This is a genomic window from Dyella sp. 05T440, from assembly GCF_056395965.1.
Map to the genome: position 1 here is coordinate 170202 of NZ_JBFTKN010000006.1, position 57198 is coordinate 227399.

Below are 57198 nucleotides of genomic sequence, written 5' to 3' on the forward strand. Positions count from 1 at the left end.
GATTTCGTGTTGTATGACCCACCGGTGAAAACCAGCACGCTGCTGCTGTGGTTTGGACCGTTGGTGATCTTGCTGGCCGGTGCGGCCGTGGTGGTGGTGACAGTGCGCCGGCGCGGTCGCGCTGCGCTCGCCGTCGCCAACGACAAGCCGACCGATGAAGGGGACGACTGGTGAGGCTGGCTTTTTATCTGATCGCCGCGGCGATGATCGTTGCGGCGCTGTTGCTGGTGTTGCTGCCACTGGTCCGTCACGGACGACGACTCGGCCGCCCACGTGGCCTCTTCGCGCTCTCCATGATCGTGGCCTTCTGTCTGCCCGTGGCTGCCATCGGCCTCTACCTCGCCGTAGGCACGCCCGTCGTGCTCGATGGTGTGCCCAAGTCCGACGCTGGCATGAGCATCGACCAGGCGGTCGACGAATTGAACGCACACCTCGTGCAGAAACCCGACGACCTGCAGGGCTGGATGCTGTTGGGCCAGACCTATAGCGTGATGCACCGCGCCTCCGATGCGCGCCATGCGTACGACGAAGCCCTGCGCATCGATCCCGACAACAGCGTCGCGATGGTCGGCTGGGCCGAAGCCGATTCGCTGCTGCGCGAGGATCACCGCATCGACGGCCGCGCGCAGGAGCTGCTCGAACGCGCCGTGAAGATCGACCCGCAAAGCCAGCGTGGCCTGTGGCTGCTCGGCATCAGCCAGTTCCAGCACGATCAATACGCGCAAGCCGCCGCCACCTGGCGCCAGCTGCAGCCGCAACTGGATCCGGACTCCAACGTGGCCAAGGCCGTGGCCGAGCAGATCGCGGTCGCCGATGCGCGCGTCAACAGCCCCGGCAAGACCGCGGCGGAAACGCCAGCCGCAGCCGCTGCGCAGCCCTCGCTGCAAGTGCAAGTGGCGTTGTCGCCAGCACTCAAGAGCAAGCTTGCAGCGGGCGATACGCTGTTCGTCTACGCGCGCGCCGAGCACGGTCCGCCAATGCCGCTGGCGGTGGCCAGGCTGGACGCCAACGCCCTGCCCGCCACCGTCACTTTGAACGATGCGATGGGCATGACGCCGCAACTCAAACTATCCTCGGTGCCGCGCGTGTTCGTGGGCGCCCGCATCAGCAAGAGCGGCCAGGCCATCGCCCAGCCGGGCGACCTGGAAGGCGATGCCGGCGTGGTCGCAGTAAGCACGCAGTCGCCGATCAAGATCAGCATCGACAAGGTTCACGAATGACACATGACGCCCGCCGCTACTGCGCCCTGCCCTCGCCCTTTGCGATGAAACGAGGCGGAGTATTGCGCGAGGCCCGCGTGGCGTACGAAACCTGGGGCGAGTTGAACAGCGCGCGCGACAACGCCGTGCTCATCCTCACCGGCCTCTCGCCCAGCGCGCACGCCGCATCCAACGCGGAAGATCCGTCCGACGGCTGGTGGGAAGCGATGATCGGCCCGGGCAAGGCGATCGATAGCTCACGCTGGTTCGTCATCTGCGTGAACTCGCTGGGCAGCGACAAGGGTTCCACCTGCGCCCGATCGATCAATCCCGCCACGGGCGAAGCCTATCGCCTGGACTTTCCCGAGCTGTCGCTGGAGGACGTGGCCAACGCCGCGCACGTCGCCGTGCAAAGCCTCGGCATCGAACAGCTCGCCTGCCTGATCGGCTGCTCGATGGGCGGCATGAGCGCGCTGGCGTACATGGTGCTGCACCCGGGCAGCGTGCGCGCGCATATCAGCGTGGACACTGCCCCGCAGGCGCAGCCGTTTGCCATCGCCATCCGCTCGCTGCAGCGCGAAGCCATCCGGCTCGATCCACACTGGAACAACGGTCGCTATGCCGATGACGACTATCCCGTCGACGGCATGAGCATCGCGCGCAAACTCGGCGTGATCACCTACCGCTCCGCGATGGAATGGAACGGCCGCTTTGCACGCATCCGGCTCGATCCCGAGCAGCGCGACGACAATCCGTTCGGTCTCGAATTCGAGGTGGAGTCCTACCTCGAAGGCCACGCCCAACGCTTCGTGCACACCTTCGATCCGAACAGCTATCTCTACCTCTCGCGCGCCAGCGACTGGTTCGACATGGCCGAGTACGGCAACGGCAACGTGATGGAAGGCCTCAAGCGCATCAGCGTGGAAAAGGCCATGGTGATCGGCGTGAGCACCGACATCCTGTTCCCGCTGGAACAGCAGGAACAAATCGCCGACGGCCTGCGCGCGGCCGGCGCCGCGGTGGAATTCGTGGCGCTCAATTCGCCGCAGGGACATGATGCATTCCTGGTTGACATCCCCAACTACAGCCGTGCCATAGGCGGCTTCCTCGGCGGACTCTGAACGAGCCGCCTGCGGCGCCCCGCCGGCGCTGCTAAGATGGCCGGGTAGCACGAACCTCGAGAACACCATGCTTACCCTGGACTTCCCCGGCTCCCGCAAGCTCATCGACGCCATCGACGCGGCCGTGTCTCAGGACACCACGCGCGCCGTCACCGACAGCCTGCGCAACAGCCTGTGCAGCCTCATCCGCAGCCAGCAGGTGACGCTGCCCGAGTGCGTCTTCGAGACCGCCGAAGGCCGCTACGCCCGCCGCGAGCTCTACCGCAGCGAGGACCACGGCTACTGCGTGGTCGCCATGACCTGGGGGCCCGGCCAGGGCACCCCGATCCACGACCACTGCGGCATGTGGTGCGTGGAAGGCGTCTGGAGCGGCGCCCTGGAAGTGGTCCAGTACGAGCGCCTCGCCGACGAAGACGGCAACTACTGCTTCCAGCCCGTGGGCTCCATCCAGGCCGGCCCCGGCTCCGCCGGCAGCCTGATCCCGCCCCACGAGTACCACACCATCCGCAACCCGAGCGACGACGCCGTCGCCGTGAGCCTGCACATCTATTCGGGCGCCATGACCCACTGCGCCGTGTTCCAGCCCCTGGGCCACAACCAGTACCAGCGCTCCGACCGCCAACTGGGGCTCGACCCGGTCCACTGAACCCGGCATAATGCGTCGCTGCAATGCCGGTGTGGCGGAATGGTAGACGCGGTGGACTCAAAATCCACTGGCAGCGATGTCGTGTAGGTTCGAGTCCTATCACCGGTACCAGATTTGAAAGAAAAGGCCCGACTTTTGTCGGGCCTTTTTTCGTGCTTGCCGAGGCATTTTGTCCCAGGCCTTTTCGACCACAACTTAAGCCCACTTTGACCTCGGTTTTATTGACCTCGGTTCTCGTCTTCAACCATGGGTTGACCTTCCGCAAGCCGGATTGATGGCATACGACGCCATCTGTCGTAAGAGATATCACTGCTCAAATCGTGAACCAGTTCGCGCATCGGTGGGTGGCGCAGTTGCCATTCCTTGCTATATCTGCCTGTGACTAGCGCCAAGGCGCGGCTTGCTCAGATGTCAATCAGGGGAAATGAAATGGAACTTCGCACGCCATCCCTTGTGCGCTGGATTCGCTCGCGCACAGCCTCTTCCTATACAGGTTCAATGCGGCGTCGCGCGGACGTTGTCAGAAAAGGAGTCCTTCGACTGCTGTGTCTGTCTGCTTTGCTTTCGCTATGGCCCTCGGGTGCGCGGGCGGACAACTGGATCAATGTGCAAACGCACGCAGACGCCGTAAATGGCTGCGTTTCTATGTACGGACTGCCCGCAGACGGGTCTCGAAAAGTGGTCAATTGGTCACACAGTCAAGCATGCGTCGATGCGACCTATAACGGCTATCCCTCCGTTATGGTTGGAACTTGGCTAATTGCTAACAATGATGGTTCTCCGCGGACGCCGTTATATCTGGGCCCGAGCGATGATTATTTCATCTGGATATATGGCGTCGACAATCGCAAGAATGTCGGCGATGGCGGTGGCTGTAATGGTGGCGAAGGTCACATCGGGGCCACAAGCGGACCTACCTGCCAACAAGCGTATGGCTCCCCTTCGGATGGCAATCCAAGCGTTGGCGATCCTATCAATACGGCTACAGGGAACAGCTATCGGCAAGAAGATGACTATGCCGGATCCCAATGGCTTACGCTTCGTCGCTTTTACAACAGTGATGCCTCAACGTCGCAGTCGGCGATAGGCTCACATTGGCGCCACAGTTTCGACCGATCGCTTCGAGTCATCGTTTACCCGGGGACCGTGGCATTGCTTCGCCCGGATGGAAAGCAAGAATTCTTCACCAAGAGCAATGGGATTTGGACCGCGTCCCGAGACGTTACGGACACGCTAGTCGAAATGGACGACGGTCAGGGCAATCCTGTTGGCTACTCCGCGTTCATTGCAGCACTCCATCACACCGAAACGTACGATGCCAATGGCCTGCTGCAACAAGTCATGGATGAAACAGGAAACGGCATCTCGCTGACGTACAGTACCGCCCAAACGTCACAACAGATCGCTCCATTGGCGGGACTATTGTTGACTGTCACCGACATGAAAGGTCGGCAACTTAGTTTCGCGTACGACGCCAATGCCCGTGTTCATCAGGTCACTCTGCCCGATGGCGGCACGTTGATATATACCTACGATACGGCAGGCAATCTGGCGTCTGTGCAATACCCCGACACGCGTGTCCTGCAGTACGCGTACAACGAATCGTCGCTGACGAGTGGCGCCAATCTTCCGAATGCCTTGACCGGCGTCATCGATGAATCCGGCAGCAGGTATGAATCCACCACGTACGACAGCACGGGGCGCGGAACCTCATCCAGCTTTGCTGGAGGCAGCATTGGGATAACCAGCGTCGTATACAGCAGCAATGGCACGTCGACGGTGACGTACCCGCTAGGCAACACCATGACCATGGGGTATGCCACCGCCAATGGCCTGGTTCGCGCCAGTTCGATCAGCCAGCCGTGCGGCCCCATTTGCGGCCAGCCCTGGAAGACGCGCACGTACGACGCCAACAGCAATCCGACCAGCTACGTCGATTTCAACGGCAACACGACGGCGACCACCTATAACAGCGCCGCCCTGTTGACCCAGCAGATCGATGCCAAAGGTCAGGCCACTCAACGCACCACGAATTTCACCTGGGACATCACGCAGCGCGTCCCGCTTACCCGTACCGTCCTCGACAGCAGCGGCAACACCGTCGCCTACGACTCATGGGTCTACAACAACTCCGGTCAGGCCACGGCACGTTGCGAGGCGGACCCCAATGTCCCCGGAAGCCTGAGTTACGGCTGCGGCAGCAGCGGCAATGCGCCTGCCGGCGTGCGTCAGCAGCGCTACACCTACTGCACCGCCATCGACACCACGCAATGCCCGCTCGTCGGCCTGCTGCTCTTCGTCGATGGTCCGCGCACCGATGTCTCCGACATCACCAACTACAGCTACTACCTGGCCACGGACGAGTCCGGCTGCGGCACCTCTGGCGGCACCTGCCATCGCGCAGGCGACCTGTATCAGGTGACCAACGCGCTGGGCCAAGTCACCACGCTCGTGGCCTACGACAAGAACGGCCGCGTGGTTCGTCAATCCGATACCAACGGCGTCATCACGGACCTCACCTATAGCCCGCGCGGCTGGCTGCTGACGCGCACGACGCGCGCCAATACCAACGGCACGCCCTCCTCCGGCGACGCTGTCACCACCATCGGCTACACGCCATACGGTTCGGTGGCATCAATCACGGATGCCGACGGTGTCACGGTGAGTTACACCTATGACGCCGCCCATCGCCTCACCGACATCACCGATGCCTTGGGCGATCGCATTCACTACACGCTGGATGCAGCGGGCAACAAGACGCAGGAGCAGACGTTCGATCCCAGCGGCACGGTACGTCGCGCGCTCTCGCGCACCTACAACACGCTGGGCCAGCTCACCAAGGTGACGGACGGGCTGAGCCACGCCGTGTTCAACGCCACCTACAGCGACAGCTACGACGCCAACGGCAACCTGGTGCACACCGCCGATGCGCTCGGCGTCCAGCGCAAGCAGGGTTATGACGGGCTGAACCGCCTGGTCAGCACCATCGACAACTACAACGGCACCGATACCGCCACGCAGAACACGCAAAGCGTGTTCGCCTACGACGCCAATGATCGCCTGGAAGGCGTGGGCGATCCGGACGGGCTCAACACCACCTACAGCTACGATGGCCTGGGCAACGCAACCGGCGTACAGAGTCCGGACACGGGTGCCACGGGCTACATCTACGACGCCGCTGGCAACGCCACACAGCGCACGGACGCCAAAGGCACGGTGAGCAACAGCACCTACGATGCGCTCAACCGTCGCACCGCCACCACCTATGCCGACAGCTCGCTCAATGTGGCCTACGGCTACGACGAGCCCAACAGCGTCACCGGCTGCCCGGCCTCGTACCCGACCGGTCGCCTCACCCGCATCATCGAGACCGCTGTCACCACGATCTACTGTTACGACGCGCATGGCAACGTCACGCGCAAGAGCCAGACGCAGGGCACGGTCACTGACGTCACCGCCTACGGCTACACCTTGGCCGACCGCCTCGCCAGCACGCTGACGCCGTCGGGGACATCCATCCAGTACAGCCGCGATGCTGCCGGCCGTATCAGCGGCGTCACTGCCCTGCCGCCAGGCACAAGCGGTGCGGGGGCTGGAAATGTGGTCACTACCATCAGTTACCTGCCCTTTGGACCTATTGCCAGCTATACGTTGGGTAATGGTCAGACCATCACGCGTACCTATGACGCCAACTACGCGCTCACAGACGTGGTGAGTCCGGCGCTGAACTTGCACTTTGCACGCGATGCGATGGGCAATATCACTGCCTTGGGCAATGCGCCGGGCGCCAATCCTGCCGTGGAGAGCTACAGCTATGACCCGCTGTATCGCCTAACGGGATTGACCGATGGCAATGGCAATGTGGAAGAGGCCTACACGTATAGCAAGACTGGTGACCGCTTGAGCAAGACCGCTAGTGGGCTCGCTACGGGTGTCTACAACTACCAGGCCGGAACGCATCACCTTGCCAGTATCGGTAATACCTCTCGGGCGTACGACGCCAATGGCAATACGACGGGAAGCGTGGTTGGCGGTAGCACGTTTGGTTACGGCTACAACGGGCGCAATCGGATGACGGTTGTGCAACGGGACGGGAGTACTGTTGGGACGTATTCGTACAATGCCTTCGGGCAGCGTACGGCTAAAGCCGTAACCTTCCCAGCCGCCAGTAGCCTGCGTTTTGCGTACGATGAAGCGAGCCAGCTACTCGGTGAATACGGTAGCCTTTCGCGCGACTACATCTGGCTAGGGAACCTGCCGGTCGCCGTGGTGGATACCTCGAGTGGCGCCAGCTCGGTGAGCTACGTGCATGCGGATGGGCTGGGTACGCCCAGGGCTGTAACGGATCCTGCAGGGGCTGCTATCTGGCAGTTTGCGTATCAGGCGAATGCATTTGGTGAGCAGCAGCCGTCAAGTGCAAGTGACTACACTTACAATTTACGCTTCCCCGGTCAGTACTACGACACGGAGAGCGGCCTGAGCTACAACGTCAATCGCGACTATGAAGCTGGGACGGGAAGGTATGTGCAGAGCGATCCCATTGGCCTCAATGGTGGCCTAAACGCCTACATGTACGTGAGCGCCAATACTCTTGGTGCAACGGATCCACGCGGCACTTCTTGCACCCAAAGCTACGGGTCGCTGACGTGTTCGTATCCGGGCGGGCCGTCGTTCACGATCCCTTCTCAGCCAGGATTTCCCTCGCTTTTGGGTCCCGATGACGGCCACGACGCGTTCTATCATGCATACGATGTCACGCGCGACATAGGATGTGCTGATGCTGATTCGGTTATGCAAGGGCTCATTGACAATCCCACCCCTTCGTTCGGCAATCCTTCGCCCGCAACGATAGATGGGACAGCAAATAACGCAGCCGTACCGGGAATTGCACCGAACAATCCAGTGACCTCGTACCTCACCACCGACAACAATACTGGCGCACCAGTGGTGGTTAACGTCACTGGTTCAAACAGCGCCTTCGCGCCTGGCTACGTTGCGCGAACAGTTACAGGCGGTGTAGCTCACACGTACGGTGAGGGTGAGGCATTTAGCCAAAGTACTCTCTCCTTCATGGGTCCGCTCAACGATTTCGGAAATCAGGCAGTTTGGGGAACTCAGATGAATGACATAATCGCGAACGCAAAGCAAAAGTGCGGGTGTAAACGATGACGATGAATCGGCAGTCAATTGCAACATTGTCCGGCTTTCTAGTCGCCCCCCTCATCCCAGTCGTCGTCATGGCTGTACTAAGTCTGCCGAACAAGGGGCCTTGGGTAGTGTTCTTCGAAGTCATGGCAATTATTTACACGGGCGTTGCCTTGTTGATGACTATCATTGGACTACCACTCTTCCTACTGTTCAGGAGCCGAGACTTCACGCGATGGTGGACGTTCTTGCTCGTAGGACTGATTGCGGGTGCACTGGTCGGCTACGCGTATCGGTTGCCGTTCTACCCGGATCGGTATCAATCGGGATTGGTACAAGGGTTGGCCTGCGGTCTGGCTGGGATCGTTTTTTGGCTGATCTGGCGATCAGGGCAAGGAAGCCGGTCCTAACTCTCGGTTTCAATGCGACGGCAGCAAAACTGTAAAACTGGCAAAACTGGGGTCAGAGTACACAATTAGGAGCATGACTCTTTGCGCGGCCGGCCCATCTTGGCCGGTCCCACGCGGCGCGCTAGTTGCGCTTCGATTGCGTCGCGGAATCGATGGCTGCCGAGCGCATGCTGTCGCTGAACATGACCGCGGATAGCCTCAAGGTCATCCTCAGAGAGAGCCTCCGCTACGAGTGCGCGATAAGCGACGCACCGTTCTTCCTGGGACCCGCCAAGTGCCAAATAGTTGGCGTGAGGGCGCAGCAGGATGCTTTGCATCCCCTCGGCATTGCTCCGATAGCTGGACCATCGATACTCGGCGGGCGTGGCGACCATGCATGCCCGCACTGGATTGAGTTCGATATAGCGATAGCAACGCAGGAGGTAATTATCGCTGTCGACGAGGCACGACTTGTACCGGCCCTCCCACAAAGTACCGCTGCGGCGATACTGGTCGTTGATATATCGTACATAGCGGCGCCCCAGTGACTGCATGATTCGTGCGATCTGGCCCGGCAAAGACGGCGTGGCTAGTAGATGCACGTGATTGGTCATAAGCACGTAGGCGTGGATTTGGCATCCTTCACGAGAACAGATCTCCCGAAGATCCATTAGATATCGTTGGTAGTCTTGCTCAGTGAAAAAGCATGGTTGCCGATCGTTACCGCGCTGAACGATGTGTTGCGGGATACCGGGCAGATCGATGCGAGGTTGTCGGGCCATGGCAAACACGATAAGTCGGAGCTTTCATGGTCAGCCAATCAAGGCACCATGCATGCCGGCTCAGATCGTCCGATCACGAAGGAAAAGTGCACTCTGGATCACCCCCGATTTCTCGGACGGTTTAAATCGTCACCGTGAGCGTACGCTCAAAGCTGTCCGGAGATTGATACCCGAGACTGCTATGCAAGCGTTTGCGGTTATAGAAGATCTCGATGTACTGGAAGATCTGGGTCCGTGCAGAGTCGCGATCCGGGAAGGTCTGATGATGTGTCAACTCGTGTTTCAACGAGGCAAAGAAGCTCTCCATGACCGCGTTGTCATAGGGCATGCCCTTTCGGCTCATGCTGGCCGTAAGGCCTGCATCTTGTAATTGCTGCTGATAGAGCTTGCTGGTGTATTGAGAGCCTTGATCGCTGTGATGGATCGCGCCGTTGGCGGGGCAGCGGCGCCCCAGCGCCATCGCCAGCGCATCACTGGCGAGTGCCTGGTCGGCACGATCACTCATGGCCCAGCCCACGATGCGGCGGCTACAAAGGTCCAAAACGGCAGCCAGATAGACCCAGCCCTGGCGCGTGGGTATGAAGGTGATATCAGCGACCCAGACATGATCGGGCTCCGGGCTTGCGAACGGCCAACCGAGACGATTGGGTGCCGTCGGTACGCGTTGATAGGGGCTCTTGGTGCGTAGATACCGCAGGCGACGACGGCTACGAATACCCTGCTCGCAGCGCAGGCGACGAACCCGATGCCGGCCGCAGTGCTCTCCTTCCTGCTTGAGTGCTCGCCACAGGCGCTCCGAGCCGTAAGCTTCGTGATTTTCGCGATGGAGGGCTTCCATGCGAGCGATCAGTTGTTCGTTGGCGAGTCGGCGAGCGCTGGGTTTCCGCGTCCTCCAGGCGTAGTAGCCACTGGGCGATACGCGCAATGCTCGACACATCGTGCGCACACTATGGCCAGACATGCCCTCTATCCAGGCGTACTTCACGACAACTCCCGCGCGAAGTACGCTGCCGCTTTTTTTAAAATCTCATTCTCTTCTTTGAGGCGAGCCAACTCGCGCTTGAGTACTGCCACCTCATCGTTGCTCGCCTTGGGCCGGCCGCTTCCCCCGAACGCCGCGGCTCCCTTCTTGCCCACTTCATCGGCCCATTTGTACAGCCGGTTACGCGGCACTCCCAATTCACGGGCAACCACCGCGGCGGGCTTACCACTGCTTTGCATCAGCCGCAGGGCTTCACGCTTGAACTCGGCTGAGAATCGCTGGCGCTTTTCCATCGAACACCTCCGTGCGAGGATTGTCCTCGCTTTTGGGTGTCCGAGAAATCAGGGGTGATCCACTAATGACCCGTCATCCACGGCGGTGGCATGGCCCGACACCCTGCGTCACAGCACTCGCGGTGACATCGCCCTGGCGGTGCTCGCCCTCACGCGGCTGCGTCTCGACAGCGAGCAATGCCGCCACGCTCAGGCGAGGGGATTCCCTGGCAGAGCGCTGCCATGGCCGCTTCCCGTGGCCGTCGCGGCCAGCCTGGGCACGGCCATTTATTGCCTCCAGCAATACGCCCACCTGCTCGGTGACGAGCCTCGAGTGAACACCACACGCCTCCGATGATCGCCGTTACGGCGCATCGGCTGGCATGGCGATGCGCCGCTCTCGGGCGATCACCGACGAAGCTGCCAAGCATTCACTGACACAGAGCGCTGTAAGCGCCTGAGCCGCTGCGCGGCCGTGTCCGACAGGGAGGAAAGACCATGGAACTGATCCAGCTCACCCCGCATTCGGAAGTAGACCCCTCGCAACCGCTGCGAGCCCCCGGCGACATCCTGCTGCACGTCTACCTGATCCCGAGCGGACTCAACCCCGCCCAACTCGCCCGTCGCACCGGCATACCCGCCAACCACATCAAAGCCTTCATCGCCGACACCCACCCCATCACTCCCAAGATCGCCATCCGCCTTTCCCTCGCCTTCGACACCACTGCTTTTTACTGGCTGGCACTTCAGGCGCGGTACGATCTGGAAAGGGCGAAGCCTGTGGTCCGCGCTTACCGGCCCCTCGTTGATTGAGCGAAAACAAAACCCGGGTCAGAGTGGATCACCCCTGATTTCTCGGGCGATTTAACTGGGCACTGAAGCAAGACTCTCGAACAGCCCCGCTGGGCATTACCCCAAGCTGCTGTGCATTCGCTGGGGGCTGTAGCGGCGCCTCGTCTCTGCCATGCGGAAACCAAGACAAAGTAAACCTGCGATAGCCCAACCATCGCATATGCGCTGCAATGCGCAGTCCACCAGAAGAAAAAGTGCATCCAGCCCCTGATTCCCTCGTGCACTATATTCCGACGGTTGCAACCGGCAAAATGACGGATCCCAGCGGAATCTGCACATGACACGAAGCCTTGCCGACGTTATCGACGGACGATCCAACAATTTCGATCTGATCCGGCTCGGCGCTGCGCTAGCGGTGATGTTTGGGCACTCGTTCTGGATACAGCCATCGATGGGCCGTATCGAGCCGATCCTTGCCCATACGGGCCTTGAGTACACGGGCAGCCTGGCCGTGTACACGTTCTTCCTGATCAGCGGTATGCTCGTCACGGCAAGCTATGTAAGGCAGAAGTCCGCGCTCAAATTCGCCACCTTGCGCGCAGCGCGCATCTATCCCGCGCTTTTTGTCTGTGTCTTGCTGAGTGCCTATGTGCTCTACCCTGCCCTCTCGACGAAGGGCGTCATGGGATCTCTGGCAAGCACCGATGCGTGGGATTATTTTGCAAGGAATGCGGCACTTTTCCGTGGCACAGTTTGGGTGCTGCCAGGCCTATTTGAGGATGTCGCGCTCAAGGGTGTCGTCAACGGTTCGCTTTGGACTCTTCCGCTGGAAGTGAAGTGCTACGTCCTTGTGTTTGGCCTGGGTATCCTCGGGCTCCTTCGTTGGCGCTGGGCGATCATCGTCGGCGCCATGCTGGCGCTTGCCGGGATCTACTACGTCGTCTCGCATGGGGCGCCCTATGAATTCATCAGTCAGATCGCCAATAAGCCAACCGGATATTCCTTTTACCCAGCGTGCTTCTTTGTGTTCGGCATGATGCTCTACGCCATGCGTCGATCCATCCCTATCTATCCGTTGGCGTGGCTGGTGATGGCGATCAGCTACATCGCCGTTCGTCATCTCGCCGTGGCGCAGCCCGTGTTCTATCTCACGGTCATCTACGGCATCCTCTGGCTGGCGCACACCCCCTTGCTGCATCGATTTTCCCCCAAGGCCGATTTGTCTTACGGCATCTACCTCTGGGCATTTCCCATGCAACAGATCGTGGCGTCCATCTGGCCGCATGGCGACAATCTGATTTGTCTGTTCCTTTCGGTTCCGATGACCCTGGCGCTTGCCTTCCTGTCCTGGCACGCCGTGGAAAAGCCGGCGATGAAGCTTGCCCGATCCTGGGCATCGGCCAAGCCAGCTCTTGCTCATGAATCACTGGCTACGTGAGCGAGTCCGTGGCCACTGACCAGAGTGCAAAGAAAAGCCCGGCCATGTCGGGCTTTTTCTTTGCATGGATCGCAGCCGCCGGCTCGACTCACTTCTTCCGCAATCCCGGCAATCCCCCGCGATAACGCGGCAACTGCGCCGCACACGTCGAGTGCAGCTGCCCGATCTGCCGAAATGTGCGATTGGCGTAGAGCTGCGCCTGCAGGCGGGCTGCGTCGAGTTGCTGAATGCTGTCGCGCAACTCACTTTCGCGTTCCAACGCGCGCTGCTTTTGCGCGGCGTTGCGTTGAATATTGGCGCGAAGTCGCTCCGCCCGCGCTTCGGACTCGGCGATGACCCGTTGCAGTTGCATGTTGGCGGCATCGAGCTGGACGCGTCGCACTTCGCTGCGGGCGCGATGGTTGACCTGCGCGACGAAATCGTCAAACGCCTTCTCGGCGGCGTCGAAGTCGGACGATTTCATCGCTCGCCACAGCAGGTCGTCCATGTAGATCGCGGCGTAGAACTTCAGTGCGGCGTTATGGAACAGGAGGCGCACGGCGTGGTTGAAGCTGTGCATCTCACGTACTTGCGTCACCGTATCCAGATGCATGAGTGCTTCGACTTCTTCCACGTCGGCCACTTCGACGACATCGCCTTCGGTGTAGTGTCGTGGCCACACGCCATGGGTCAGTTCCGGCACCACAAGATCGCCATGATCATGGACGGCATGCGCATCGGTGGTGGCGATGTCGTCCTCCTCGTCGCTGCGAAACACCACGGAAAACTCCCTCATCGATGACGTTTCACTCATGACTGCCCCTGTGCACGACGGCGTAGCGCTGGACCACCGAGACCCTCCAGGGTTTGCTTCAGGAAGATCGGGTGAGCCATGAGGCCTGCCACCCACGAGCGGCACCATGCTCGCTCACGGCATTGCCGGTGGACGGGGGTTTCTATGCTAACCACGTCGACTGTCGCCAATACATCAGACGCCTCTTGAATCACCACGCCGGGCAGGGGCGACCGACAGTGGCGCAACCGATACCCCCGGGATCTCCTCGTCGGCCTTCCCAAGGCCCAGCCGACCGGCCGCCCTGCCGAATCATTCACACGCCGCGCAGCCAAGGAGAGTAGTGTCAGCTCGAAGGGCCGCGGAGGATGCGATCATGACTGAGGTCGCCGGCATGACCAGCAATGGTTTCAATTACACGGCGGAGTATCTCGGCGCCGTGCACGACAGCGTGTACTGGTCGGCTACGTTTCGCCTCAACGGCATTTATCGCGGCATGCGCCACGGCAGGATTTTCGAGGTTTCCGAACTGTCGAGCACGGAACTGCAGGTGGCCATCCAGGACGATATCGAAGACACCTGGGTCAACGAGCACTGACTCCGCGGTCACACGCCATACTCACGCAATCCAGGTATCTCTCCTCGCCATGTGGACGTGCATACGTTGCCAAACTGAGCTGACGGCCAAGGACACCTTGCCGTCGATCGACAGTTTTGGGGTGTATTTCATGTGCCCGGTATGCGGCAGGCGCAACAGTCTTCGCAGCATCGGCCGGCGCGGGCAGGACGCACCGCTGGTGCTTGCGCCGGTCGACGAATCGGACTGACTCGCGTCCACGGATTGGTCATACGTACTCTTTGAAGTGCGTGCCCGGATCAATGCAGAAAGGGAAACTCCCCCGCCCCATGCCAGCGCCGATGGTCGTTGACGAGCAGCGACAGCGATTCGCACCAGCCGTACACCGGGCCGTGATCGGCAAGCCGCGCTTCCAGTTCGTTGATGAGTGCGGCCTTCTCGTGCTGCACATGACGCGCGACCGAAAGATGGGGAACAAAGTCAGGAAAGGCGCCGCCGCCCTTGGGATGATCGGGAAAGGCGCGCTCCAGCGCGGTGGCGATCCGGGCAATGGGTTTGGCCGGCTCGGGCGCCAGCCATACGACCGAAGGGAACGTATCCACATGCGCCAGGCGAAACATCGGCGCGGGGATCTCCGCCGCCACGTCGCGCAAGCGCGCCAGCAGAGCAGGCGTGAGCAGCTCGCTGTCGATGAAGGGATAGATCAGGGTGATATGCGCGCCCAGGCCGCGACGCGCCGAAGGGTCGTACTGATCGCGGAAACTGCCGACCAGCGGCTCGGCCTCGGGCACCATCAGCGCTAGCAGGGTACGCGCCATGCTCGGCCCGTCGCCTTCCTCTCTTCCGGCAGATCGCCGTGTCTGCGCATTATGGCGTGCGCAGCGAGGGGAACGACACTCGGCCGTTGGGCCATGCAACGCCCGCGGTCTCGCGCTATGCCATGGGCAACGCCGTCAGTGCCAGTCGCCACCGCTGGCGCGCTTGAGCGGCATGCTGGAAGCGACTGGCACGGGTGCCCAGGCCATGGGCTCCAGCCCGTCATCACCCTGCAGTTCGCGGGCGAACGTCACGCCCTCTTCCTCGCCCGCCTGGATGGCGAGCTCAGGGCTGTCGAAGCAGGCCGCGGTTTCGCCGCTGGTCAGCGCTTCCCAATCCTGGCGATTCATCCATGGGGAACGGAACAGCGTCCACGTGCCGATCCATATCGTTCGACCGTCGCGCACGATGTCGAACAAGTCGCTCTGCACCAGATAAATGCCGACGAGTACCGCCATAAGAACTCCCTTTCGCGCTCTGCGCCATGTGGGGGAACCGGCGGTGGGGGCGCCAGCAACATGGAACGCTGAAAACTCGATGCGAAGCGAAAGCTTACGCATGACTTACATTGCGCGAGCGTGGCAAAGGTCATGCTTTGCAACCGCATGTTTTTACGTGCTTTTTGCAATGCATCATGAGCATGACGTTACGCCCGTCCCGGCTTGCATGCGTCGGTCAGGGCGATTGAACGAGCCGGCGAGGGACTACACGCCGCTTGGAACTTCAGGAATGCTGCGAGACAACATCCCCGGCGGCATTCGAGATGGATCGTCGACCGTCGCGCCGCAGTCCAGAAATCCACCTCAGGGACCGAGGTCATAGCGCAGCAAGGTCGATGCGCGCTGGCCTGCCCTCGCCAATCGGTGTCAGCTTGATGTTCTGTCCCCACCGATATTCGATGCCGAGCATCGCGCACCGACTGACCCGCCACGCCAAATTTGGCGAACCATGCAGCGCCGACCGGACGAGCTCGAAGCGAAGAAGTCTGCTCCATCGGTGAAGGCTGAAATGTTGTCGCCAGCGTGTAGCACTCGCTGTCCAGCTCGCGGTGGAAGAGCTGAGGCCGTACGACGTATCGCCGCTACGGCTGCCGAAGACGTTGCTTTTGTAGAACCCTTTGGAGATGTCGCAATCCGTTCAGCAGCGAAAATCCACGGAAAAAGTGCTTTGCCGCGCGCTCGGGCCAGTGCGCCTGCTGGTGTCGAGCCCATGACTTTGTCGTCGATCGTCGAGGCAGGCATCACCAGGATCGGCGATCACTCGCCGTACTCGCGTCTCGCCGATTTCACGCAGGGCTTGCGCAGGAAACTCCTGACTGGCACCTCCATAGCGCGATCACATCGCCGCAAATGTACCGACGCCCCCGCAAATTGGTTTGCGCTGAGAAAGGCAGGAAACCCCGTGAACTATCGCGCACCCTGCGTGGATGACGCAGCTGGCGAGCTCAGTAGATTTTCGCTATGACGCAACGGCCGCGATCGGACTTAGAATGGGAGTGCATCCTTCCATTGCGCGGGATGCGTCCCACCGGCCGATGCATCGCTGAACTCCACGTGTTCGCACCAGCATCGAACAGCTACTCACGATAGAAGACGTGACAAGCTTCATGAGCGCCATCTGAAGACTACACGCGCCGAGTAGGCTGAGACCTACAATGCGTTAGGCGTCGAGCAGCTACCCTAGTCCAGCTCTACAGACTCAGACACTCGGGACGGGCACACCGTGACCCTTCGCATCATCCTCGCTGACGACCATCCTATTTTTCGCAGCGGCGTACGCGCCCTGCTGGAAAACCATACGAATGCCAAAGTGGTCGCTGAAGTCGGCTCGCCGGTCGAGTTGCTCGATGCCGTCGACAAACATCCCTGCGAGCTCTTGATCACGGACTTCAGCATGCCCGGCGGTCAGATGGCCGATGGTTTGCAGATGCTGGGCATGATTCGTCGCCGCCGGCCCGAACTGCCGGTAGTCGTGCTCACCATGGTCAACAACGGCGGCGTGCTCAAGGCGATCCTGGAAACCGGTACTCGCGGCCTGATGAGCAAGACGGACGCTCTCTCGGAGCTGGCGCTTGCCGTGCAGGCCGTGACGCATGGACGCCTGTTTCTCAGCACCAGCATCAGCCAGGTGCTGGACGATGGCGGCGCCGGCAGTCCTGCCGATGGCCACCCCGCCCTTTCCAAGCGCGAAACCGAAGTGCTGCGCCTGTTCGCGTCAGGCTTCACCGTGACCGAAATCGCCGGCCAGCTCAATCGCAGCGTCAAGACCATCAGCCGCCAGAAGATGGATGCCATGAACAAGCTGGGACTGAAGAACGACCTGGACGTGTACGCCTACGCACGCGAGCACGGCATCCTCGCCTGAGCCGATCGTCCCGGCCGGGCAGCCACGATGGCCGGCAGGACACCCAGCTGACACCACGCCGCTGATGCCCAGGCATCGACATGGCACGTTCCTTGATTGCGCTTGGCTCAAGCAAAGGCGCCTCGTAGAACCAAAACACTCGATGAGGCCCTCGCGATGGTTCGACCATCGCCAACCGATTGGCCGTTTCGCGGGCGTCAGGGGCGCCCACGCATGAACATGAATTTCTGCGTCGTGGATGAGACAGAGCACGAACTTCAGGTGCTTTGTGAAGTGGATCAGCTGCCCGGCCGGGTGGCCTGGCGCGCCCACATCTACGGCACGGTGTCGGCCCAGCAAGAGCTCAGCGGCGAAGCGATGGACCACGATGCCGTGGCTGGCCACGTCCAGGCCGAAGTGCTCGACCGGGGCATTTTCGCCAAAAACTGACCTACAGCGTCATGGCCCTGACCCGCAGCGACATCCGCCGGGAGCACCTGCCACGACAATAGGTGCACGCTGCACTGCCGCATGCCCACAACGACTTCGCCGACCGCGGCCAGCTCGGCAGAACTGCCACCAGGGTCGTCCAGGCGCACTCCGAGAACCGAAAAAACAAAGGCCGGCGTCTTCGCCGGCCTTTGTGCATCTGCGTCTTGGTGCCCCCGATACGATTCGAACGTACGACCTTCCCCTTAGGAGGGGGACGCTCTATCCAGCTGAGCTACGGGGGCAACGGGCGGAATTTTGGCATGGAACGGGGTGCGGCGCGAACCCGTTAACAGCCCCCTGCTAGAATGGCGGTTTTATTCCCGGCGCCCTCCCCGCGCCCCGGTCTGGAGTGAAGCATGTCGCACGAAATTCTCACCGCCCTTGGTCTTGGCCAGTCGCATTCGGGCACCTACCTGGGTCAGGGCGAGTGGTCCAAGACGACCGATGCCGGCACCTTGCATCCGGTCAATCCCGCCACGGGCGAAGTGATTGGCACGGTGCACGCCACCAGCGCAGCCGACTACGAAGTGATCGTCAAGCGCGCGCAGGAAGCATTCAAGGTGTGGCGTACCACGCCGGCGCCGCGCCGCGGTGAAGCGGTTCGCCTGTGCGGCGAAGCGCTGCGCAAGCACAAGGACGCACTCGGTTCGCTGGTTGCACTGGAGATGGGCAAGATCAAGCCCGAAGGCGACGGCGAAGTGCAGGAGATGATCGACATCGCCGATTTCGCCGTGGGCCAGAGCCGCATGCTCTACGGCTACACCATGCACTCGGAGCGTCCGGGCCACCGCATGTACGAGCAGTACCAGCCGCTGGGCCTGGTCGGCATCATCAGCGCGTTCAACTTCCCGGTGGCGGTGTGGGCGTGGAATGCGTTCCTCGCGGCCATCTGCGGCGATATCTGCATCTGGAAGCCGTCGCCGAGGACGCCGCTGTCGGCCATCGCCAGCATGAAGATCTGCAACGACGCGCTGAACGAAGCCGGCTTCCCCGACATCTTCTTCCTGTTCAACGATGCCGGCACCGATCTCTCGCAGGCCTTCGTCGACGATCACCGCATCCCGCTGATCAGCTTCACCGGTTCCACCAAGGTGGGTCGCCAGGTGGGCGAGCGCGTGGCCAAGCGCATGGGTCGTTCGCTGCTGGAACTGGGCGGCAACAACGCCATCATCCTGGACGAGGGCGCCGACCTGAAGCTGGCGATTCCGGCCATCGTGTTCGGCGCCGTCGGCACCGCCGGCCAGCGCTGCACCAGCACGCGCCGCCTGTTCGTGCATGAGTCCATCATTGGCGACGTCACCGAGAAGCTGGTTGCCGCGTACAAGCAGGTGGAAGGCAAGATCGGCGATCCGACGCTCGCCACCACGCTGATGGGTCCGCTCAACAGCCCGGATGCCGTGAAGGCTTATCTCGCCGCCGTCGAAAAGGCCAAGGCCACCGGCGGCAAGGTGCTCACGGGTGGCGCGGCGCTCAGCGACCGCAAGGGCAACTTCGTGTTGCCGACCATCGTCAGCGGCGTGAAGAACAGCGACGACGTGGTGCAGACGGAAACCTTCGCGCCGATCCTCTACGTGATGCCGTTCAAGACGCTGGATGAAGCCATCGAGCTGCAGAACAGCGTGCCGCAGGGTCTGTCCTCGGCGATCTTCACGCAGAACCTGAAATCGGCCGAGCAGTATCTGTCGGCGGCAGGTTCGGACTGCGGCATCGCCAACGTCAACATCGGCACGTCCGGTGCGGAAATCGGCGGCGCGTTCGGCGGCGAGAAGGAAACGGGCGGCGGTCGCGAGTCCGGTTCGGACGCATGGAAGGTCTATATGCGCCGCCAGACCAATACCATCAACTACTCCAACTCGTTGCCGCTGGCGCAGGGCATCAAGTTCGATCTGTAAGTAAGCAGCATTGGTGCATCCCGGTGAAAGCCGGGATGCACGCACGACCAGGAAGCAAGTGCAGGCGTAACGGCATCGACGACAGGAGTTGTGACGATGGAAAACGCACAGGTAGTTCAAGCGGCACCGACGTATAGCTCGCTGGCGATTTTCAGCCTGGTCTTTGCCGTGCTTGCCTGGACTGTGTTGCCGGTGATGGGCCTGGCCACGGTCGGCTTCAGCCTGTTCAATATGATCGCGATGCCGCTAAGCGGTTCGGTCATCGCGTCGCTATGTGCCTGGATCGCGCAGCGGCAGATTCGCCGCTCCGGCGGTGCGATTCGCGGCGAGGGACTCGCCAAGGCGGCGAGAATCATGGCGTACGCGCAGTACACGCTGTTTGGGTTGCTGGTTGCGTTCTTGTTCCTGCAGATGCGCCATTGACGGAGCGGCGCGTCAACTATCATCAGCCACGCGAAAGCCGATGAGCCACCGTGTTTCGTCCATGACCTCACAGGGAGTGCGTCCATGAGTTACCAGCCCGCTGCTTATCGATCGACCAACACGCTCGCCATTGTCAGCCTCATTGCCGGTATTGCCTCCTGGACCGTGCTCCCCTTTGTGGCAGCCGTCATCGCTATTGTTTGCGGGCACCTTGCGCGCAAGGAAATTCGCCTTGCTCCGAAGGGCACCGTGGAAGGCGATTCACTGGCCGTCATCGGCATGGTGATGGGGTACCTGCAGCTGGCGCTGATCGTCCTGGCCATGCTGCTGTTCTTCATTTTTGCAGCCCTGGGCATCGGACTGCTTGCGCATTTCTTTCCCTGGCACGGTTGATCTCCCGTGCGGTAACGGTGCAATCATGACCGACCTCAAGCCCACCGAACGTTTCAGCGACCGCGTCGCCGACTATGTGCGGTTTCGGCCCGACTATCCGATGGCCATGCTGCAATGGCTGCAGAGCGAGTTCGGCGTCACTCCGCAGTGGCTGGTGGCGGACATCGGCGCGGGCACCGGCATTTCCAGCAAGCTGTTCCTGGATGGCGGTTATCACGTGATCGCGGTGGAACCCAATGCGCCGATGCGCGCTGCGGCCGAGAGCTGGCTGGGCGACGATGCGCGTTTCAGCACCGTGGATGGCCACGCGACTGCGACCGGGCTGGACGACGCCAGTGTCGATCTCATCGTCGTGGCACAGGCGTTTCACTGGTTCGACCAGGCGGCCGCGCGTGCCGAGTTTCAGCGGATCCTGCGCCCTGGTGGACTGGCGGCGATCATCTGGAATTCGCGCCGACTGGTTGGCACGCCGTTCCTTGAAGGCTACGAAGCACTGCTGAAAAAGTACGGCACCGATTACACCAGCGTCGCCGAACGCTATGGCGACGAGCCTACCCTGCGGGCGTGGTTCGGCGAGGGCTATCTCGGCATGGGCCGTTTCGATCACGGCCAGCGTCTGGACTATGAAAGCCTCAGCGGCCGGCTGCTTTCCTCCTCGTATGCGCCGCGCGAAGGCCACCCCAATCATGAGGCCATGATGCGCGCCTTGCGCGAGCTGTTCGATCGCTGTGCGGTCAACGGACGCATCGGCTTCGACTACGACACCGTCATCTACGTGGGCCAACTTTCCTGACTATGTACGACCTTATTCGCCCACTGCTGTTCGCGCTGGATGCTGAAACCGCGCATCGTGCGACGCTCTACGGCCTCGACGTGGCCCATCGCAGCAACTTCATCCATCTTGTGGCCAAGCCGCCGCAAGAGCTGCCGACCACCGCGTTCGGCATCCGTTTTCCCAATCCCGTCGGCCTCGCGGCGGGGCTCGATAAAAACGCGGATCACCTCGATGCGTTGGGCGCACTGGGTTTTGGTTTCGTGGAAGTGGGCACCACCACGCCGCGTCCGCAGCCCGGCAACGACAAGCCGCGCATGTTCCGCTTGCCCAAGCACGAGGCGGTGATCAATCGCCTGGGCTTCAACAATGCCGGCGTCGACGCGCTGGTGCGCAATGTGCAGAAGTCGAGCTATCGCGGCGTGCTCGGCATCAATATCGGCAAGAACAAGGACACGCCCAACGATAAGGCGGTGGATGATTATTTGTTCTGTCTGGAGCGCGTGCATGCGCTCGCCAGTTACATCACGGTGAATATTTCCTCGCCGAACACGCAAGGCCTGCGCGATCTGCAGGAAGAGGCCACGCTGCGCCGATTCATCGAGACCCTGCGTGAAGCACAGGAACGCCTGGGCTCGCAGAGCGGCGCGCGCAAGCCGATGCTGCTGAAGATCGCCCCGGACCTCAGCGAGACCGAGCTCGACGCGATCGCCGACGTGCTGCTGGCCGCCAGGGTGGACGGCGTGATCTGCACCAACACCACCATCGACCACACCGCTGTCGCCGACGATCCGCAGGGCAATGAAACCGGCGGTCTCTCCGGCAAGCCGCTGTTCGCCCGCTCCACCGCCGTGCTGCGCGGCATGCGCCAGCGCGTGGGCGACCGGCTCGCCATCATCGGCGTCGGTGGCATTCTCGATGGCAGCGATGCAGCGGAGAAGATCACCGCTGGCGCCTCGCTGGTGCAGCTGTATTCGGGCATGGTTTATCGCGGCCCTGCCCTGATCGCCGAATGCGTGAATGAGATCCGCCGCCAGCAGGAAAGCACCGATGCCGGTTGAACGTATCGACATGGGCGGTTACACGCTGATCGAAAATGCTCCGCTGGCCACGCGCAACACACTGCGCGTCAATGCGCGGGCGCGCCTGCTGGCCGAGATCAACGACGCCTCCAAGCTCACCGAACTGCTGGAATTCCCGGCCGTGCGCAGCGGCAAACTGCTGGTGCTGGGCGAAGGCAGCAATATGCTGTTTACCGGCGACTATGACGGCACCGTGCTGGCGATGGCCACGCGCGGCGTGCAGGTGGAACAGGATGGCGACGTCGCCCGCATCGCGGTGGCCGCCGGCGAGCGCTGGGACGATTTCGTGCGCTGGACGCTGGGCCAGGGTTTCGCCGGACTGGAAAATCTCATCCTGATTCCCGGCACCGTTGGCGCCGCGCCGATCCAGAACATCGGCGCCTATGGCACCGAGGTGGCGGAGTTCATTGACAGCGTGGAAGCATGGGATATGCAGGAGCGCCGCGTCGCTGTGCTCGATCGCGCCGCCTGCGCCTTTACCTATCGCGATTCGGTCTTCAAGCACGAACCGGGTCGCTATATCGTCACCGCCGTGCGCTTTGCGCTGCCCCGCTCGCGCGAGTTGCGCACGGACTATGCGGGCATTGGCGAGGAGCTTGTGCGCATGGGCGTGGATAAGCCGGCGCCGTTCCATGTGGCGGAAGCCGTGGTGCATTTGCGCACGAAGAAGCTTCCCGATCCCGCCGTGATCGGCAACGCCGGCAGTTTCTTCAAGAATCCCATGGTCGATGCAGCCCAGGGCGAGGCGCTCAAGCGCGAACATCCAGAGCTGGTGTCGTGGGTTGTCAGCGATGGGCGATGGAAACTCTCCGCCGCCTGGCTGATCGAGACGGCGGGCTTCAAGGGCATGCGCGAGGGCGATGCGGGTATTTCCAATCGCCATGCGCTGGTGCTGGTGAACCATGGTCGCGCCACGGGTGGCGAGCTATGGGCGTTTGCGCAGAAGGTGATCGAAGGCGTGCGCGCGAAATTCGGCGTGCAGCTGGAGCCGGAGCCGGTCGTCGTTTGATCTCCCTCTGGCCCCTCCCCTGTGGGAGGGCACCCTGTGCCCGACAAACCTGCAGAGCACAACCTTCAGCGCCGCGTCCTTGTAGGAGCGCACTTGTGCGCGACCACGGAACGCCAGCGTTTGCGCACCGCCGACCCGTCGCGCACAGGGTGCGCTCCCACAGGTGAGGCGTCGCGCACCATTACGCCGTCTTGCGCTCCAAGATTAAGCAGGAACACCGCAATGGTGTGCAGCTGGAGCCGGTCGTCGTTTGACGGCAGACCCGGCCCCTCCCCTGTGGGAGGGCACTCTGTGCCCGACAAACCTACAGAGCGAAACCTTCAGCGCACCGCGTCCTTGTAGGAGCGCACTTGTGCGCGACCACGGAACGCAAGCGTTTGCGCACCGCCGACCCGTCGCGCACAGGGTGCGCTCCCACAGGTGAGGCGTCGCGCACGATTACGCCGTCTTGCGCTCCAAAATTAAGCAGGAACACCGCAATGGTGTGCAGCTGGAGCCGGTCGTCGTTTGACGGCAGACCCGGCCCCTCCCCTGTGGGAGGGCACCCTGTGCCCGACAAACCTACAGAGCGCTACCTTCAATGCACCGCCTCTTGCAGGAGCGCACTTGTGCGCGACCACGGAACGCCAGCGTTTGTGCACCGCCGACCCGTCGCGCACAGGGTGCGCTCCCACAGGTGTGGGCGTCGCGCTCGATTACGCCGTCTTGCGCTCCAAATTAAGCAGGAACACCGCAATGGTGTGCAGCTGGAGCCGGTCGTCGTTTGACGGCAGACCCGGCCCCTCCCCTGTGGGAGGGCACCCTGTGCCCGACAAACCTACAGAGCGCTACCTTCAGCGCACCGCGTCCTTGTAGGAGCGCACTTGTGCGCGACCACGGAACGCCAGCGTTTGTGCACCGCCGACCCGTCGCGCACAGGGTGCGCTCCCACAGGTGAGGCGTCGCGCATGATTACGCCGTCTTGCGCTCCAAATTAAGCAGGAACACCGCAATGGTGTGCAGCTGGAGCCGGTCGTCGTTTGACGGCAAACCCGGCCCCTCCCCTGTGGGAGGGCACCCTGTGCCCGACAAACCTACAGAGCGCAACCTTCAGCGCACCGCGTCCTTGTAGGAGCGCACTTGTGCGCGACCACGGAACGCCAGCGTTTGCGCACCGCCGACCCGTCGCGCACAGGGTGCGCTCCCACAGGTGTGGCGTCGCGCGTGCTTACGCTGTCTTGCATTCCAGATTCGGCAAGAACGCCGTGATGATGCCGATCAGCGGCAGATACGCGCACAAGCCGTAGACATACTCGATGCCACGCGCATCGGCGATATGTCCCAACACCGCGGCGCCGATGCCGCCCATGCCGAAGGCGAAACCGAAGAACAGCCCGGACACCATCCCCACGCGGCCAGGAATCAGTTCCTGCGCGTAGACCAGGATGGCGGAGAAGGCCGAGGCGAGGATCAGGCCGATGATCACCGTGAGCACGCCCGTCCAGAACAGGCTGGCATGTGGCAGCAGCAGGGTGAAGGGTGCGACGCCGAGGATCGATGCCCAGATCACCCATTTGCGGCCGATGCGATCGCCCACCGGGCCACCGATCAAGGAACCGGCCGCCACGGCGAACAGGAACACGAACAGGTGTGTCTGCGCACTCTGCACGGACACGCCGAAGCGGTGCATCAGGTAGAACGTGTAGTAACTGCTCAGGCTCGCCAGATAGAAGTACTTGGAGAAGATCAGCAGTCCGAGGATCAGCAGCGACCACGCCACCTGCGACTTGGTCAGCACGAGATGCGACTCGCGCCTGGCTTTGGCCTTGCCGCGCACGGCGTGGTGATCGCGATACCACCGGCTCACCTGCAGCAGCACCACGATGGCGAGCAGCGCGGCCAGCGAGAACCACGCCACGCTGCCACGACCATGCGGCACGATGATCCACGCCGCCAGCAACGGCCCCAGTGATGCACCGGCGTTGCCGCCGACCTGGAACAGCGACTGTGCCAGGCCGTGGCGACCGCCCGAGGCCATGCGCGCCACGCGCGAGGATTCGGGGTGGAACACTGAAGAGCCGGTACCCACCAGTGCCGCGGCGATCAGCAACACGGTGAAGTTGGGCGCGGTGGCGAGCAGCAACAAGCCGCACAAAGTGAAACCCATGCCCACCGGCAAGGAATACGGCATCGGCTTCTTGTCAGTGACCAGACCCACCGCCGGCTGCAGCAGCGAGGCCGTGATCTGATAGGTCAGCGTGATCAGGCCGATCTGCGCAAAGCTGAGATTGAAGCCGCTCTTGAGGATCGGATAGATCGCCAGGATCAGCGACTGGATCATGTCGTTGAGCAGGTGCGAGAAGCTGATCGCGCCGAGGATCCTGAACTCGGTAGCCTGTTCGGTGGATTGGCTGGCGGGCGGCACGGCGGCCAACGGCATGTCTTCGACGCGGGTTTGCATGGGGGCTCGTGAGGGAACGTGTGCGGCAAGGCGACGCGGTTGCGCCGCCGGGAACGTCACCTTAAAGTGAGCGAGTCCGGCCCGCACACGCAACCGGGTCAATTTCTGTCGAAAATGGGCCAAGCTCATGCGCAACGCCCGTGCCGAAGCCTATGACCAGACGCCCCGCGACGTCATTGCGACCGGTAATGACTATCCCCCGCACTATGTACTGCCACCGCATTCGCACCGTCGCGGCCAGCTGCTGTACGCCTCCACCGGGGTGATCACCACCATCACCAGTGAAGGCAGCTGGGTGGTGCCACCGCGGCGCGCGCTGTGGATACCGCCCGGCGTCTCGCACGAGGTGTTGATGGCCGGACCGGTGTCCACGCGCAGCGCCTACGTCACGCCCGAAGCTGTCGAGCATGCCGGCCTCTCACCACGTTGCCAGGTCATCAGCGTCTCTCCCCTGCTCCACGAATTGCTGATGGAAGCGGTGGATTTGCCGGCCGAATACGATCTGGAGGGCCGCGACGGACGCGTGATGGCGTTGCTGCTCGATGAGATCCGCCGCATGCCGGTGCTGCCGCTCAGTACGCCGCTGCCGCGCGAAAAGCGTCTCGCCGCGCTCTGCCGCCATCTGCTGGAACAGCCGTCGCAGGAAGTGAAGATCGACGACATGGCGCATCGTGCCGGCATGAGTCGGCGTCATTTCACGCGCACTTTCCGCGAAGAAACCGGCATGAGCTTCACCGCCTGGCGTCAGCAGGCATGCCTGTTGTCGGCCTTGACGCGACTGAGCAATGGCGAGGCGATCACGCAGGTGGCGGTCGATCTGGGCTATGGCAATCCCAGTGCGTTTACGGCGGCGTTCCGGCGTGTGTTGGGGATGGCGCCGAGCCGGTATCTGGCGACGCCCTTGGGATAAACCGTTGCGCTGGCGATATCTGTGTGGGAGCGCACCCTGTGCGCGACAGGCGTGCTGCGACGACGCTACGGAGAGGCACGCCTGTCGCGCACAGGGTGCGCTCCCACAAATGATCATCGGCGGCAATCACGGCTCCATAACATCCGACTATGCACTGTCACAGGTTCGTCAGATGCGATGGGCAATATGTCGGTCTTATGACAGCGCACACGTCTGCGCTTTCCTGCCATGGCCCGGTCGCAATTGACGGCTTACCATGCTTTCCATTCGCGGATAGCGCAGCCAGTCTCGCGCCCGCCCATCGAACGGTGAACCGATGAGTACCGATGTCGTCCGAACCAGCGCAGAGCGCGACGCCGCCATCACCGAACAGGTGCCCGCCGCACCCGTCCAGGCGCCTGCCGCGAGCGCTGCGCCGGACTTGAACGATCCCACCCTGTATATCAATCGCGAACTGTCGCAACTGCAATTCAACATCCGCGTGCTGGAGCAGGCGCTGGACGAAAGCAAGCCGATCCTCGAGCGGCTGAAGTTCCTGTTGATCTTCTCCAGCAACCTGGACGAGTTCTTCGAGATCCGCGTGGCGGGCCTGAAGAGCCAGATCGCCTTCGATCACGAAATCGTCGGATCCGACGGCGTGGCGCCACGCAAGGCGTTGGCCGAGATCAGCGAGATCACGCACAAGCAGATCGAACGGCAGTACGCGATCCTCAACGACAACATCCTGCCGGAGCTGGCGCGCAACGGTATCCGCATCGTTCGCCGCAACGAGTGGTCGCACAAACAGAAACTGTGGGTGCGTCGTTACTTCCGCCACGAAGTCGCCCCGCTGGTGACGCCGATCGGACTCGATCCGACCCACCCGTTTCCGTTGCTGGTGAACAAGAGCCTCAACTTCATCGTGCAGCTGGAAGGCACCGATGCGTTCGGCCGCGATTCGGGCCTGGCCATCGTGCCGGCGCCGCGCGTACTGCCGCGACTGATTCGCCTGCCCGACGAGGTATGCGAGGGCGGCGAGAACTTCGTGCTGCTGTCCTCGATCATTCATGCGCATACCGAGGAACTGTTCCCGGGCATGTCGGTTCGCGGTTGTTACCAGTTCCGCCTGACCCGCAATGCCGACCTCACCCTCGACCCGGAAGACGTCGAAGACCTTGCCCGCGCGTTGCGCGGCGAGCTGTATTCGCGCCGCTTTGGCGATGCCGTGCGACTCGAAGTGGCGGACAACTGCCCCACCGAGCTGACCGACTACCTGCTGCGCCAGTTCGGCCTGACCGCCGCCGAGATGTACGAGGTGAACGGCCCGGTGAACCTGGCGCGCCTGTTCGGATTGATCACCAAGACGCTGCGCCCGGAACTGCAGTACCCGCCGTTCACGCCGTCCATTCCCAAGGCTTTGAAAAAGGCCGAGGACCTGTTCCAGGTGATTGGCCGCCAGGATGTGTTGCTGCTGCATCCGTACGAGTCGTTTGCGCCGGTGGTCGATCTGCTGCACCAGGCGGCGAAGGACCCGACCGTGTTGGCGATCAAGCAGACGCTGTATCGCAGCGGTGCGAATTCCGAAATCGTCGACGCGCTGGTGGATGCGGCGCGTTCGGGCAAGGAAGTGACCGTCGTCATCGAGCTGCGCGCGCGCTTTGACGAGGAGTCCAATCTCACCCTGGCCTCGCGCCTGCAACAGGCCGGCGCCATGGTGATCTACGGCGTGGTCGGCGTGAAGACGCATGCCAAGCTGATGCTGATCCAGCGTCGCGAAGGCGAGGAACTGGTGCGTTATGCGCACCTGGGTACCGGCAACTATCACACCGGCAACGCGCGCCTTTACACCGACTACAGCCTGCTCACCTCCGACCAGGCGCTGTGCGAAGACGTGCACAAGCTGTTCAGCCAGCTCACCGGCATGGGCAAGCTGCTGCAGATGAAAAAGCTGTTGCACGCACCGTTCACGCTGAAGAAGACGCTGCTGGAACTGATCGCGCGCGAGACCGCGCATGCGGCGGCCGGCAAGCCGGCGCAGATCATCATCAAGGTCAATGCGGTCACCGATGCCAAGATGATTCGCGCGCTCTACAAGGCCAGCATCGCCGGTGTGAAGATCGACCTGATCGTGCGCGGCATGTGCTGCCTGCGTCCGGGTGTGCCGGGCATCTCGCACAATATCCGCGTGCGTTCCATCGTGGGCCGCTTTCTGGAGCACAGCCGCGTGTACTGGTTCCTCAATGGCGGCGAAGAGAAGTTCTACCTGGCCAGCGCCGATCTGATGGAACGCAACCTGGATCGCCGCGTGGAAACCGGTTTTCCGGTGGAAGGAAAGAAGCTGCAGAGCCGCCTGAAGAAGGAGCTGGAACTTTATCTATCCGACAACTCCAGTACCTGGCTGCTGCATGCCGATGGCCGCTATGCGCGCAGTCGGCCAGGTGCGAGCCAGACGGTGCGCAATGTGCAGACGCAGCTGCTGGAAAAGATTTGCGGCTCAGGTGTCAGTGCCGATATGTGATGCGCCCGGACCGGTTGCGCCGCCCCTGTTCTGGCAGAGGCAGCGCAACACGTTCCGGCTCACCGGGCTCGGACGCCATCCTGGCGGTGGCGTTTGACCCAGGCAACATAGCGATCCATGAAGCCCTGCAGGAATTTCTGCGTGCCCTCGCTGGCGATCGAGCCGTCCTCGGCGAAAAGACCGTCCTTGGCGTGGATGAACACCTCGGGCTGAGCGAGCGTGGGCACGTCGAGATAGGCCAGTACGTTGCGCAGATGCTGCTGCGCCATCGCGCCGCCCTGGGCGCCCACGGAGACGCCGATCACGGCCGCCGGCTTGCCCGCGAATGAATTGGTGCCCCACGGACGCGATGCGATGTCGATGGCGTTTTTGAGCACACCAGGGATCGAGCGATTGTATTCCGCAGTCACGAACAGCAGTGCATCGGCGGCGCCTATCTCCTGCTTGAGGCGTTTGCCTTCGGCAGGGTAGTCGGTATCGAAATCCTGGTTGTACAGCGGCAGGTTGTCGATGCGGATGTGTTCGAAGCTCAGCTCCGGCGGAGCCAGCGCCTCCACGGCGCGGGCCAGCTTCCGGTTGAAGGAATCCTTGCGCAGGCTGCCCACCAGAACGGCCACACGGATCTTCTCGTTGCTCATTGCCTAGCTCCCAGAGAGTGGAATTGGAAGTCGCCGAAAGGCATAGAGCATGGCATTGCAGGCAGTGAACCCCTCGTGATAAACCTCCGTCACACGGCTGCTCTGGCCTTGTGGCATGATGGCCTTATAGCCTTCCATACCGCCCATCGAGTCTTGGCGTTATTGGTTCCAACAAGGCGCCGCCAGCCATGGCGGCCTTGGCAACACGCACGGATGATGCCCTGCCCGCGCCACCGGTAACGCGGGTTTCTGCTCACAGGATTGACCGGATCGGCCATAAAGCTGCGTACGACTCCCACAGCGGAGCGGTGCGAAGAAGGGGGACCGGTACATGGTTGGGCCACTCGCGACCATCGCGACGCGTCGCTACGGGCGGATGCTGGGCATCCTCGCCCTGCTGTTGTTCGCCTGCTCGGCGCATGCCGCCACGGCCCTCACCGGTGCGGCGCGAGAAGTCATGCCTGGCGATACCCCGCAGTCGGTGTTGGATGCCTACCATCGGGGCGAGTTGGCCGGTTTCGATCCCAATCTGCTGCAGCGGTTCTCCCGTCGCGGGCTGGGCACCTGGGTGGTGCTGCAGCCACAACCCCCACTCGTGAACGAAGAGCGGGTGCTTTCCGTCTATCCCCCGCCGCTGGCGCCGGTGACGCTGTTCAATGCCGACGGCTCGTCGCTGAGGATGTCGCTCGACGACTTTATGGCCACCGCCCACGGCAACGGCCGCCTGGCCTACCGCATCAGCGCCGACACGCCGGCTTCTTCGCCCATCCTGATGAAGATCGAGCCGGGTACGGTCAACCATGCCGTCGCCGGTTTTCATCTGCAGCCGTGGAACGAATATCTGCTGACCGATGCGCAATGGCTGGCCTTCGCCAGCGCCTGCTTCGCCGTCATGGTGGCCATGTCGCTGATGGCGCTTTGCCTCGCACTGATGCTGCGCGATAGCACGTTCGCCTGGTACGCCGGTTACGTGCTCTGCTACGCCCTGATCCAGGGCGTGCAGACGGGCTATCTGTTCCATCCGCTGGAGCTGACCTGGCTGGGCGGTGTGGCGCCGATGATCGCTTCGTCGGCGATGGCCTTGTCGCTCGCCTTTGCGGCCATGTTCGTCTCACGCTTCTGCGAATTGCCACGCTATGCAGCCATCCTGCAGACGCCGACCGTGGCGCTGGCCGTGGGCATGCCGCTGCTGGTGTTGCTCGACAACAGCCAGGTCGCGGTACTGCAGCAGACCGCCCAAGTACTGGTGACGCCCTTGCTGGTGATCGGCACGCTGTTGCTGCTCAGTGCCGCCGTGGTTGCCGCCGTGCAGGGCTCTCGCCCAGCCTGGTTCTTCCTGGTCGGCTGGACCCCTCTGCTCGCGCTCACCGCGCTGTACAGCTCGCAAATGACCGGCATGCTGCCGGATGTCACCTGGCTGGGCGATGCCTGCCTCGCCGCGGGAGCATTTGAAGCCATCGTGCTTTCGCTGGGACTCGCTGATCGCGCCCTGATGATGCGACGCGACCGCCATGTGGTGCAGGAGCTGGCCGACAACGACGCGCTTACCAATGTGCTCAACCGACGCGCCTGGACGGAGAGCGTGCAAAAGGTGCTGGGCAATTGCGGGACGCAACCGATCGCCCTGCTCTTCCTCGATCTCGATCACTTCAAGATGCTCAACGACCGCCAGGGCCATGCGGCCGGCGACCGCGCCCTGGTCGCGGTGGCCGAGGCCTTGCGCAACGAACTGCGCCCGCACGACCTGCTGGGTCGCTACGGCGGCGAAGAGTTCGTAGCCATGCTGTTTGGCATCGAACAGAACCAGGCCATGCAGGTGGCCACGCGGCTATGCCGCCGCGTCTATCGCCTGGAGATACCGGTGAACCAGACTGGCCTGGTGCTCAGCGTGAGCATCGGCATTGCCATGCGCACGCACGAAGACACGGTCGACACCCTGGTGGAGCGCTCGGATCTGGCCATGTACCGGGCCAAGTTGGCTGGCCGCAACCGCGCCCGGCTGGACGAGAAACTGGAAGGCGTGCGCCGTAGCTGGCCCCGCGCGGTAGAGAGCGACCGCAGCGCCTGAGCGGCACTCGGAAAATCGACAAGACATGGCCGCACAACAGGGTACGCTCGGCCCATCCCTGTCACGGAGCACGCCCATGAGCACGCCACACGCTACCGGCAGCACCATCATTCCCTGTCTGCGCTATCGCGATGCGCACGCCGCCATCGACTGGCTGTGCAAGGCATTTGGCTTCCACCAACAAGCCGTCTACGACGATGACCAAGGCGGCGTGGCCCACGCGCAGCTCACCTACGGCAGCGGCATGTTGATGCTCGGCTCGGTCAACGACAACGAGTTCGGTCGACGCATGGTGCAGCCTGACCAGGTCGATGGACGCGAGACGCAGTGCCCTTGCGTGATCGTCAAGGATTGCAAGGCGCACTACGAACAGGCCAAAGCCGCCGGCGCCATCATCATCGACGAGTACGCCGAGAAGGAATACGGCGGCGCCGGTTATAGCTGCCGCGACCTGGAAGGTCACCTGTGGTGGTTCGGAAGCTACGATCCCTGGGCCGAGACGGCCGGATGATCCGCGCGTCGGCTCAGCAGCGCGCGACCGGCAAATAGACGTCCGCACGCAAGGAGGCTTCCGGCACTTCCTCGGGGTCATCGAGGAAATGCCGGAACGGATGTTCATCGCGCAGAACGTAGCCGCTATCGGGCAACCAGTGGCCGATCAGGCGATCGGTCAACCCGCCCAGTGCATCGTAGGAGCCCACGTGGCGCCAGCGCGCCCACAGGCCGCCGCCCAGTTGCAGCGGCTTGGTTTCCGAGTCGCCTGGCACCTCGTTTCCCTCGAAGGCCAGTGCACAATCGAAGGCGCCGTGGTCGGGCCGCGCGTCAGGGCCGCCATCGTGGGCAATCCCGTAGATGCCGGTCAGGCGCTCCAACAACGCACGCTCGGCGGCCCAGGCGAATAGACGTCCATAGGCCTGATCCAGTTCGCGATGCGCGCCCTCATAGCGCGTTGCCACGACGCGAAAAGGCTCGACCGAGACGACTTCGACCTCGAAGGCCTGCTCGGCCGCATCTTGCCTGGCGGGACGACGAAGGCGCTGCATCGCTTCGTGCAGTCGTCCCTGCTGCCCGCGCAGTTCGCTCGGCGTGGCATCGAAGGCCTGCCGGAACGCGCGTGCAAACGCCTGCGGTGTTTCGTATCCCACCGCCAGCGCCGTCTCGGTGACACGCTCGGCGGGCTCGGACAACAGCTGCAAGGCGCGCAGCCAGCGCAGGCGCGCAACCGTCTGGCCGATCGTTTCGCCAGCGAGCGCACGGTAGATCCGATGAAAATGGAACGGCGAAAGATGGGCAGCGGCCGCCAGTTGCGCCAACTCCGGCAGCGCTTCGCCCTGGGCCACCGCCGACTGGAGCAGGGCGACCACGCGATCGATGCGTTGCAGATAGTCCTGACGCGTATGGGTTTTCATGACTGGGCTTCCTCTGGGAGTGGGCCCAGTGTGGTCGGCGCCTTCGGCGGCAGCGTTCCCATTCTTGCGCACTGGGCATCGTATAGGCAGGAAGTCATGGTGGGAGCTTGGGGGCCACTCGCTTACAGTCGTACCGGGGCTCCATCCACTCACTCGCCCGAACGGCTATCGCTAGCCGCTCGCCTGGAGGATTCATGCGTATCCGCCGTACCCTGCTCGCCGTTGCTCTCGCCGCTGCCGGCGTCTCGATTGTCCATGCGCAGACGGCGCCGCTCACGCCGGATATCACCTCCAAGGCCTACGCGGCCGAGACCGCCGGCTACGACTACGTGAAGCGCGAGGTGATGATACCGATGCGCGACGGCGTGAAGCTGCATACGGTGATCGTGATACCAAAGAGCGCGCACAACGCGCCGATCCTGTTGACGCGCACGCCCTACGACGCGAGCGGCCGCGCCGAGCGCTTCACCTCCCCGCATATGGATGCCACCCTGCCGCAAGGTGACGAGGTGTTCGTGCACAGCGGCTACATCCGCGTGTTCCAGGATGTGCGCGGCAAGTACGGCTCCGAAGGCGACTATGTGATGACGCGTCCGTTGCGCGGGCCGCTCAACGCCAGCGACGTGGACCATTCCACCGATGCCTACGACACCATCGACTGGCTGGTGAAGAACCTGCCCGAATCGAACGGCCGCGTCGGCATGCTCGGCTCCTCCTATGAAGGCTTCACCGTGGTGATGGCGCTGATCCATCCGCATCCGGCGCTCAAGGTGGCCGCGCCGGAAAGCCCGATGGTCGACGGCTGGATGGGCGACGACTGGTTCCACTACGGCGCCTACCGCCAGACCAACTTCGACTACATCTACGGCCAGACCAGCAAGAAGGACGGCAAGAAAGGCGGCATCCCGCGCGTGGGCTACGACGATTACAGCAATTTCCTCAGCGCCGGTTCCGCCGGCGATTACGCCCGCGCAAACGGCCTGGAGCAGTTGCCGTTCTGGCGCAAGCTCGACGAACACCCCGCGTACGATGCCTTCTGGCAAGGCCAGGCGCTGGACAAGATCATGGCCGGGCAGCCGGCGGCCGTGCCCACCATGTGGCTGCAGGGATTGTGGGACCAGGAAGACATGTGGGGCGCGATCCACAGCTACGCCGCCACCGAAGGCAAGGACAAGGGCAACGACAAGAATTTCCTGGTGATGGGACCATGGCGGCACAGCCAGGTGAACTACGACGGGCGTTCGCTGGGCCCGTTGCAGTGGGATGGCGACACGGCTTTGCAGTTCCGCCGCGATGTGCTCAAGCCCTTCTTCGATCAATATCTGGTCGCCGGCGCGCCGAAGGCAAACACGCCGCCGGTGCTGATCTACAACACCGGCGAAAACCATTGGGACCGCTACAAGTCGTGGCCGCTCAGCTGTGACAAGGGTTGCAGCAACAAACCGAAGTCGCTGTATCTGGGCAGCAACGGCTCGCTCTCGTTTACCGCACCCGCATCCGACGCCGTGAAATACGACGAGTACACCTCCGACCCGGCCAAGCCCGTGCCTTACCAGCCGCGCCCCGTGCATTTCGCCGATCACGATGCGTGGACGCGCTGGCTGGTCAACGACCAGCGTTTCGTGGATGGACGTCCGGACGTGCTGACCTACGTGAGTGAACCGCTCACTGCGCCCCTGCATATCGGTGGCGCGCCGCAGGTGAATCTGTATGCCTCCACCAGCGGCACCGACAGCGACTGGGTGGTGAAGCTGATCGACGTCTATCCGGATACGGTGCCGTCCAACCCCGAGATGGGCGGCTATGAGCTGGCCGTGTCGCTGGATATTTTCCGCGGCCGCTATCGCACCAGCTTCGAACATCCGCAAGCGCTGACGCCCGACCAACCGCTGCTTTACGCGTTTGGCCTGCCCACCACCAACCACGTGTTCCAGCCCGGCCACCGCATCATGGTGCAGGTGCAGTCGAGCCTGTTCCCGTTGTACGACCGCAATCCGCAGACCTTCGTGCCCAATATCTTCGACGCGAAGCCGGCCGATTACCGGAAGGCCACGCAGCGCGTATGGCACTCCCCGGGTACCGCCAGCTCCATCAGTCTGCCGGTGGTGCCCAACGGCTGACCGACCGTTCAATCCACCCCGAAAGGCCGGCTCATGCCGGCCTTTCTTATTGGTAAATACCTATACCTTCCAGCCACTTGAAAATTAATTAAAGCTATGATTAATTAATAGCCATGACGACCAAACCACGCCCTCCGCAGTCGGCCGCCCGCCGCACCCCTGGCCGCCCCACCACGGACAGCCCCGACTTGCGCGCCAGCTTGATCGAGGCGGCCCTCGCCTGCTTCGTACGGGACGGCATCGCAGCGACCTCCTTGCGCAACATCGCCAAGGAAGCCGGCGTGACCCCCGCCATGCTCAATTACTACTTCGGCAGCAAACCGGCCCTGCAGAACGCCGTGTTCGAGGAACGCCTGCTGCCCGCCGTCATGAGCCTGCGCGAAGTGGTGAGCACTGCAGGCGATGACGTGCACGCCATGGCCAGGCAATTCGTGCAGGGCGTGCTGGGACTGGTCGACGCCTTCCCATGGTTTCCCTCGCTATGGGTCCGCGAAGTCCTGTGCGAAGGCGGCGCCCTGCGGGAGCTCCTGCTTTCGCGCATCGGGCCCGAGCTGCCACAGATGCTGGCCCGCCGTTTTGCACAGGCGCAGCAGCGCGGACAGATCCATGCCTCGCTTGATCCACGCCTGATGGTCGTATCGCTGATCGGCCTGACGTTGTTCCCGGCGGCCAGCGCCCCGATCTGGCGGCAGATGTTCCAGGCCGACCTGGGCACGGACGTGCTGGTCCGCCACGCGCTTGCCCTGCTCGAACATGGCATGGGAGTCCCGCCATGAACATCCATCATCGTTTGGTCGCCACGCTGGTCGCCTCGCTGCTGCTGGCCGGCTGCCAAGAGTCGCCCCCGCAGACGCTGGGCACCGTGGAATTCGACCGCATCACGCTACCCGCGCCGGCCGCCGAGCACATCGTGAAAATCGACGTACGCGAAGGCCAGTACGTTCCCGCCGGCACGCGCATCATGCAGCTGGAAACCACGCGTACGCAGGCCGCACTCAACTCCGCTCGCGCCGACCTGCAACAACAGCAACAGGCTTTGCTCGAACTTCAGCGCGGTCCGCGTGAAGAGCAGATTCGCCAGGCGCGTGCCAATCTTGCCGGCGCACAGGCGCAGTCCCGTGACGCCAATGCGTATTACCAACGGCTGTCCGCCCTGGGCAAACAGCAATTCATCTCCGCGGCGGATCTTGACCGCGCCAAAGCCTCGGCCGGCAATGCCGACGCAGCCGTGGCGGCCGATCGTGCAGCGCTCGATCAGCTCGTCAACGGATCGCGCGTGGAAGACATCGCCCAGGCACGCGCCGCCGTGACCTCGGCAACCGCCAACGCAGCTTCGCGAGCGGTCGATCTGGACAAGCTCGATCTGACCGCGCCGCGCGATGTACGCGTGGACAGCCTGCCCTACAAGTTGGGCGACCAGGCCCAGCCCGGCACGCCGCTGGTCATCCTGCTTGCCAGCGACACGCCCTATGCACGCGTCTACGTACCGTCGGCGCTGCGTCCGTCGATCAAGGTCGGCGACAAGGCGATCGTCAAACTGCACGACGGCAAGCAGCAATTCCATGGCACGGTGCGCATGATCCGCAGCGAGCCCACCTTTACGCCGTACTACGCCTTGAGCGGCGAGGACGCGACGCGACTGAGCTATCTGGCGGAGATTGCCCTGGGCACCGATGCCCGCGATCTTCCCCAGGGCTTCCCCGTTGCCGTTGCCTTCCCCGGCAAAGCCAGCCATGACTGACAACGCCATTCACGCGCAGGGACTGACCAAGCGCTTCGGCGCGCTGGTGGCCGTGAACAGCGTCAACCTGGACGTGCCGCGGGCCTGCGTCTATGGATTTCTGGGGCCCAACGGCTCGGGCAAATCCACCACGATACGCATGCTGTGCGGGCTGCTGACACCCAGCGAAGGCAAGATCGACGTACTGGGCTTGCGCATCCCCGAACAGGCCGAAGCGCTGAAGCGGCGCATTGGCTATATGACGCAGAAGTTCTCCCTGTTCGAAGACTTGTCGGTGCGCCAGAACCTGGAATTTCTCGCCACCGTGCAGGGCTTGTCGCGCCATGAGACGCGTGCACGCGTGGACGAGCTGTTGCAGCGCTATCGGCTGGACGATCGTCAGCAGCAACTGGCCGGCACCATGAGCGGCGGGCAAAAGCAGCGCCTGGCGCTGGCGGGTGCGATCGTGCACAAGCCGGAACTACTGTTCCTGGACGAGCCCACCAGCGCGGTCGATCCCGAGTCGCGACGCGATTTCTGGGAAAAACTGTTCGAGCTCGCCGATGCCGGCACCACCATCCTGGTATCCACGCACTACATGGACGAGGCCGAGCGTTGCCATCGCCTGGCGATTCTCGACACCGGCAACCTCGTCGCCGACGGCACGCCCAAAGAACTGACCGAGACGTTGCTCGGCCGGACCTTTGTGATCCGCGCCCACTCCCCTCGCCAGGCGAAGGCAGCGCTGGATGACCGGCCCGAGGTGTTGAGCGTGGCCCAGATCGGCAACGAACTGCGCGTACTGATGCGCGATGACAAGGTCAGCGTGGAAACCCTGCGCCATGCGCTTGGCGATGTCGATGCCTCCATGGACATCCAGACCGTGGCACCCAATCTCGAAGACGTCTTCGTGGTCGCCACGCGCAGGCTCGGTCGACCTCAGGAGCCAGCGGCGTGAATCTGCGACGACTGTGGGCCATCATGGTGAAGGAGTTGCGCCAGATGCGGCGCGATCGCGTCACGCTCGCCATGATCATGGGCATGCCGATCCTGCAATTGCTGCTGTTTGGCTACGCCATCAATCTCAACCTGCGCAACCTGCCGGCGGCAGTCGTCGACCAGGCACAGACGGCTGGCTCGCGCGCTGCCGTACAAGACATGCTGGCCAGCGGCGTCATCGAGCTCAAGGCCAGCGCGCAGTCGCCGCAACAGCTGGTCGACCTGCTTCGCGAGGGCCGCATCAGCGTGGGCATCGCCGTGCCGCCGGATTTCGAGCGTCGCAAGCTCGATGGTCGCGAAGCCATCCAGGTGATGGTCGACGGCAGCGACAACGTCGTGCAGTCCGCTGCCGCACAGCTGGCGCTGTACCCGCTCAACCAGCCGGACAATTTCCACGCGCAGGCGCCAACGCCGATCAGCGTGGTGAGTTTCTACAATCCGGAACGCCGCTCGCCGGTCAACATCGTGCCGGGACTGATCGGCGTCATCCTCACCATGACCATGGTGCTGTTCACCGCCGTCGCCATCGTGCGCGAAACCGAACGCGGCAATATGGAGTTGCTGATTACCACGCCGGTCAGCCGTACGGAGCTGATGATCGGCAAGGTGCTGCCGTATGCCGCTATCGGCCTGGTGCAAACTACCGTGGTGTTACTGCTGGGCGTGTGGCTGTTTCGCGTGCCGATCCGCGGCAGCCTGTGGGACGTCTATCTGGCGTCGGGCCTGCTGATTCTCGCCAATCTGTCGCTAGGTCTGCTGATCTCGACGCGTGCACGCTCGCAGTTCCAGGCGATGCAGATGACGTTTTTTGTGTTCCTGCCATCGATCCTGCTCTCGGGTTTCATGTTCCCTTATGCCGGCATGCCGCTGCCCGCCCAGTGGATTTCCGAGGCCTTGCCGCTAACCCATTTCATGCGCCTGATCCGCGGCATCATGCTGCGTGGCGCTGACCTGGGTGATCTGTGGCATGACGCGGTCGCCCTGGTGGCGTTCATCGCGGTCATGCTCACGCTGGCCATTCGCCTGTTCCACAAGCGACTGGATTGAACCCTGCTCACGCCGGGCACAAAAAAAAGGCCCGCACGCGCGGGCCTTTTCAGGCGACACAGAATTACTGCGTACAAGCCTTGCCGTGATCCCCGTGATAACCCTTGGCCTTGGCATCGGCCTCGCTCATATACGCGCCCGACTTCGTCTTGCCGTACCACTTGTCGCCCTGGCAGTGATAGACCTTGCTGCTGTCGTTGACCCATACCATGCCCGGACCACCGCCCGGCGCGGCGTTGGCCGGCGGCTGCGGTCCCGCCGACTTGGCAGCGGCAGCGGGCGCAGCCGCCGTGCTCTTGGGCGCCATGCTGTTGCTGGCCGCAGCAGGCGCCGCTGCCGGCGCGGCCGCGGCTGCCGCTGCCGAAGCAGCCGTGTACCACTCCTTCACGCCCTGATGGCCCGAGCAAGCACCCTTCTTGGTGGCGTGATTGGTGTAGCTGCCGTCCTTGCACTGGCCGGTGGAACCGGCGGGTGCGGCGGACTGCTGAGCGTAGACGGCCGGCCCGGCCAAAAGACCTGCGAACAAAACGGCGATCAGACCATACGATTTCATCTTCGATCCCTCCTGCGAATGTCGCCTGCCTGATGGGCTGCTGCCCGGCGTGGCTGGCATGTCCCGGCGCCATCGACATCGACGGACCCACTGCCGATGCGTGACGCTTCCCAAGCGCCCGAGCGCTTGCGCGCAATATGCGCCTACCCCGTGACGCTTGGATCACGCTGCCGCACTCGGCGTTCATCTGGCGTGATGCTGTTTCGCAACTTCATACGACAACGGACCGCATCGCGATGCGCGCGATGCGGTCCGCGATCATCAGTGATTGATGACCAGGTCGGCGATCACGCCCGTGGCCACGGCAACCAGCAGGAAATCGCCGGTATCGCTGCGCACCCACACGTGTTCCGGCGGCGGCGGCGCGAGGTGGTAGGCGTGGTAGTCCACGTAGTAGCGACGGTCGTGGTAGTACTCCTCGGGCACGCGGCCACCGCGGTGATACCAGCCTTCGTGGTTGCCGCGGTCGTGCACGATCACGTAGTCGTGGCGATCGTGGTCGCGATCGCGGTCGTGGTCCCGGTCGTGACCCTGATCGCGGTGATCGTCGTGGCGATCCTGATCGTGCTGGTCATGGTGGTCGTCGTACTGAAACGGTGCTGCTGCGACGGTGGTGGAAGCCATCACTGCGCCCAGCATCAGTGCGAACAAGGTCTTCTTCATGCGAACTCTCCATGGGGTAGTGCCGTGGAGCAGGCGCGCCCCCTGGCGCACGTTTCCACGGCGGCGCCATGATGTGATTCGCAACGATGCACGATGGGTGAATCCGTTCGCAAATCGGTGCGCTTCCGGCGCGCAAGTTCATGCGTTGATGTGGCGTTATGTTTGGGTGGTGCGATGCATCACCCGATAGAAGAAGCCATCCCTGGCCAGCCCCTGTTCCGTATGCGTAGATCAAGGGACATCCAAACGCGTCAACTCAATGCACCATCCGGCTGCTCAGCCGCTGCTTGAGTGGCGCTGCATCCAGCAGCAGCAGGGTACGGTGATCGGGCAGTTCCACCACTTCGCGCATGTCGTTGCGCAAATCCTGATCGATCTGGTTGCGCAGCACGCCGGGCACGCCGATCTTGTCCGCCGCGTCGATCGTCACGATGTTCTCGATCGCGTCCACGATCAGGCCAAACTTCTCGTCGTCGTTTTCCACCACCAGCACCTTTGCGCCGTCGAGATCCGCATAGCCTTTCATGCCGTAGAGCGCGCGCAGGTCGATGATGGTGATCAGTTTGCGGCGCAGATTGAGCATGCCGCGCACATAGTCCGGCGCTCCCGGCGGCTGCATCACCTCCGGCGGAAAATCGATCACCTCGCGCAGCTGGTCGATGCGCATGCCCATGAGCTGGTCGAGCTTGAAGGTCACATAGGTTTCGCGCGCGCCGCCGCGACGCTTACCCTGGCCGCGATCCGCCGCCGATTCGATGGCGTACAACTCGCGATGGCCTTGGGTGAGGTCGGTGACGGTGGCGTCGCTCAACAGAGCGGTTTCATCGATCAGGATGATGTCGGGCGCGCCCTCGCGACTGATGCAGCCGGTGAACAGCTGCGGCCGATCTGCATTGAATGATGGAATGGCCAGCAGTTCCTCGTCGCGATAGCCGACGATGCTCTCCACGTCGTCCACCAGCAGACCGAAATCCATCGCCTGCTGGCGGATCACCACGATGCGCCGCGGATCCTCGAAGTCGCCGCAGGCCGCCGTCGCGGCAGCCGTGCCTGGCAGGCCAAGGAAACGGGCGAAATCCACCACCGGCACCGTGTTGCCACGCAGGTTGAGCAAACCGATGCACAAGTCGCTGGCCAGCACGGACTTGAGCAGCTCGGGCACGCGGATGATTTCGTGGATGGCGCCCATCGGCAAGGCAAGGCGCGTATCGCCCACGCGGAAGGACACGCCCTGGCGACGCTGCCCCATGGCCGCACGCTGCCTGGCCGGTTCGGATGCAAGGCTGTCTGCCCTGGGCACCGGCATATCGTGCAGTTGATGGAGCGCGTCCACGCTCAGTATCTGCAGGATGCGGTTGCCGCCGTCGAGCTTGAGCGCGCCGCCTATCATCGATGAGGCTTCGCCATCGTTGAAGATCACTTTCTGCTCGTGGGTCACGCGCAGTATCTCGCCGGTGGCATCGAACAGCAGGCCAATGCGTCCCTGCCGGAACTCGACGATGGCGATCTTCGAGGTTTCACGCGTGCCGCTCTCGGGCAGCTTCAACAACTGGCCCAAATGCACGATAGGGATCAAGCGTCCGCGCAGGTTGAACAGCCCCAGCAGGTAGCTGGGAGCCAACGGCACCTGGGTGACCACGGCCGGGTAAGTCACCACTTCCTGCACCGCCGTCACCGGCAGTACGAGTTCGGTATCGCCCAGATGGAACGAACCGAACAGTTCAGTGGCTTCCTGCCGGGCCGACTTGGTAATGGAAGAGTCCATGACGTTGCTCCGGTTCACGTCGTGCGGCCGATGGTCTTGACCGCGTAGTGGTGTTGCGCGCAATCGATCACGAGCTGGCGGCCGTTCTCGCCACCTACGTCGAGGTGCACCAGCCTGATCCTGGTCTGGCCAATCAGCTGCTGCGCCATGCGCGCGTTCTGTTCGCCGATCAACCCGTGCCGTGGCGCCGCGGTGTGCTGCACCATGCAGGCGCCGCCAACGATCACGGCTTCCACTTCATCCTGCCGCGCGCGATCGAGCTCCATCATCGATAGCAAGGTGGGCACGGCGCCGGTGACGTATTTCGCGCCCTCGCCTGCCGGCCCCTGCGGCGACTCCGGCAACAGACAGTGCGCCATCCCGTAGATGCCGCGACGACGCCACAGCAGTCCGATGCCGACGCACGATCCCAGGATCGCGCGCAGCACTTCGTTGCCGCTGCCAACCCTCACCTCGCACATGCGTACCTGGATATCCTCCCCCTCAGGCATGCATACGCTCCTGTCGTCGATAGATCAGCGGCTGCTCAAAATCGAACCCGACGTTGAGCCCCGTCAGCGATTCCGATTCGCCGATGATCAGCACGCTGCCGGGCGACATGGCGCGGCGCACGTTCTCCAGCACGCTGCACTGCCCTTCCTCGTCGAAATAGATGAGGACATTGCGCAACAGGGTGATATCAAAGCGCGCGGCGCCATCCAGCCGTTTATGCAGGTGATGCTCGCGGAACACGATGTGCGAGCGCAGCGTGGGCGACGCCAGATAGCCGTCGCTGCTCGGCTGGAAATACTTGGCCAACCAGCCGGGCCGGGCGCGCTTGAGGCCTTCGATGCTCTTGCCCTGATAGAAACCCGCCTTGCCCACGGCCAGCACCTGGCTGGCGATGTCGGTGGCGAGGATCTGGTACTTGAAGGCCGGATGATGTTCGCGAAATTCCTCGCACATCATGGCCATCGAGTACGCCTCCTCACCAGTGGACGCCGCCGCCGACCACAGCTGCAGCGTCGCACCGCGATGCTCGCGGAACCACTCCGGCAGCAGCTGCTGCCAGAGCTGATCCCAGATGCGCGGCGTGCGGAAGAACGAGGTCTCGTTGGTGGTCACCAGGTTGATGAAGGCAGACACTTCGTCCGGCTGCGCATCCAGCACCGCGAGATAGTCGCGGTACCGGTTGAGCGACAGCGCCTGCAGGCGGCGGCGCAGGCGCCCCTGCAGCAAGGTCCACTTGCGGTCCGCCATATGGATGCCCGTATGGCGCTGCACCTTGTCCAGCAGCGCGCGCTGGGTGGCCAGGTCGATGTCGCTCTCGATCTCCATCGGCGCGATGCTCAGACCACGAACCGCTGGACCGTCCGATTCAGTTCATCGGCTCCCTGGGTGAGCGAGGTGGTGGAACGGGCAATGGTGTCGCAGGCAGCCGCCGACTTCTCGGTTTCTTCGGCCACCTGCTGGATGGCCGCGCTCACTTCGCGCGCCGCCACCAGTTGTTCGTCCGCGCCGCAGGAGATCTCGGAGATCGCCTGGGTGGTGCGGCCCACGCCGGCAACGATTTTCTCGAACGCTTCGCCGGCCTGCTTGGAGATCTCGCTGCCCTGCGCCACGCGCTTCACCGATTCGTTGATCAGCTTGGAGATTTCCTTGGTGGCCTGCGAGGAGCGTTCTGCCAGCTTGCGCACTTCGTCCGCCACCACCGAGAAGCCCAGGCCGTGCTCGCCCGCACGCGCCGCTTCGATGGCGGCGTTGAAGGCGAGCAGGTTGGTCTGGCTGGCGATCTCGCCGATCACCTTGATGATCTCGCTGATGTCTTCGGAAGACTTGTTGATCAGCTCCATCGACTCGATCGAGCGTGCGATCGCCTTGGCGCCGCGCTCAGCTTCCTGGTGCGTGTCCTTGGCGAGCTGGTCGGCGCTGCGCGAGTTGGTGGCGATGGAGTTGATCGAGGCGGTGAGCTCTTCGATCGACGCATTCATTTCTTCCACCGTGGCGCCGAGCAGCTGCGCGCCGCTGGCCACGCCGCTGGCGCGGCCGGCGATCTCCTGCGAACTGCCGGAGAAGCCGCTGGCATTGTCGACCACCTTGCCGATCACGCTGCGCAGGTCGCTCATCATTTGCTGGATGCCGTCGGCGAGCTGATCGATGGGATCGCTGCCCTCGACGCGTACTTCGCCGGTGAGATCGCCTTCCGCGGCCAGTCGCACCGTTTTGAGCAGGGCCTCGACCTTGCGCTGGTCGTCGGCGGCGCGGAGCTTCACGCCCTCTTCCATGGCCACTTGCGCAGTGACGTCGGTGGCGAACTTCACTACCTTGCTGAGTCGACCGTTGCCGTCGTAGATCGGGTTGTAAGTGGCCTGGATCCAGATCACCCGACCGCCCTTGCCCATGCGCTTGTAGCGGCCTGCGTCGAATTCGCCGCGGTTGAGCTTGGCCCAGAAGTCCGCGTAGGCCGCGCTGGCCGTGTAGCTGTCCTCGCAGAACATGCGGTGATGGTGGCCCTGGATTTCCTCCAGTTCATAGCCCATCGCCTTGAGAAAGTTGTCGTTCGCGCTGATCACGTGGCCACCGAGATCGAACTCGATCATCGCCTGGGCCTTGTCGATGGCGTTGACCTTGCCTTCGAACTCCGCCTTCTGCTGGCGATTGGCGGTCACGTCCGTGGCGAACTTGATCACCTTGTACGGCTTGCCGTTCTCGTCGAATACCGGGTTGTAGGAGGCGTTGATCCACACTTCGCGGCCGTCGCCGCCGATGCGCTTGTACTCACCGCGGTCGAGCACGCCTTTGCCGAGGTTTTCCCAGAATTTCTTGTACTCGGCGCTGGCCGCATAAGCCGGTTCGCAAAAAATGCGATGGTGCTGGCCGCGAATATCCTCCAGCGTGTAGCCCATCGCCTTGAGGAAGTTGTCGTTGGCGTGGAGCACCTTGCCCTTGAGGTCGAACTCGATCACGGCCTGCACGCGATGCAATGCGTCACTGACGGCGCGAAGCTCATGCGGCACGAGCTGCAACTCCGGTGTCTCTTTTCCCATGGCCCTCTCCCCCGGTTTTTGAGCACGCATTGACTGCATGCCCGTGAAATCTCTGCGGGAGGGCGCTGGCACGGATCGCTGCGCGCAGCGATCCGGCTCCTCTTCCAACGACACAGCGCCGCCCCAGACACGTCGCGCGTGGGGCGTCGGCTACTGCGTTTGTCTCTCCCGCGTGAGAGGTATCGGCGTGGGAAAGATGCCCTTGAGGCCTGAAAACAAGGTGAAAAAGCGTGAGATTCGCAAGATGCGTGAGATTGGCGTGCCGATGGCTACCGCGTTGTCCGTTTCCCGAAAGTTGGATCGAGGCAATGTGATGGCCATCACAATGGATGGCCATCACATCATCAAGCATCACACCGACGGTCTATGGCTTAAGACATAGCAGTTTCGTCGGCGCGACGAACCTCAAGGTGCCGCTGCCCGCTGCAGATTCGACTGCGGACGCGCCACCGCGTACATCTCCCAGGCGATCTGCTTGAGCAAAGCCGTGCGGTCCGCACCGACGGCGTACAGATCAAAGTGGGTCTTATTGGGCAGGAAGCGGATGTCCGACTTCGCATGCAGTCCATCGAGCACCGCCTTGAGCCGATGCGCCGAACCATCCAGATAGAAGGTGTCGGCGGTGCCTACGATCAGGTGGATCTTGCCGTCCAGGTCCGGCGCCAGCTGCGGCCACTGGGCCTGCAGGTGATGGGCGATGTCGTAATGGTCGCGCCAGTAGTCGACCACGCTCGTGTTCACCTCACCGGTATCGCGATCGAACATCGCCAGCGGACGGCCATCGGCGCCGCGCGGCGAGAACACCCATTCGAACGACGCCATCTGGCCGCCGTAGCTGCCGAACACGCGTTCCATCTGCGCGTACTGCTGGAAAGAGGCGACCACCTTGCCCTGGTCGCGGATCAGCGGGTACGCGGCGCCCTCAGGGTTGCGATAAACGTTGGCGTGCGCCGCATACAGATCGACGCCGGTGAAATCATGGAAGTCGCTGGAATCGGGCGAGGTGGACCAGGTGCCTCCAAACGTCTTCGGATAGCGCGTCTGCAGCCACAGCGTGGCCCAGCCGCCGGACGAGTGGCCGTTGAGGAACCGGCCCGACACTTTGGCGTCCATGCGATAGCTGGCTTCCAGCTGCGGAATAAGCTCTTCGGTGAGCGCCTTGCCCCACGGTCCGTTGTTCACCGAGTCGGCAAACTCGTGTGTGCCGGTGGGCAAGGATTCGTCGAGCAGCACCCAGATCATCGGCGGCATCTGGCCGTTGGACATGGCCAGCCAGGTGTTGGCGATGACGCCGGCGAAGTGATCCATGCCGCCGCCAAAGCCATGCGTGTAATACACCACGGGATAGGTCACCTTGGCCTTGGCATCGTAGCCAGGCGGCAGCAGGACCTGGCCGCGCATATGGATCGGCCGGCCCCAGAAAGCAGTGAGTGCGGGACTGACGAAGTCGATGGTCTGCACGTGCTTGCGCGCTTCGGGCAGCGCCTCGCGCGCGGCCGGATTGATCGAAGGCGACAGCGCCCAGGGATCGGCGGCAGGCAATCGGGTCGCGAGTTTGATCGGCGGCAGGCCGGTGGCCGGCAGATGCACCTTCATCACGCTGCTGACCAGATCGCCTTCGCCACGGCCGCCATAGTTGTAGCTGTGGTTGGCGTCGAGCACCGCCTGCACGTAGTAATCGCCGGGCGCCAACTTGCTGAAGGCCGCCGGATAGGCCAGCTGGTCGGCGTCGATGTCGACGCCCTGACCCGCCACCAGGCGATTCACTTCGCGCGCCGCCACATTGACCTTGTCCGGCGAGAGCTGATCAAGATCCACCTCCGCGACCTTGCCGTTCTTGGCTTCGGCCTCGGCGAGCTTGGCCGGTTCGGCGAACACCAGCAGCCGACCGGACGCGACGTCCGTGCCGGCCACCGCCAGGTCCACGTGGAAACGCTGCGCCACGCTGGCCGGCTCGGCGGCCATGCAGGTGGCGGTGGCCAGTCCCAGGCTCAGCAGGACGGCAAGCTTCGATCGGTGTGACAGCATGACTAACTCCCTAGTGGGTGATCCCCTTTTAAACGAACCTTCAACGGAATCGCCGACAAAGTCCATCACCCTGGCTCACGCCGAAGGAGCGTCAGGGGATGCGTTCACCGGTGCCATACGGCGGCGCGTCCTGCTGCCTGATCCAGTCCGCGAGCAGGCGAAAATAGCCCTCGGTGATGCGCGTGACGCGGCGGCTGCCATCCGGGTTCTGCACGAATTCGTACATGCCGTGATCGGTGTGCGGGAACACATAGAGGTCGATCGGCTTGCCTGCGTGTTTCAGCGCGACCAGGCGTTCGCGCGTCACGCTGCCCGGCGCTTCGCGATCGTCACCGGCCAGCACCCATAGCTGCGGGATGTTCAGCGCGCGGATGGCGGCTGTCGCGTCGTAGTTCCAGAGGATATTGAGATTGTCGTGGCGGGGCGCCCCAGTGCGGCGCAGATCAGCTTCCTGTTCGGCCAGCAACTCGCCGGTGAACTCACCTTCGATGGTGTGCAGCCAGGGTTCGTTGGCGAACTTGCGCTTCACCGCGGCCAGCTGGTCGTAGCCGGCGGTGAAGTGCGAGGCCATCACCGCGTCGGTGGCGTCGGTCACTTCGCGTGCCTTGGCGATCGCCGCCGTGTCATAGCCTTTCTCCTGCATCTCCAGCGCGACTTGCTGCTGGTCTTCCTCCAGCGGTGTCATGACCAGGCCGAAGCCCACGGCCACATAATCCGCATGCGCCAAGGCCGCCGCGCGCGGCGCCACCCAGCCGCCCTGGCTGCCGCCGAAGAAACCGGCACGCGAATAGCGGCCCGCCGCCAGCTTGCGCGCCTGGTCGAGTGCGGCGGCGGCATCATCGGCGAGCAATTCGAAATTCTGCGTGTAGTCACCGGCGGATGCACCGGTGCCGCGTTTGTCGTACGCAAACACGGCCAGGCCTTCGGCAGCGAACACCAAGGGGTAATAGCCGCCGATGCCAGGCGTCTTTTCCGAACCATGCACAAATACCACCAGTGGCGGCTTGCCGTTGGACTGCGCCGGTTCGATCAACACGCCCGCCAGTTCGGTGCCGTGGCTGGTGAAGTGCGTCGGCGTTTCGCGCAGCGCCACTTTTGGCTGCGCGAGGTAGCGTCCGTCGGACTGACGCACGCTCACCACGCCTTGTTCGCAGCGTACCGGTGCGTCTGCGCCGTTGACGTCGCCGCGATGGCCATCCACAAACGTATAGCGTTCCGGTGCACTCGCACCGCTGGCCGTGGGATTGGAGATTACGACGAGCGGCTTGCCCGCCTCGCCATACACACCGTAGTCGCACGTGGCCGGAGCGGCGAACGCGATACCGGCAACCGAAACACACAGCAAGCCTACAACGAACCGTTTCATGCAACCGGCACTCCACCGTGGGGACGCCGCCACTATAGGCAGCGTCCCGCACGCATCGCCCCTGCTATTGGTCAGGGCGCGCCGGAGGTCTTGGCCGCCTTGGCGGGCGTCAGGCGCAGATCCTGGAAGTCGAAACTGAAATCGGTGAGTGGCGACACCGGTTCCATGCGCACGTCGCGAAGCTTGCCGTCGGCATCCAGCGCGTAGCTCACGAAGGCATCGGCGTTGAGCGCGCGATCATCCCAGCGCACGATGAAGGTGTCGTGCTGCCAGGGCGTCATGGTGCCCACCAGTTGCGCGGTCTTGGAGAAACGCATGCGCAGCTTGCCGCCCTGCTGGCTGACCTCGATGTCGCCGTACCACGGATCGTGGAAAGTGCCGGCATAGCTGGACAGCGGCAAGGTGGGCTTGCCGCTCTTGGCGCGCGCCGCCTCGTGCTTGCTCCAGCTGTCGTCGGCATTGCCTTCGGACTTCTTCACCGCAGCGGCATACGCGGCACTCCAATCCTTCTTGTCCTTGCCCAGGTAAGCATCGAGCACGCGATATGTCACTGCGTTGAAAGCCGCGCCCGACTCCTGGTTGGTGAGCACCACCACGCCCAGGTGAAGTTCCGGCACCAGCGTCACGCGCGACACCATGCCCGGCCAGCCACCCGTGTGCCACACCAGGCGTTGACCCTGGTAATCGGAGAGGAACCAGCCTTCGCCATAGCCGGAGAAATTCGGGCGCATCGATTTGAGTTCCGGCACCGGCGGCTCGGAAATCTTCATCGGCGTGAGCATCGACCACATCTGCTTCTGGCTGTCTTCGGAGAACAGCGCCTTGCCGTCCGGCAGCTTGCCGCCGGCCAATTGCACGTTCATCCACTTGGCCATGTCGTGCACGCTGGCGTAAATGCCGCCCGCGCCGGAGTTGTTCGACCAGGCCATCGGCGGCACCGGTTTGAGTTCGGTGAAGTTGAACTTGGCGTGGCCCATGGCCACGTCCATCCCGGGTTTGAGCTGGGTCATGTCGACCAGCGACTCATCCATACCCACCGGCGCGAAGATGCGCTTGCTGATGAAGTCGGCATAGCTCTGGCCCGACACCTGCTCGATCACCAGGGTGGCCACGGCAAACAAAATATTGTCGTAGGCATAGGCGCTGCGGAAGCTGGTGGCCAGCGGCACATTGCGCAGGCGCTGCACCACTTCCTTGGTCGAGTACGAAGTGGGCGGCCAATACAGCAGATCGCCTGCGCCCAGGCCCAAACCGCTGCGGTGTGCCAGCAGATCGCGGATGCGCATCTCGCGCGTCACGTACGGATCGGACATCTGGAACCACGGCAGATGATCGATCACGCGATCGTCCATGCTGAGCTTGCCCTGCTCGGCCAGCATCTGCAGCGCTGCAGCGGTGAACGCCTTGGTGTTGGAGGCGATGGCAAAGCGCGTGCGCGCATCGACCGGCTCGGGCTTGCCCACTTCGCGCAAACCGTAGCCCTGCTCCAGCACGATCTGGCCGTCCTTGACGATGGCGACCGCGATGCCCGGCACGTCGAACTGCTTGCGTACGCCGTCCACGTAGGCAGTGAAATCCTGCAACTGGGCCGGCAAGGCCGGCTGTGCGCTGCTGGAGACGACGGCAGTCGGCACGCTCGCCGAGGTGGTCTGCGCACAGGCCGGCGCGGCCAGCACCAAAAGTGCGATACAGCCCGCCAGTCGCGGGGAAAGGGTACGCAAGAACATTCGGCCACTCCGCCAGGGCAAAGGGCAACACTATCGCGGCAAAGGCCTTGCTGATCCAGCACTGAAAGTCATGCTGGCGACCATCTCGACGCGGACGCTCGTGCCCCGGATCATGGGACGTTGCATCGAGGACTGCGCATGAATGACTGGATTGAATGGATCGCCACGCACGCCCTGCCGCTGTGGGCGGTGTTGCTGGTAGCGGCCTTGCTGGCCGGCGATCTGGCATGGCAATGGAATCGCCATCACGTGGTAAAGACCTTGGCCGCCGGCCGTGAGCCCGTGGCATTGCGCGGCTTCACGGCGTTCCTGCTGCTGGTGACGATGTGCCTGCTGTTTGCGGCCATCGCCATCGCGCTCAAGGAGGAAGCCACGCGCTGGCTGCCGGCCTTCGACGAGACGCTGGCCGAAGATCTGCGCAGCGCCGTGCAGCCCGGCGCGCTGCGACTGGTGGCGGCCGTGTCCCATCTGGGCGACCTCGGCACGGTGGCGGCCATCACAGTGGTGGTCCTTGGCGTGTTGTTGTTCAAGCGGCAGCTGCGGCTTGCCGCTTGCTGGACGCTCGCCATGGCCGGCGTGGTGCCGATCAACAGCGGCCTGAAGGCGTGGTTCGAGCGACCGCGCCCGCTGCACAACCATGGCTACCTGGTGGAACACGGCTGGAGTTTTCCCAGCGGCCACGCGTTTGGCGCGATGGTGTTCTACGGCATGCTCGCCTATGTGCTGCTGCGCCTGCTGCCGCATCGCTTGCATCGCTGGGTGGTGGCCGGCGCGGTAGCGATGATCAGCGTGATCGGCCTCAGTCGCATCGTGCTGCAAGTGCATTACTTCAGCGATGTGATGGCCGGGTATGTCAGCGGAATGGCGTGGTTGGTGGTGTGTATTGGGGGTGCGGAGTGGTGGAGGTTGCGGGGCGCGCGGAACCCGCCATCGTCGTTGTAGGAGCGAACCCTGTGCGCGAGAGCACCACAGTTCCGCCCTTGTGGGAGCGCACCCTGTGCGCGACTGCCTCAGTTCTACCTAAGACATCGACCTCATCGCGATAACCAGTCGCGCACAGGGTGCGCTCCCACAGGGAAACGGTCAGCGATGTGATGGCTGGGTATGTCAGTGGGATGGCGTGGTTGGTGGTGTGTATTCGGGGGGGCGGAGTGGTGGAGGTTGCGGGGCGCGCGGAACCCGCGATCGTCGTTGTAGGAGCGCAGCCTGTGCGCGAGAGCACCTCAGTTTCGCCCTTGTGGGAGCGCACCCTGTGCGCGACTGCCTCAGTTCTACCCAAGACTTCGACCTCATCGCGATAACCAGTCGCGCACAGGGTGCGCTCCCACACAGGGGAAACGGAACGCGAGGGCTGCCCTCAATTCGGCGAATAAAGCTTCCGCCGCAGCAACTCTTTCGACGCCTCATCCGGCGACCCCAGCCACAGCAAATCGTCATTGGCCGGATCATTGCTGTCCGCATCGTTCAACGCATTGGCCTTGCGACGCGCAAACAACCCGGACATCGCGTGCGTGTTCTCGTCGTAGAGAATCAAAATGCGTTCGGCCGGGCAGTCATGCGGCTTGCAGGCGGTAGCGAGCAGTTGCGTGTGGCCATGGACGATGACCTGCTGCGCCGGTGTCGCGACGCCGCCCTGGCTGGTCCAGGCAGGCAATTGGTCGCCGCCGTACAGCGCGGCGAATGCCGTGGAGAAATCCGGGCGCTGCATCAGGTCGTAAAGATAGGTCAGGCCGCTGGGGCTGCTTGCGCTGGTGGCGAGCGCGGGCACTGAGGTGGAAGCCGGCGCCGGGGCCTGCCGTGCGGCGCCAGCAGTCGCCTTGTCCTCCGCTTGCTGCGAACAAGCGGTGCAGGCAAGCGCGAAACCCAGCAACACTAAGCAACGGTAATCCATGAAAGCCTCCTCGCGTGACCGTGCATTCGTGCCCGTCGCGATGGAGACGACGTGGCGCCGGCTGCCCGGCGCCACCCTGCCGCCGGTCAGCCCAGCTTGCGGGCCGCGGCGACTACATCCGCATCGCCCGGCAAAACCAGCAAGGCTGCACCGGCTAGTGGCGTGTAGGTGTCGGCACCGACAACGCGCTCCAGCGGCGTGCCGCCGCAGCCCCCCTCGGCGATGGCGGTGATGATGCCCTCGCCCACGCCAGCACTCTTGCGGCCTTCGTCCAGCACGATGATCCTTTTGGCGGACTTTGCCTGCGCCGCGATGAAGGCGTCGTTGAGAGGCGCCAGCCAGCGCAGGTCCACCACGCGCACCTTCCAGCCCAGCTCCGCTTCGATCGTGCGGGCGGCGCGCAAGGCCATCGTCACGCCATTGCCAAAGGTGAACACCACCAGGTCGTTGGCGTCCTGGCCGTAGACGCGGCCTTCGCCCAGCGTCATGGCCTCGCCCGGCGCGGGATAGCCGAATTGCCACTGGCCATCGCCCGCCTCGTACAAATCCTTGGTCATATACAGCGCGATCGGCTCGAGGAACGCACACACGCGGCCGTCGACCTTGGCCAGCGCAGTCATCGTGCGCAGCATCGTTGCCGCGTCGTCGCCGCGGCTCGGGCAGCCGACCACCAGGCCGGGAATATCGCGCAGCGCGGCGATCGAGTTGTCGTTGTGGAAGTGCCCGCCAAAGCCCTTCTGGTAACCCAGGCTGGCCACGCGCATCACCATCGCATTGCGGAACTGGTCGTTGGAGAAGAACTGCAGCGAGGCCGCCTCGCCGCGGATCTGGTCGCATGCGTTGTGGAAATAGGCCAGATACTGGATTTCCGGCAGCGGCAGCATGCCCATGTTGGCATAGCCCTGCGCGAGACCGAGGATGATGGTCTCGTCCAGCAGCGTGTTGAACACGCGGCTGCCCTTGAAGGTTTTGTTCAAGCCCTTGGTGACGGTGTAGACGCCGCCCTTCTGCGCCACGTCTTCGCCGAACAGCAGCGACTCGGGATACTTGGCCATGATGTCGTGCAGCGCCTGGCCGATCTGGATGGCCAGATGACGCGGCGGCAGATTCTCCGGCAGCTTCTCTTCGCTGCCGAACGCGGCGAGGCGGCGGTCCTGATAGTCGATGCGCTCAGCTTCGGCCTTCACGGCGGCCGGCGTATACGGCGCGAGCGGCTTCATCACCTGCTCCAGCGTGCTCAGGCGCGGGCGACGATCGGCATCTTCGGCCGCCTCGAAGCAGCGCTTGCGCGTGGCTTCGTACAGCGCGAGCAGCGATTCCTTGGTGTACAGACCCGACGAGAGCGCGATTTCCGCCGAGCGCAGCAGCGGATCGGAGGCTTCGACGGCAAACAACTCTTCCACGCTGCGCCACTCGATTTCGAAATCGGTGCCGGCATGGCCCATCACGCGCGTGGTGCGCAGATGCAGGAAGGTCGGACGGCGCGTGGTGCGGCAGTGTTCCACCGCCTCCTGCACCTGGGCATAGCCTTCGGCCAGGTCCAGGCCGTCGGCGTAGAAGTAGTCGAGATCGGCCCGATGACGGAAGTTGTTCGCCACCCAGCCATTGGGCGTCTTCACCGAGATGCCGATGCCGTTGTCTTCGCACACATAGAGGACGGGCGCCGGCAGCTTCTGGTAGGCCGTCCATGCCGCGGCGTTGAACGCGGTCTGCGCGGTGGCGTGGTTGGACGAGGCATCGCCGAAGGAGCAGATCGCGATGCTGTCTTCCGGAATCGGCAGCTTGTGGCCGATGCGGCGCGCCTGCTCGATGGCCACGGCCGTACCCAGCGCCTTGGGCAGGTGCGAAGCGATGGTGGACGTCTGCGGCAACACCCACAACGGCTTGCTGCCCCACACTTTGTGGCGGCCACCAGAAGCGGGATCTTCCATGCTGGCGGCGAACGACAGCGCTGAATCCATCACCGGATCCATGCCCGGCAGCTTGCGGAAGCGCTCGGCCATGAAGCCGCCGGAACGGTAATGCAGGAAGGCCGGATCGGTATGCCGCGTGAGGCGCGCCACCATCGCATTGCCTTCGTGACCGCTGGAGCCGATGGTGTAGAACACCTTGTTCTGCACGCGCAGCACGCGCGCCATCAAATCGAGATGTCGACTGATCAGCTGCGATTCGAGCAGCTCGCGAAAGCCCTGGCCGTTGAGCGCGCTACCCGGCAACACCGGCGAGTGGCCGCCCAGCGGCGCATGCACATCGCCCTGCCAGAGCTGCACGAACTCGATGAAATTCTGGTCGACGATCTCGGCGCGGTTGAAGCCTTTATGGCGGGCCGTGAGGGTGTAGGGGATGGCGGTCATGGTGGCTTGAGGTCTCGTCAACGAGTGGCCGTTTGGACGGCTGAAATTTGGTGTGTCAATTCGAAGCGAAGCAGCGCGAGCTGGCTGCGCCTTTGCTCCCTCTCCCCGCAGGGGAGAGGGCTGGGGCGAGGGGCCACGGTCGCGGCATGGCCTGTTCGAAGCAGGCTTCGTAGCAGCGTCATCGCGAGCACCCGCCCCTCACCTCAGTCCTCTCCCCGGCGCGGAGAGGAGGCTAGAGCGCGGAGCGCTTTCGCACGTTGTGCGTCCTTCTCACGTCCGAAGCTTTCAAGTATGCGAATCTGATCGTCGAGCGAAGGCACCGGCACCGCGAGACCATTGAGGCCCACCAGGGTCAACCGTCCGGCCTCCACCGGCTTCCAGCCATCGCCCTGATTGAGCTCCAGCCCGCCCATCACCTCGACGGGCAGCCCAGGAAACCGAAAGCGTGCGAAATGCGAACGGAAACGTTCGGCGCCTGCCGGTTCGTAGACCGATTCACGTCGCTCAGCCCACAGCGTCATCAAAGTATCCGCATCAGCGCGCGACACCAGCAGATCCACATCGGCCACGCCGACATCCGCGCCGGCAAGCAAGGCCGCAGCACTGCCGATCACGCACCACGGCTCCACGCAATGCACGTGCAGCTCCGGCACGATCTCGGCCAGGGTGGCGTACAGCGCGGGCGTGACGTGGCTCATGCGCGTCGACGCCATTCGTCGCGAGTCTGCCCCCAGATCTCGACCGGGGCATCCTGGAAGGGCTCGGGCAAACGGCCGGGGCCACGCAAACGCGAGCCGAGCCTTGCCGCCAGCGCCTGCGACGGCGCATTGGCTGGATCGATGTTGTGGATCACGTCATCCCAGCCGAGATGGTCGAAGGCGAAATCCATGCAGGCCACCGCGCCTTCCATCGCCAATCCCTTGCCCCATGCATGCCGCGCCAGCCCCCAGCCGACTTCGCGACCCGGCCAGCCCTCAGGGAACCACGGACCCATGCGACCGATCCAGCGCCCCGTGTCCTTCTCAATCACCGAGAACATGCCAAAACCCTGGATGGCCCACGAACCGACCATGGTGAGGAAGCCGCGCCAGGCGACGGCGCGCGGTTGCTGGCCGCCGATGAAGCGGGCCGACTCGGGGTCGGCCATGTTGGCCGCCCAGCGATCAAAGTCCTCGGCCTGCGGCGGGCGCAGGACGAGGCGTTCGGTTTCGATGCGAATGGTTTGCCAGCTCATAGGAATCTCGGCGACAACGTCCGTTCTCCCTCACCGTCATTCCGGCGCAGGCCGGAATGACGACTAGGAGGGGCGCACGCAAGCGCGTTCCTCAGAACGCATTAATCCCCGTCAACTCACGGCCCACCACCAGCTGATGCACCGTCTCGGTGCCCTCATAGGTGATCACCGATTCCAGGTTCAACGCATGGCGAATGGCCACGTGTTCGGTGGTGATGCCCGCGCCGCCGAGGATGTCGCGGCATTCGCGCGCAATATCGATGGCCATGCGGCAGTTGTTCCACTTGGCCATCGACACCTGGGTCGGCTGCATGTTGCCGGCGTCCTTGAGGCGGCCGAGCTGCAGCGACAGCAGCTGCGCCATGGTGATGCGACGGGCCATTTCGGCCAGCTTGATCTGGATCGCCTGGTTGGAGGCCAGCGGGCGACCGAACAAAATGCGGTCCTGGGTGTAGTTGAGCACTTCCTGCAGGCAGGCCTGGGCCGCGCCGATCGGGCCCCAGGTGATGCCGTAGCGCGCCTGCGTGAGGCAGCCCAGCGGACCTTTCAGGCCCTTCACGTTCGGCAGTCGGTTGGCTTCGGGCACGCGCACGTTGTCGAAGAACAGGCCGGACGTCACCGACGCGCGCAGGCTCATCTTCTTGTGCACTTCCTGCGCGGCGAAACCCTTGCTGTCGGTCGGCACGATGAAGCCCTGGATGCCGTCCTCGGTCTGCGCCCACACGATGGCGATGTGCGCGACATTGCCGTTGGTGATCCACATCTTGGCGCCATTGATGACCCAGTCGCCGCCGTCTTTCCTGGCGTTGGTCTTCATGTTGGCCGGGTCCGAGCCGCCGTGCGGTTCGGTCAGGCCGAAGCAGCCGATGATTTCGCCCGCCGCCATCTTCGGCAGGTAGTGCATTTTCTGCTCTTCGGTGCCGTAGGCGTAGATCGGGTACATGCACAGCGAGCTCTGCACCGAGGCGAAGCTGCGCAGGCCCGAATCGCCGCGCTCAAGCTCCTGGCAGATCAGGCCGTAGCTGACGCCGTTCATGCCGGCGCAGCCGTATTTCTCCGGCAGCGTGGCGCCGAGCAGGCCCAGGCTGGCGATTTCCGGCACCAGTTCCTTGGGGAAACGGGCCTGGTCAAAGCAGTCCCCGATGATCGGCAAGACGCGCTCGTCGACGAAACGGCCGACGGTGTCCTGCACCATGCGCTCCTCATCGGAAAGCAGGGAGCGGACGTCATAGAGATCGAGGGGATTCAGGCGAGCGGGCATGCTTGAAGTTCCGTGACGTAGGGGACAATCCCCCATTCTAGCCCGGCCCACGGGATGAATCATGGCGGGGTGCAGCAGGCCCGGGGTAGGCGTGCGTGACGGGCTGTGGGACCATGCGTATTCCCGCGTCCCAGTCCTGGCTGGG

General features: G+C 63.2%; 50 protein-coding genes and 2 tRNA genes (1 of these 52 cut by a window edge). 28 read left to right on the plus strand and 24 right to left on the minus strand.

Features of this window, described 5'->3' with window-relative positions; translation table 11 throughout:
- The 6 genes from AC1DE1_RS10150 to AC1DE1_RS10175 all read left to right on the plus strand — a co-directional run.
- A protein-coding gene (locus tag AC1DE1_RS10150) for a cytochrome c-type biogenesis protein (RefSeq protein ID WP_477176024.1) crosses the window boundary here: on the plus strand, window positions 1-174 show its final stretch. 345 nt of this gene lie to the left of the window's left edge; only the last 174 of its 519 coding nucleotides appear in the window; the start codon falls outside the window, past its left edge; it ends in the stop codon at window positions 172-174.
- On the plus strand, window positions 171-1220 hold the full coding sequence (locus tag AC1DE1_RS10155; RefSeq protein WP_477176025.1) for a tetratricopeptide repeat protein: 1050 nt from the start codon (window positions 171-173) through the stop codon (window positions 1218-1220). The genes AC1DE1_RS10150 and AC1DE1_RS10155 overlap by 4 nt, the downstream gene beginning before the upstream one ends.
- Complete coding sequence (gene metX / locus AC1DE1_RS10160) at window positions 1217-2320, plus strand: homoserine O-acetyltransferase MetX (RefSeq protein ID WP_477176026.1); 1104 nt, start codon at window positions 1217-1219, stop codon at window positions 2318-2320. Before AC1DE1_RS10155 ends, metX begins: the two co-directional genes overlap by 4 nt.
- Window positions 2321-2387: 67 nt before the next feature.
- Complete coding sequence (locus AC1DE1_RS10165; protein WP_121881108.1) at window positions 2388-2966, plus strand: cysteine dioxygenase family protein; 579 nt, start codon at window positions 2388-2390, stop codon at window positions 2964-2966.
- Between the two features lie 25 nt (window positions 2967-2991).
- Window positions 2992-3077, plus strand: a tRNA-Leu gene (locus tag AC1DE1_RS10170).
- Window positions 3078-3611: 534 nt separating this feature from the next.
- The gene (locus AC1DE1_RS10175; RefSeq protein ID WP_477176027.1) at window positions 3612-8135 is read left to right on the plus strand and encodes an RHS repeat-associated core domain-containing protein; all 4524 of its coding nucleotides are present in this window, start codon (window positions 3612-3614) and stop codon (window positions 8133-8135) included.
- A 451-nt stretch (window positions 8136-8586) separates the two neighbouring features.
- On the opposite strand, the gene AC1DE1_RS10180 is transcribed toward AC1DE1_RS10175, so the two are convergent.
- The 3 genes from AC1DE1_RS10180 to AC1DE1_RS10190 all read right to left on the minus strand — a co-directional run bounded on the left by AC1DE1_RS10180 (window position 8587) and on the right by AC1DE1_RS10190 (window position 10557).
- A complete protein-coding gene (locus AC1DE1_RS10180; protein WP_477176028.1) occupies window positions 8587-9282 on the minus strand; it encodes a transposase in 696 nt (231 codons plus the stop codon).
- A gap of 121 nt (window positions 9283-9403) precedes the next feature.
- Window positions 9404-10243, minus strand: coding sequence for an IS3 family transposase (locus AC1DE1_RS10185; protein WP_477176041.1), 840 nt, complete (start codon window positions 10241-10243; stop codon window positions 9404-9406).
- Between the two features lie 20 nt (window positions 10244-10263).
- Window positions 10264-10557: a transposase gene (locus AC1DE1_RS10190; protein ID WP_214571259.1), complete on the minus strand. Its 294-nt coding sequence runs from the start codon at window positions 10555-10557 to the stop codon at window positions 10264-10266.
- 477 nt (window positions 10558-11034) lie between these two features.
- Here AC1DE1_RS10190 and AC1DE1_RS10195 point away from each other — a divergent pair, with 477 nt between their 5' ends.
- The gene (locus AC1DE1_RS10195; RefSeq protein ID WP_477176029.1) at window positions 11035-11349 is read left to right on the plus strand and encodes a HigA family addiction module antitoxin; all 315 of its coding nucleotides are present in this window, start codon (window positions 11035-11037) and stop codon (window positions 11347-11349) included.
- Window positions 11350-11665: 316 nt separating this feature from the next.
- Window positions 11666-12766 carry an acyltransferase family protein gene (locus AC1DE1_RS10200; RefSeq protein ID WP_477176030.1) on the plus strand — a complete coding sequence of 367 codons (1101 nt, stop codon included), beginning with the start codon at window positions 11666-11668 and terminating at the stop codon, window positions 12764-12766.
- An 88-nt stretch (window positions 12767-12854) separates the two neighbouring features.
- Here the strand turns inward: AC1DE1_RS10200 and AC1DE1_RS10205 are convergent, their stop codons facing one another.
- Window positions 12855-13559 (minus strand): DUF2968 domain-containing protein, encoded by a 705-nt coding sequence (locus AC1DE1_RS10205; protein ID WP_477176031.1) that lies wholly within the window; start codon window positions 13557-13559, stop codon window positions 12855-12857.
- Window positions 13560-13914: 355 nt separating this feature from the next.
- Between AC1DE1_RS10205 and AC1DE1_RS10210 the strand changes: the two genes are divergently transcribed.
- Window positions 13915-14136: a TonB-dependent receptor gene (locus tag AC1DE1_RS10210; protein ID WP_441603769.1), complete on the plus strand. Its 222-nt coding sequence runs from the start codon at window positions 13915-13917 to the stop codon at window positions 14134-14136.
- Window positions 14137-14185: 49 nt separating this feature from the next.
- Window positions 14186-14365 carry a hypothetical protein gene (locus AC1DE1_RS10215; RefSeq protein WP_441603768.1) on the plus strand — a complete coding sequence of 60 codons (180 nt, stop codon included), beginning with the start codon at window positions 14186-14188 and terminating at the stop codon, window positions 14363-14365.
- Window positions 14366-14414: 49 nt separating this feature from the next.
- Here the strand turns inward: AC1DE1_RS10215 and AC1DE1_RS10220 are convergent, their stop codons facing one another.
- Window positions 14415-14933 (minus strand): 2'-5' RNA ligase family protein, encoded by a 519-nt coding sequence (locus AC1DE1_RS10220; RefSeq protein ID WP_477176032.1) that lies wholly within the window; start codon window positions 14931-14933, stop codon window positions 14415-14417.
- Window positions 14934-15068: 135 nt separating this feature from the next.
- The gene (locus AC1DE1_RS10225; RefSeq protein ID WP_477176033.1) at window positions 15069-15389 is read right to left on the minus strand and encodes a hypothetical protein; all 321 of its coding nucleotides are present in this window, start codon (window positions 15387-15389) and stop codon (window positions 15069-15071) included.
- 1264 nt (window positions 15390-16653) lie between these two features.
- Between AC1DE1_RS10225 and AC1DE1_RS10230 the strand changes: the two genes are divergently transcribed.
- Together AC1DE1_RS10230 and AC1DE1_RS10235 are read left to right on the plus strand one after the other, a co-directional pair.
- Window positions 16654-17295 carry a response regulator gene (locus tag AC1DE1_RS10230; RefSeq protein WP_441603765.1) on the plus strand — a complete coding sequence of 214 codons (642 nt, stop codon included), beginning with the start codon at window positions 16654-16656 and terminating at the stop codon, window positions 17293-17295.
- A 213-nt stretch (window positions 17296-17508) separates the two neighbouring features.
- Window positions 17509-17724, plus strand: a complete 216-nt coding sequence (locus AC1DE1_RS10235) for a hypothetical protein (protein WP_441603764.1) — start codon at window positions 17509-17511, stop codon at window positions 17722-17724.
- 207 nt (window positions 17725-17931) lie between these two features.
- Here the strand turns inward: AC1DE1_RS10235 and AC1DE1_RS10240 are convergent.
- A tRNA-Arg gene (locus AC1DE1_RS10240) sits at window positions 17932-18008 on the minus strand.
- 114 nt (window positions 18009-18122) lie between these two features.
- Here AC1DE1_RS10240 and amaB point away from each other — a divergent pair.
- The 6 genes from amaB (at window position 18123) to murB (ending at window position 23337) form a co-directional block, all read left to right on the plus strand.
- Entirely contained in the window at window positions 18123-19658 is a 1536-nt protein-coding gene (amaB, locus tag AC1DE1_RS10245) for an L-piperidine-6-carboxylate dehydrogenase (RefSeq protein WP_477179070.1), read from the plus strand.
- 96 nt (window positions 19659-19754) lie between these two features.
- Complete coding sequence (locus AC1DE1_RS10250) at window positions 19755-20081, plus strand: hypothetical protein (protein ID WP_477176035.1); 327 nt, start codon at window positions 19755-19757, stop codon at window positions 20079-20081.
- Between the two features lie 84 nt (window positions 20082-20165).
- A complete protein-coding gene (locus tag AC1DE1_RS10255; protein WP_477176036.1) occupies window positions 20166-20474 on the plus strand; it encodes a DUF4190 domain-containing protein in 309 nt (102 codons plus the stop codon).
- Window positions 20475-20499: 25 nt separating this feature from the next.
- Window positions 20500-21267, plus strand: coding sequence for a class I SAM-dependent methyltransferase (locus AC1DE1_RS10260; protein WP_441603704.1), 768 nt, complete (start codon window positions 20500-20502; stop codon window positions 21265-21267).
- Window positions 21268-21269: 2 nt separating this feature from the next.
- A complete protein-coding gene (locus tag AC1DE1_RS10265) occupies window positions 21270-22307 on the plus strand; it encodes a quinone-dependent dihydroorotate dehydrogenase (RefSeq protein ID WP_477176037.1) in 1038 nt (345 codons plus the stop codon).
- 10 nt (window positions 22308-22317) lie between these two features.
- A complete protein-coding gene (gene murB, locus AC1DE1_RS10270; RefSeq protein ID WP_477176042.1) occupies window positions 22318-23337 on the plus strand; it encodes a UDP-N-acetylmuramate dehydrogenase in 1020 nt (339 codons plus the stop codon).
- A 1207-nt stretch (window positions 23338-24544) separates the two neighbouring features.
- On the opposite strand, the gene AC1DE1_RS10275 is transcribed toward murB, so the two are convergent.
- Window positions 24545-25777, minus strand: coding sequence for an MFS transporter (locus tag AC1DE1_RS10275; RefSeq protein ID WP_477177385.1), 1233 nt, complete (start codon window positions 25775-25777; stop codon window positions 24545-24547).
- Between the two features lie 127 nt (window positions 25778-25904).
- On the opposite strand from AC1DE1_RS10275, the gene AC1DE1_RS10280 reads away from it, so the two are divergent.
- Window positions 25905-26687, plus strand: coding sequence for an AraC family transcriptional regulator (locus AC1DE1_RS10280; RefSeq protein ID WP_477177384.1), 783 nt, complete (start codon window positions 25905-25907; stop codon window positions 26685-26687).
- A 316-nt stretch (window positions 26688-27003) separates the two neighbouring features.
- Complete coding sequence (gene ppk1, locus AC1DE1_RS10285; RefSeq protein WP_441603700.1) at window positions 27004-29184, plus strand: polyphosphate kinase 1; 2181 nt, start codon at window positions 27004-27006, stop codon at window positions 29182-29184.
- A 59-nt stretch (window positions 29185-29243) separates the two neighbouring features.
- Here ppk1 and AC1DE1_RS10290 read toward each other — a convergent pair whose 3' ends face one another.
- Window positions 29244-29822 carry an NADPH-dependent FMN reductase gene (locus AC1DE1_RS10290; protein ID WP_477177383.1) on the minus strand — a complete coding sequence of 193 codons (579 nt, stop codon included), beginning with the start codon at window positions 29820-29822 and terminating at the stop codon, window positions 29244-29246.
- 331 nt (window positions 29823-30153) lie between these two features.
- On the opposite strand from AC1DE1_RS10290, the gene AC1DE1_RS10295 reads away from it, so the two are divergent.
- Both AC1DE1_RS10295 and AC1DE1_RS10300 read left to right on the plus strand, forming a co-directional pair.
- Complete coding sequence (locus AC1DE1_RS10295; protein ID WP_477177382.1) at window positions 30154-31890, plus strand: GGDEF domain-containing protein; 1737 nt, start codon at window positions 30154-30156, stop codon at window positions 31888-31890.
- 76 nt (window positions 31891-31966) lie between these two features.
- A complete protein-coding gene (locus AC1DE1_RS10300; RefSeq protein WP_441603697.1) occupies window positions 31967-32401 on the plus strand; it encodes a VOC family protein in 435 nt (144 codons plus the stop codon).
- 13 nt (window positions 32402-32414) lie between these two features.
- On the opposite strand, the gene AC1DE1_RS10305 is transcribed toward AC1DE1_RS10300, so the two are convergent.
- The gene (locus tag AC1DE1_RS10305) at window positions 32415-33299 is read right to left on the minus strand and encodes an AraC family transcriptional regulator (RefSeq protein ID WP_441603696.1); all 885 of its coding nucleotides are present in this window, start codon (window positions 33297-33299) and stop codon (window positions 32415-32417) included.
- Between the two features lie 194 nt (window positions 33300-33493).
- Between AC1DE1_RS10305 and AC1DE1_RS10310 the strand changes: the two genes are divergently transcribed.
- The 5 genes from AC1DE1_RS10310 (at window position 33494) to AC1DE1_RS10330 (ending at window position 39185) form a co-directional block, all read left to right on the plus strand.
- On the plus strand, window positions 33494-35419 hold the full coding sequence (locus tag AC1DE1_RS10310) for a CocE/NonD family hydrolase (protein WP_477177381.1): 1926 nt from the start codon (window positions 33494-33496) through the stop codon (window positions 35417-35419).
- A 113-nt stretch (window positions 35420-35532) separates the two neighbouring features.
- Window positions 35533-36195 carry a TetR/AcrR family transcriptional regulator gene (locus AC1DE1_RS10315; RefSeq protein WP_441603694.1) on the plus strand — a complete coding sequence of 221 codons (663 nt, stop codon included), beginning with the start codon at window positions 35533-35535 and terminating at the stop codon, window positions 36193-36195.
- Window positions 36192-37160, plus strand: coding sequence for an HlyD family secretion protein (locus tag AC1DE1_RS10320; protein ID WP_477177380.1), 969 nt, complete (start codon window positions 36192-36194; stop codon window positions 37158-37160). The genes AC1DE1_RS10315 and AC1DE1_RS10320 overlap by 4 nt, the downstream gene beginning before the upstream one ends.
- Window positions 37161-37167: 7 nt before the next feature.
- On the plus strand, window positions 37168-38097 hold the full coding sequence (locus AC1DE1_RS10325; protein WP_477177386.1) for an ABC transporter ATP-binding protein: 930 nt from the start codon (window positions 37168-37170) through the stop codon (window positions 38095-38097).
- Entirely contained in the window at window positions 38094-39185 is a 1092-nt protein-coding gene (locus tag AC1DE1_RS10330) for an ABC transporter permease (protein ID WP_477177379.1), read from the plus strand. Before AC1DE1_RS10325 ends, AC1DE1_RS10330 begins: the two co-directional genes overlap by 4 nt.
- 64 nt (window positions 39186-39249) lie before the next feature.
- Here AC1DE1_RS10330 and AC1DE1_RS10335 read toward each other — a convergent pair whose 3' ends face one another.
- The 9 genes from AC1DE1_RS10335 to AC1DE1_RS10375 all read right to left on the minus strand — a co-directional run bounded on the left by AC1DE1_RS10335 (window position 39250) and on the right by AC1DE1_RS10375 (window position 50313).
- Complete coding sequence (locus AC1DE1_RS10335) at window positions 39250-39738, minus strand: DUF3761 domain-containing protein (RefSeq protein ID WP_477177378.1); 489 nt, start codon at window positions 39736-39738, stop codon at window positions 39250-39252.
- A 261-nt stretch (window positions 39739-39999) separates the two neighbouring features.
- A complete protein-coding gene (locus tag AC1DE1_RS10340) occupies window positions 40000-40401 on the minus strand; it encodes an RcnB family protein (RefSeq protein WP_441603690.1) in 402 nt (133 codons plus the stop codon).
- A gap of 256 nt (window positions 40402-40657) precedes the next feature.
- Window positions 40658-42166, minus strand: a complete 1509-nt coding sequence (locus AC1DE1_RS10345; RefSeq protein WP_477177377.1) for a chemotaxis protein CheW — start codon at window positions 42164-42166, stop codon at window positions 40658-40660.
- Window positions 42167-42180: 14 nt separating this feature from the next.
- Window positions 42181-42657 (minus strand): chemotaxis protein CheD, encoded by a 477-nt coding sequence (locus tag AC1DE1_RS10350; RefSeq protein WP_477179071.1) that lies wholly within the window; start codon window positions 42655-42657, stop codon window positions 42181-42183.
- The gene (locus AC1DE1_RS10355; protein WP_477177375.1) at window positions 42650-43483 is read right to left on the minus strand and encodes a CheR family methyltransferase; all 834 of its coding nucleotides are present in this window, start codon (window positions 43481-43483) and stop codon (window positions 42650-42652) included. Before AC1DE1_RS10355 ends, AC1DE1_RS10350 begins: the two co-directional genes overlap by 8 nt.
- 11 nt (window positions 43484-43494) lie before the next feature.
- The gene (locus tag AC1DE1_RS10360) at window positions 43495-45192 is read right to left on the minus strand and encodes a methyl-accepting chemotaxis protein (protein WP_477177374.1); all 1698 of its coding nucleotides are present in this window, start codon (window positions 45190-45192) and stop codon (window positions 43495-43497) included.
- A 405-nt stretch (window positions 45193-45597) separates the two neighbouring features.
- Window positions 45598-47220, minus strand: coding sequence for an alpha/beta hydrolase (locus tag AC1DE1_RS10365; RefSeq protein ID WP_477177373.1), 1623 nt, complete (start codon window positions 47218-47220; stop codon window positions 45598-45600).
- Window positions 47221-47311: 91 nt separating this feature from the next.
- Window positions 47312-48586, minus strand: coding sequence for an alpha/beta hydrolase family protein (locus AC1DE1_RS10370; RefSeq protein WP_477177372.1), 1275 nt, complete (start codon window positions 48584-48586; stop codon window positions 47312-47314).
- A gap of 71 nt (window positions 48587-48657) precedes the next feature.
- A complete protein-coding gene (locus AC1DE1_RS10375; RefSeq protein ID WP_477177371.1) occupies window positions 48658-50313 on the minus strand; it encodes a serine hydrolase in 1656 nt (551 codons plus the stop codon).
- 138 nt (window positions 50314-50451) lie between these two features.
- On the opposite strand from AC1DE1_RS10375, the gene AC1DE1_RS10380 reads away from it, so the two are divergent.
- A complete protein-coding gene (locus AC1DE1_RS10380; protein ID WP_477179072.1) occupies window positions 50452-51255 on the plus strand; it encodes a phosphatase PAP2 family protein in 804 nt (267 codons plus the stop codon).
- Between the two features lie 415 nt (window positions 51256-51670).
- Here the strand turns inward: AC1DE1_RS10380 and AC1DE1_RS10385 are convergent, their stop codons facing one another.
- The 5 genes from AC1DE1_RS10385 to AC1DE1_RS10405 form a co-directional block, all read right to left on the minus strand.
- Window positions 51671-52279 (minus strand): Ivy family c-type lysozyme inhibitor, encoded by a 609-nt coding sequence (locus tag AC1DE1_RS10385; RefSeq protein ID WP_477179073.1) that lies wholly within the window; start codon window positions 52277-52279, stop codon window positions 51671-51673.
- Window positions 52280-52290: 11 nt separating this feature from the next.
- A complete protein-coding gene (locus AC1DE1_RS10390; protein WP_477179074.1) occupies window positions 52291-54558 on the minus strand; it encodes a thiamine pyrophosphate-dependent enzyme in 2268 nt (755 codons plus the stop codon).
- A gap of 203 nt (window positions 54559-54761) precedes the next feature.
- On the minus strand, window positions 54762-55256 hold the full coding sequence (locus AC1DE1_RS10395; RefSeq protein ID WP_477177367.1) for a nucleotidyltransferase family protein: 495 nt from the start codon (window positions 55254-55256) through the stop codon (window positions 54762-54764).
- Window positions 55253-55792: a GNAT family N-acetyltransferase gene (locus AC1DE1_RS10400; protein WP_477177366.1), complete on the minus strand. Its 540-nt coding sequence runs from the start codon at window positions 55790-55792 to the stop codon at window positions 55253-55255. The genes AC1DE1_RS10395 and AC1DE1_RS10400 overlap by 4 nt, the downstream gene beginning before the upstream one ends.
- Window positions 55793-55883: 91 nt before the next feature.
- Window positions 55884-57053 (minus strand): acyl-CoA dehydrogenase family protein, encoded by a 1170-nt coding sequence (locus tag AC1DE1_RS10405; RefSeq protein WP_441603677.1) that lies wholly within the window; start codon window positions 57051-57053, stop codon window positions 55884-55886.
- Window positions 57054-57198 lie beyond the last annotated feature (145 nt).

What these genes read in the sequence shown, in the direction of transcription:
- metX (WP_477176026.1), top strand. Translation starts at nt 1,217, where the DNA reads ATGACACATGACGCCCGCCGCTACTGCGCCCTGCCCTCGCCCTTTGCG.
- AC1DE1_RS10165 (WP_121881108.1), top strand. Translation starts at nt 2,388, where the DNA reads ATGCTTACCCTGGACTTCCCCGGCTCCCGCAAGCTCATCGACGCCATC.
- AC1DE1_RS10175 (WP_477176027.1), top strand. Translation starts at nt 3,612, where the DNA reads ATGTACGGACTGCCCGCAGACGGGTCTCGAAAAGTGGTCAATTGGTCA.
- AC1DE1_RS10180 (WP_477176028.1), bottom strand. Translation starts at nt 9,282, where the DNA reads ATGGCCCGACAACCTCGCATCGATCTGCCCGGTATCCCGCAACACATC.
- AC1DE1_RS10185 (WP_477176041.1), bottom strand. Translation starts at nt 10,243, where the DNA reads ATGTCTGGCCATAGTGTGCGCACGATGTGTCGAGCATTGCGCGTATCG.
- AC1DE1_RS10190 (WP_214571259.1), bottom strand. Translation starts at nt 10,557, where the DNA reads ATGGAAAAGCGCCAGCGATTCTCAGCCGAGTTCAAGCGTGAAGCCCTG.
- AC1DE1_RS10195 (WP_477176029.1), top strand. Translation starts at nt 11,035, where the DNA reads ATGGAACTGATCCAGCTCACCCCGCATTCGGAAGTAGACCCCTCGCAA.
- AC1DE1_RS10200 (WP_477176030.1), top strand. Translation starts at nt 11,666, where the DNA reads ATGACACGAAGCCTTGCCGACGTTATCGACGGACGATCCAACAATTTC.
- AC1DE1_RS10205 (WP_477176031.1), bottom strand. Translation starts at nt 13,559, where the DNA reads ATGAGTGAAACGTCATCGATGAGGGAGTTTTCCGTGGTGTTTCGCAGC.
- AC1DE1_RS10210 (WP_441603769.1), top strand. Translation starts at nt 13,915, where the DNA reads ATGACTGAGGTCGCCGGCATGACCAGCAATGGTTTCAATTACACGGCG.
- AC1DE1_RS10215 (WP_441603768.1), top strand. Translation starts at nt 14,186, where the DNA reads ATGTGGACGTGCATACGTTGCCAAACTGAGCTGACGGCCAAGGACACC.
- AC1DE1_RS10220 (WP_477176032.1), bottom strand. Translation starts at nt 14,933, where the DNA reads ATGGCGCGTACCCTGCTAGCGCTGATGGTGCCCGAGGCCGAGCCGCTG.
- AC1DE1_RS10225 (WP_477176033.1), bottom strand. Translation starts at nt 15,389, where the DNA reads ATGGCGGTACTCGTCGGCATTTATCTGGTGCAGAGCGACTTGTTCGAC.
- AC1DE1_RS10235 (WP_441603764.1), top strand. Translation starts at nt 17,509, where the DNA reads ATGAACATGAATTTCTGCGTCGTGGATGAGACAGAGCACGAACTTCAG.
- amaB (WP_477179070.1), top strand. Translation starts at nt 18,123, where the DNA reads ATGTCGCACGAAATTCTCACCGCCCTTGGTCTTGGCCAGTCGCATTCG.
- AC1DE1_RS10250 (WP_477176035.1), top strand. Translation starts at nt 19,755, where the DNA reads ATGGAAAACGCACAGGTAGTTCAAGCGGCACCGACGTATAGCTCGCTG.
- AC1DE1_RS10255 (WP_477176036.1), top strand. Translation starts at nt 20,166, where the DNA reads ATGAGTTACCAGCCCGCTGCTTATCGATCGACCAACACGCTCGCCATT.
- AC1DE1_RS10260 (WP_441603704.1), top strand. Translation starts at nt 20,500, where the DNA reads ATGACCGACCTCAAGCCCACCGAACGTTTCAGCGACCGCGTCGCCGAC.
- AC1DE1_RS10265 (WP_477176037.1), top strand. Translation starts at nt 21,270, where the DNA reads ATGTACGACCTTATTCGCCCACTGCTGTTCGCGCTGGATGCTGAAACC.
- murB (WP_477176042.1), top strand. Translation starts at nt 22,318, where the DNA reads ATGGGCGGTTACACGCTGATCGAAAATGCTCCGCTGGCCACGCGCAAC.
- AC1DE1_RS10275 (WP_477177385.1), bottom strand. Translation starts at nt 25,777, where the DNA reads ATGCAAACCCGCGTCGAAGACATGCCGTTGGCCGCCGTGCCGCCCGCC.
- AC1DE1_RS10280 (WP_477177384.1), top strand. Translation starts at nt 25,905, where the DNA reads ATGCGCAACGCCCGTGCCGAAGCCTATGACCAGACGCCCCGCGACGTC.
- ppk1 (WP_441603700.1), top strand. Translation starts at nt 27,004, where the DNA reads ATGAGTACCGATGTCGTCCGAACCAGCGCAGAGCGCGACGCCGCCATC.
- AC1DE1_RS10290 (WP_477177383.1), bottom strand. Translation starts at nt 29,822, where the DNA reads ATGAGCAACGAGAAGATCCGTGTGGCCGTTCTGGTGGGCAGCCTGCGC.
- AC1DE1_RS10295 (WP_477177382.1), top strand. Translation starts at nt 30,154, where the DNA reads ATGGTTGGGCCACTCGCGACCATCGCGACGCGTCGCTACGGGCGGATG.
- AC1DE1_RS10300 (WP_441603697.1), top strand. Translation starts at nt 31,967, where the DNA reads ATGAGCACGCCACACGCTACCGGCAGCACCATCATTCCCTGTCTGCGC.
- AC1DE1_RS10305 (WP_441603696.1), bottom strand. Translation starts at nt 33,299, where the DNA reads ATGAAAACCCATACGCGTCAGGACTATCTGCAACGCATCGATCGCGTG.
- AC1DE1_RS10310 (WP_477177381.1), top strand. Translation starts at nt 33,494, where the DNA reads ATGCGTATCCGCCGTACCCTGCTCGCCGTTGCTCTCGCCGCTGCCGGC.
- AC1DE1_RS10315 (WP_441603694.1), top strand. Translation starts at nt 35,533, where the DNA reads ATGACGACCAAACCACGCCCTCCGCAGTCGGCCGCCCGCCGCACCCCT.
- AC1DE1_RS10320 (WP_477177380.1), top strand. Translation starts at nt 36,192, where the DNA reads ATGAACATCCATCATCGTTTGGTCGCCACGCTGGTCGCCTCGCTGCTG.
- AC1DE1_RS10335 (WP_477177378.1), bottom strand. Translation starts at nt 39,738, where the DNA reads ATGAAATCGTATGGTCTGATCGCCGTTTTGTTCGCAGGTCTTTTGGCC.
- AC1DE1_RS10340 (WP_441603690.1), bottom strand. Translation starts at nt 40,401, where the DNA reads ATGAAGAAGACCTTGTTCGCACTGATGCTGGGCGCAGTGATGGCTTCC.
- AC1DE1_RS10345 (WP_477177377.1), bottom strand. Translation starts at nt 42,166, where the DNA reads ATGGACTCTTCCATTACCAAGTCGGCCCGGCAGGAAGCCACTGAACTG.
- AC1DE1_RS10350 (WP_477179071.1), bottom strand. Translation starts at nt 42,657, where the DNA reads ATGCCTGAGGGGGAGGATATCCAGGTACGCATGTGCGAGGTGAGGGTT.
- AC1DE1_RS10355 (WP_477177375.1), bottom strand. Translation starts at nt 43,483, where the DNA reads ATGGAGATCGAGAGCGACATCGACCTGGCCACCCAGCGCGCGCTGCTG.
- AC1DE1_RS10360 (WP_477177374.1), bottom strand. Translation starts at nt 45,192, where the DNA reads ATGGGAAAAGAGACACCGGAGTTGCAGCTCGTGCCGCATGAGCTTCGC.
- AC1DE1_RS10365 (WP_477177373.1), bottom strand. Translation starts at nt 47,220, where the DNA reads ATGCTGTCACACCGATCGAAGCTTGCCGTCCTGCTGAGCCTGGGACTG.
- AC1DE1_RS10370 (WP_477177372.1), bottom strand. Translation starts at nt 48,586, where the DNA reads ATGAAACGGTTCGTTGTAGGCTTGCTGTGTGTTTCGGTTGCCGGTATC.
- AC1DE1_RS10375 (WP_477177371.1), bottom strand. Translation starts at nt 50,313, where the DNA reads ATGTTCTTGCGTACCCTTTCCCCGCGACTGGCGGGCTGTATCGCACTT.
- AC1DE1_RS10380 (WP_477179072.1), top strand. Translation starts at nt 50,452, where the DNA reads ATGAATGACTGGATTGAATGGATCGCCACGCACGCCCTGCCGCTGTGG.
- AC1DE1_RS10390 (WP_477179074.1), bottom strand. Translation starts at nt 54,558, where the DNA reads ATGACCGCCATCCCCTACACCCTCACGGCCCGCCATAAAGGCTTCAAC.
- AC1DE1_RS10395 (WP_477177367.1), bottom strand. Translation starts at nt 55,256, where the DNA reads ATGAGCCACGTCACGCCCGCGCTGTACGCCACCCTGGCCGAGATCGTG.
- AC1DE1_RS10400 (WP_477177366.1), bottom strand. Translation starts at nt 55,792, where the DNA reads ATGAGCTGGCAAACCATTCGCATCGAAACCGAACGCCTCGTCCTGCGC.
- AC1DE1_RS10405 (WP_441603677.1), bottom strand. Translation starts at nt 57,053, where the DNA reads ATGCCCGCTCGCCTGAATCCCCTCGATCTCTATGACGTCCGCTCCCTG.